Genomic DNA, 57,671 nt, shown 5'->3' with positions numbered 1-57,671 from the left:
ACTTAAAGACCAGAGGCAATCCTGGCTATATGGGATTTCAGTCCGACTCCGAAGTCTTTGTGCAGATCCTTCATTATATGTACAAGAAATTAGGTCTTGGCATCGAGGCATACAAACACATAATCACTCCATTAGAGGGTGATGTGCTTGAAAATCATCCCGACAAGACGCTGCTCAAAAATCTTAAGCAGACCTGCCGCAGACTGATAATAGACGGCCCCAACTGTGTCATAGGCTGTCTGCCCAACAATTCGATGTTCATGGTCCAGGACAGAAAAAAACTGAGACCGGGAGTCGTGGGCGGAAAGCCCGGAATTTACGCTTTCTCATCGGAAATATGCGGATTGGACGCAGTTGTTCCTGACAGAGACAAAACCAAGGATTTTCAGCCAATGCATCTGGATACAGTAATTATTGATCCGGATCGCCAGGAGGTCAAAGTATGGCGGCAAACAGAGAAATTACCCCTTCAACCCTAAGCGTCAAGGATCTTTACTGGCAGATTGACTGGAGCAAGGAAAAATGCACCCTCTGCGGAAGATGCACCTCTGTCTGCCCTGTAAACGCCATTGAACTCGGGGTTTTCAGAAAAAGAGACATCAAGGTCGGCCTTTCAAAAGGATTCGTACCTTCTAACAATTATGAAACTTTCTACGGCATTCGCCAGAGAACAGCTCCTGCATATGCATGCATAGGCTGCGGAATGTGCAATATGGTATGTCCCAATAATGCCATAATCAGCATGAGAAATGACGAAGGCGACAAGCAGCGTTTCCACATAGACCAGGGAGGCCAGCCTCCAAGACGAGGCGGACGCAGAAACGATTCCGGAAGCCTTCTTGACCAGATCAAATTTGTAAGAATATCCATGCTTACAGACCCGGCTCTTGATGCAGGACGTCACGAGTTCCAGGTTAATACGCTTCTTGGCCGTGTTCTTCCTCCTGAGGAAAACATGAAAATGCTCAGGGAAGAAGGCTGGACACCACCGGTGCGTGAAATCTATCCGCTTGTGATAGGCGGAATGTCCTTCGGAGCCCTTTCACCGCCAATGTGGGAAGGTCTTCAGATGGGTGTTGCGTATCTCAACGAACAGCTTGGAATGCCTGTGCGTATGTGTACTGGTGAAGGAGGATGTCCTCCAAGACTTCTCAGAAGCAGATTCATCAAATATGTAATTCTTCAGATTGCCAGCGGTTATTTCGGATGGGATGAAATCATCCACGCCATTCCTGAAATGAAGGAAGATCCGTGTGCCATCGAGATCAAATACGGTCAGGGCGCAAAACCAGGTGACGGCGGCCTTCTCATGTGGAACAAGGTCACCAAGTTGATATCTGCAATACGCGGGGTTCCGAGGGGCGTTAACCTTCCTAGCCCGCCGACACATCAGACCCAGTACTCAATTGAAGAGTCCGTGGCAAAAATGATTCAGTCCATGTCCATGGCCTGGGGATTCAGGGTTCCGGTTTATCCCAAGATTTCTGCATCTTCGACATCTCTGGCAGTTCTTAACAATCTGACCAGAAACAGATATGCGGCGGGTCTTGCAATAGACGGAGAAGACGGCGGAACAGGAGCTGCCTACAATGTTTCCATGGATCATATGGGGCATCCGATAGCTAGCAACATCCGTGACTGCTACAACAACCTTCTGACCATAGGCAAGGAAAATGAAATCCCTCTCTTTGCGGGAGGCGGAATAGGCAAAAACGGCAATCTTGCGGCAAATGCGGCTGCTCTTATAATGCTTGGAGCAAGCGGAGTCCAGACAGGTAAATATGTGATGCAGGCAGCTGCAGGATGTGTGGGGTCCGAAACCCAGCGCTGCAACATCTGTAACATAGGCCAGTGTCCAAAGGGCATAACATCCCAGGATCCGAGGATTTTCCGCAGACTGGACGCAGAAAAAGTTGCCGAGCGCCTTGTTGACATGTATCTGAGATTCGATACTGAACTGAAGAAAATCATGGCTCCGCTGGGCAGATCGACATCACTGCCGATAGGCATGTCAGACGCCCTTGCAATCAGCGACTTCAACGCGGCGGAACGTCTCAAGATAAGATATGTGGTGTAGGCCAGTTGTGAAAAATCGGATAGGACGTCCTTTGTCCGTAATCCGACAATCCCTGATTTTTGAATTTGAATTTTTGATTTAGGAGAACAGGCCAAATAATTCAAAAATCACCGATCAAAAATCAAAAATATACAGAGCCGAAACTGCCCAAATAAAGGGCATAACCGTTTTTCGGAGAAAAGTCATGAGCAAGACACCAGCTTATACAATTTCAGGCAAGGAAAATGGAATCAGGATTGACTCCAGACTGCTTGAAGAAAGAATACAAAAAGCCATTGAAGATGGCCACAGAAACATAGTGGTCGACGCCTTCGGCCAGCACGGAATCGGAGGCAGACTCTGGAAGGCCGGAGCAGAAAAGGTCTATATAAAGGTTGTCGGACCTCCGGGTCAGAGACTCGGGTCATTTGCGTATCCGAACACCACCATAGAAATAATGGGCCCTGTCTCGGAAGATCTGGGCTGGCTCAATGCAGGAGCTGAAATAATTGTCCACGGCAACGCTGGCAACGGAGCCGCCAACGCAATGGCCCAGGGAAAGCTTTATATAGCGGGCAATACCGGCTCCAGAGCCATGACCATGACCAAAAAGAATCCGCGATTCGAGCCTCCTGAAGTATGGGTACTCGGCAGCGTTGGAGACTATTTCGGCGAGTTCATGGCAGGCGGCATAGCCGTAATCTGCGGCTGGAAATCACAGTCTCCGCAAAATGTTCTCGGATACCGTCCGCTGGTTGGAATGGTGAGCGGAACAGTATATGTCAGAGGGCCTTTCGACGGATACAGCAAGGCAGACGCCAAGGAAGTTGAAATAACAGACGAAGACTGGAACTGGCTGACATCAAATTTAAAAGCCTATCTTGAAAAAATAAGCAGACAAGAACTTCTTGATCCAATGTCAGTAAGATCAGACTGGCGTAAGATAACTGCCAAAGGGCCGCAGGAAAAAGGCGGTTCAAACAGAATGTCCATGTCAGACTTTCATAAGAACGTATGGAATGCCGAACTTGGGAAAGGCGGCCTCATAGGCGATCTTTCGGACATGGACATGAGTCCAATCCCACTGATTACAACAGGAGATCTAAGAAGATACGTGCCTGTGTGGGAAAACGACAAATACATGGCTCCATGCCAGGCAACCTGCCCGTCAGGTATTCCTGTCCAGGAACGCTGGAGACTTGTTCGTGAAGGAAGAATCGACGAGGCCGTTGACATGGCCCTTGCGTATTCTCCATTCCCTGCCACTGTCTGCGGATATCTCTGCCCGAATCCGTGCATGGGAGCATGTACCAAGGCAGACGCAGGAATGGCTCCGGTTGACATTACGCTTCTTGGAAAAGCAAGCATAAAGGCAAAAACTCCAAAACTGCCAGAGCTTTCGGGTAAAAAAGTCGCCATCATAGGCGGTGGCCCTGCCGGTATTTCAGCGGCATGGCAACTCAGACAGGCTGGTCACGAAGTGTTTATTTTCGACAATGCTGAAGAAATAGGCGGAAAAATAACTTCTGTCATTCCTAACACAAGAATTCCAAAGGAAGTAATCTCCAAGGAACTTGAAAGGGTGAGGGACGTCGTCGGCCATGTCCAGACATCGGAAATAACAAAAGCTGAATTTGAAAAGATCGCGGCTGAATACGATTTTGTAATAATTGCAACAGGCGCCCAGAAACCAAGGACCCTTCCTGTTCCGGGCAAGGAAAGGCTCGTCACATCCCTTGATTTTCTTTTGAAATCCAAGGCAAACGCGATCAAGCCAGGAAAAAACGTTGTTGTAATAGGAGCAGGAAACGTAGGTTGCGATGTCGCAACCGAGGCAAAACGCCTTGGCGCAGAGACAGTCACCCTCATCGACGTTCAGAAGCCAGCTGCTTTCGGCAAGGAAAAGGAAGAAGCTGAACATGTGGGCGCAATTTTCAGGTATCCTTGCTTTACAAGCGAGATCACTTCTGAAGGCGTGAAGCTCACGACAGGCGAAATAATTCCGGCTGACACAGTTGTTGTTTCAATTGGCGATGCTGCTGATCTTGACTTCCTACCCGAAAGAATAAGGGTCGAAAAAGGTCTCATCACAGTAAATGATGTGTTTCAGACCACAGATTCCAAAATTTTTGCCATAGGCGACATCGTAAAAGCCGGTCTCATCACAGATGCCATAGGAGCCGGACGCATATCAGCCAATGCAATATCTGACATAATCGGAGGCAAACGGCCCCAGTCAGACACAAGGCTGATGATAGACAAAAACAGAATCAAACTTGAATACTATGATCCAAGGATTCTCGAGTACGGTGACAACGAGCAGTGCGGAGCAGAATGCGCATCCTGCGGAAAATGCAGGGACTGCGGAATCTGTGTCGCGGTCTGCCCTGAGGCCGCAATCTCAAGAAAACAGATCGGATTCAGCGACTTTGAGTACAGGGTCAATGCCGACAAATGTATTGCCTGCGGATTCTGCGCCGGAGCCTGTCCATGCGGGATATGGAATCTTACGGTGAATTCGCCTCTGGAATAATGAATCTTCCATAGCGTTTTAAAAAATATGCTTTAGAAAAAGAGGGGGCTTTTTAAGCCCTCTCTTGCTTTACGGCCTAAACCTAAAGGCCACCTCTAAAAAATTAATTTTTCATTTAGAAGAAATTGTTCAAGGAAAACAATATAAATCAATACTTCAAAGCCGTTGAAAATTTCTGACGGATTTGCTTGCATATTACAGAATGAAATGGCAATAAGAATTCTCAGCAGGCAAAAAACCTGAAAGTTTATAAAATACAAACATGCCGGGAACACTCACCACTCGGAAAGGTGACGTGCGTCCGGCCTGAACCTTTTTAGGAAGGCAAAAAATGAAAGCATTACTTGCCCTGGAAGACGGCAGAATTTTTCCATGCCGATCATTCACCGGGCCCGGCGAGACTTCGGGCGAAGCTGTTTTCAACACCAGTATGACTGGCTATCAGGAAGTCCTGACAGATCCTTCATACAAAGGCCAGATGGTTACCATGACATATCCTTTGATTGGTAATTACGGCATAAATCCTGAAGATATCGAATCGGCCTCCATCCATGTTGCTGCCTTTATTGTGCGCGAATATCAGGATTTTCCAAGCAATTACAGATCAACTTCGACCCTTGCTGATTATCTTAAGTCATACGGTGTAATGGGAATAGACGAGCTTGATACAAGGGCTCTGACCAAACACCTCAGAACAAACGGAGCGCTCAGGGGCGTAATTTCATCAATTGATCTTGATCCAGAGTCCCTTGTAAAAAAAGCTCGGTCCATTCCCAAAATGGCAGGTCAGGATCTTGTGAAAGATGTGACCACAGCAAAGCCATATTTCTGGATAGGCGGAGCTTCCAAAACCATAGAAGCAGACATTGAAAAAGCTGGGCCTGAAATCTGGCCTGAAAACAAAAAGCTTACTCTTGTGGCATTTGACTTTGGAATAAAATTCAATATTCTTCGTTCGCTTGAACGGGCCGGATTCACAGTCCTTGTTGTGCCTGCATTCACGTCTGCGGAAGCCGTAAAAAGAATAGAACCCCAGGCTATATTCCTGTCAAACGGCCCCGGAGACCCTGAGCCTCTGAATTATGCCATTAATACCATCCGCGACCTCATCGGATTCAGACCAATATTCGGAATCTGCCTCGGCAACCAGCTCCTCGGACTTGCCATGGGCGGAAAGACATTCAAACTCAAGTTCGGTCACAGAGGCGGAAACCAGCCTGTTCAGAACAGAAAATCAGGCAGGATTGAAATTACATCCCAGAATCACGGTTTTGCCGTTGATCTGAACAGCCTTGATGTGAATGACCTCGAAATAACGCATATGAATCTGAACGACAATACGCTTGAGGGTTTCAGGCACAAAAAATTGCCTATATTCACGGTTCAGCACCATCCGGAGGCTTCACCAGGGCCTCATGATTCGGGATATCTGTTTGAAGAATTTGCAGAAGCGGTAAAAGCGTTTGAAGCTGATCCCAAAACTGCATGCTAAAGCCTGATTTTGATTTCGCCAGATTTGAATTGGTCACAGACTTGAGCTTTTATAAAAACCTCAATACATAAGTCCGGAAAAATGCCGAAAAGAACAGACATAAAAAGAATAATGATCATAGGCGCGGGCCCGATAATAATCGGACAAGCCTGCGAATTCGACTATTCAGGAACCCAGGCATGCAAAGCCCTCAAGGAGGAAGGCTACGAGGTAATACTCGTAAACAGCAATCCAGCCACAATCATGACAGACCCGGAGACCGCTGACAGAACTTACATAGAGCCTGTCACTCCCGAAATAGTGGCAAAAATAATCGAAAGGGAAAGACCTGATGCCCTTCTCCCGACCCTCGGTGGCCAGACAGGCCTCAATACTGCCGTAAAAGTCGCGGAAATGGGTGTTCTTGAAAAGTACAATGTGGAACTGATCGGTGCATCCCTTGACGCCATCAAAAAAGCTGAAGACAGGGAACTTTTCCGCGATGCCATGACCAAAATCGGCCTCAAGATTCCTGAAAGCGGTTTTGCAAAAAACATGACCCAGGCTAGGGAAGTTGCAGACGCAATCGGTTTTCCCGTGATCATACGCCCCAGCTTCACGCTTGGAGGAACAGGCGGCGGAGTCGCATACAACCCTGAAGAGCTTGAGCTGATTGCAAAGGCAGGGCTTGACGCGAGTCTCATTTCCCAGGTCATGATAGAAAAGTCCATTCTCGGCTGGAAAGAATATGAGCTTGAGGTTGTAAGAGACAAAAAAGACAACGTAATCATAATCTGTTCCATTGAAAACCTTGATCCCATGGGTGTCCACACAGGAGACAGCATAACAGTGGCTCCTGCCCAGACCCTGACAGACAAGGAATTCCAGGTCATGCGCGATGCTGCCATCGCAATTCTTAGGGAAATCGGAGTCGATACAGGCGGATCAAATGTCCAGTTTGCCGTTAATCCCGAAGATGGTGAAATGGTCATCATCGAAATGAACCCAAGGGTTTCAAGAAGTTCAGCCCTTGCTTCAAAGGCGACAGGATACCCGATAGCTAAAATAGCCGCAAAACTTGCCGTGGGCTATACCCTCGACGAGCTGCCCAATGACATAACCGGCGGCCAGACCATGGCATCATTTGAGCCGACCATAGACTACTGTGTTGTAAAAGTTCCAAGATGGACATTTGAAAAATTCCCTGAAACCCAGGATTATCTTACAACGGCCATGAAATCGGTCGGCGAGGCCATGTCCATAGGAAGAACCTTCAAAGAAGCTTTCCAGAAGGCGTTCAGGTCGCTTGAGACGGGCCGCGCAGGAATGGGTGCCGACGGCAAGGATGTCATAGACACCACCGGAAAACAGCCCACTAAGCAGGAAATTCTTCATCACCTTGTGACTCCTAACTCAAAAAGAATATTCTATCTACGTTATGCGCTCAAGTCCGGAATGTCCGAGAATGAAGTACATGAGCTGACAAAAATAGATCCTTGGTTCATTAATCAGATAAATCAGATTGTTTCCTTTGAGTCCGAGATTGAAAAATTCGAAGGCAAACTGCTTCCCGAAGATGTTCTTTATAAAGCAAAGCGTCTTGGTTTTTCAGACAGACAGATCGCCTATCTGACAAAAGCCACTGACAGAGAAGTTGAAAAATACCGCAAGTCTCTCGGTATGAAGCCGGTTTATAAACTTGTTGATACCTGCGCCGCAGAATTTTATGCAGCCACTCCATATTATTATTCGACCTATGAAACAGAAGACGAATCCAGGGTATCTGACAGAAAAAAGGTTATGATTCTTGGCGGCGGTCCGAACAGAATAGGCCAGGGAATTGAATTCGACTACTGCTGTGTTCATGCTTCAATGGCGCTTAGAGAAGAAGGCGTTGAAAGCATCATGGTCAACTCTAATCCCGAGACTGTAAGTACGGACTATGACACCTCGGACAAGCTTTATTTTGAGCCTCTGACCAGGGAAGACGTTCTTCATATAATTGAAAACGAAGAACCAGACGGTCTCATAATCCAATTCGGAGGCCAGACGCCTCTAAATCTTGCTGGACAGCTGGCTGAATCTGGAGTGCCGATTCTTGGAACATCAGCCGAAAGCATTGCAATGGCAGAAGACAGAAAGCTCTTCCAGGTAATGCTTAACAAGCTGGGACTTGTCCAGCCGCCCAACGGCACTGCGATGAATATAGCTGAAGCTGAAAAGGTTGCCGAGGAGATAGGTTACCCTGTGATTGTCCGCCCGTCATTCGTGCTTGGCGGAAGAGCAATGAAGATTGTTTATAATCCTGAAGAGCTGAGAAATTTCACAAAAATAGCGATTGATGTATCTCCTGATCATCCTGTCCTCATAGACAAATTCCTTGAAGACGCCACAGAATTCGATGTTGACGGAATATCAGACGGCAAACGAACAATTATCGCCGGAATGATGGAGCACATCGAAGAAGCGGGAATCCATTCAGGAGATTCGGCCTGCGTTCTTCCTCCGCATACGGCAGACAATTCAATGCTCGAAGAGATGAGGGTGGCTACAAGGGCAATGGCAAAGGAACTTAATGTTGTCGGCCTAATGAACGTCCAGTATGCTGTGAAAGACAACAAATTATATGTAATCGAAGTAAATCCGAGGGCCTCGAGAACAATTCCTTTTGTTAGCAAGGCTACTGGAATTCCTTTTGCAAAAATAGCCACAAAAATCATGCTTGGAAAAACCCTCGATGATTTTGGGCTTCACGCTGATCCGGTGCCGCCCCACACTTCTGTCAAGGAAGTTGTTCTTCCGTTTGACAGATTCCCGGACGTTGATACCCTTCTCGGCCCTGAGATGAAATCCACAGGCGAGGTAATGGGCGTTGACGATGATTTCGCCATGGCTTTTGCCAAGGCCCAGTCAGCATCGGGTAACCATCTGCCTGTAACCGGAACGCTTTTCATAAGTGTCAAGGACTCAGACAAACCTGCCGCTGAAAAAATCGCGAAACAGTTTATAGACGCTGGATTCAAAATAGTGGCAACCAGGGGCACATCAGCTTTTCTTAAAGAAAAAGGCATAGAGAATAAGATGATCAACAAGGTTTCTGTTGGACGTCCCCATGTTGTCGACGCCATCATGAACAGTGAAATTGATCTTATAATAAACACGCCATCAGGAAGCGACGAAAAACAGGACGGATTCCAGATAAGAAGGGCCGCCCTTAAATTCAACATTCCTTACACCACAACAATGTCAAGCGCCCAGGCCATATGTGATGCTGTCATCACATTAAAGGCCAGAGATATGGCAGTAAAAACGCTGCAGGAGTATCATGTATAATATTTTTGAGTCTGAAAAACCAAGAGAAGCATGTGGCGTATTCGGGATCCACGGACATCCGGATGCGGCAACCCTGACATATTTCGGTCTTTACGCTCTCCAGCACAGAGGCCAGGAAAGCGCGGGGATTGTGGTGGCAAACGATGGAAATCTTGATGGTCACAAAGGCATGGGTCTGGTAAATGAGGTTTTCCGAGGGGAAGAACTTAAAAATCTGAAAGGCAACTGCGCCGTCGGCCATGTCAGATATTCCACAACAGGAAGCTCCAATATTGCAAATGCCCAGCCATTTGTGGCGCGACACAAAAAAAGAAGCTATGCCCTGGCTCACAACGGCAATATTGTCAATGCTTATGAAATCAAATCTGAACTCGAAAATGAAGGCTCAATTTTCCAGACTACAATGGACACAGAAGTTGCGATTCATCTTTTCATAAAAAATCTGAAGTTCGGTTTTGATGAAGCTCTTCAAAAAGCAACGCAAAGATTAAAAGGCGCTTATTCCTTTATTGCCCTGACAAGCGAAGGGGATCTTATAGGAATCAAGGATTCCAACGGATTCAGACCTCTTTGTCTTGGAATGCTCAACGGCTCGTATGTCCTTGCATCCGAGACATGCGCCCTTGATCTTATCCAGGCCGAATTCATCAGAGAGCTTGAACCAGGCGAGATAGTCATAATAAACAATGAAGGCATACGAAGCATTATGCCTGAAAAGATAGAAAAAAAATCTGTCTGTATTTTCGAATATATTTATTTTGCCCGCCCAGACAGCACAATTTTCGGCAAAAACGTATATCTTACAAGAAAGGATCATGGAAGAAGACTGGCACGTGAAAGCCATGTTCCGGCAGATCTTGTAATGCCTTTCCCTGATTCAGGAAGCTATGCTGCAATCGGATACGCCGAAGAATCCGGAATTCCTTTTGAAATGGGAATGATAAGAAATCATTATGTGGGAAGAACATTCATACAACCAACCCAGGGAATGCGCGACTTTGGCGTGAGGGTGAAGCTGAACCCAGTGAAAGAGCTTCTTAAAGGCAAAGATATTATAATAGTTGAAGACTCCATAATAAGAGGAACCACCGCCAAGACGAGAATAAAGGCGCTTCGTGAGCTTGGTGTCAATAAGGTTCACATGCGGATAAGCTGTCCTCCACATAAATTCCCTTGCCACTACGGCATAGATTTTTCCAGCAAGGGAGAGCTGATCGCGTCAAGGATGAGCGTCGAAGAACTGAGGGATTATCTTGGTCTCGATTCATTGCATTACCTTTCCATTGAAGGGCTTCTTGAGTCTACAAAAACGCCTGACCCTGAAAATAATTACTGCAAGGCCTGTTTTGACGGCAATTATCCTGTCAAATTCAGTGAAAATGTTTCAAAAGCTTGTCTTGAAAGCCGTTAGAGACTATATTCAAAAAAGTAAGGTTGTATCACGCCATAAATTTGAAGCTGTCGGCCTTCCGGAAAACCCGGGAGGCCTTACCATAAGATTCATTACCTGAAAACTTAGGCCCGATCGTCCAGCGGAGGCAGCATGATAGAAACCAAATACCTCAAGGATAATATCTCAAACATACAAAAGCTCCTTACTATTCCTGCGCTCAAAAATTTCGAGGCTCAAAACCTTGGAAAGCTTTTAAGGCTCAGCAAGATGAGAGAATATGAGGACGGAGAAGCAATTATCCGCGAGGGAGATATGGATCCATGGCTCTATTTTCTCCTGTCCGGTACAATAAAAATCACCAAGGAAGGACATGAGATAGCCTCAATATCCAGAATCGGTGAAATATTCGGCGAAATGAGGGTCATAGACAGCAAGAGCAGATCCGCCTCTGTTTATGCATCCGGCAAAGTTACATGCCTTGCAGTTGACACTTCTGCAAGATCAAGGTTAGCAGATGATGACACAAGGGATGAAAGACTGGACTTCCTACTACTTCTTTACAGAATTTTTGCGGAATTCATGTCTGCAAGACTAAGGCTCGCCAATGATGAGCTAGTAAGGTCGAAACAGAAAGTAAAATTTCTCAAGGAGCATCTTGAAATAAAGGGTTCTTCATAGCTGATGAATAAAACAGTCAGTTTTTCAAAAAATGCGGTCAATGTTTTTTTTCACATACTGACCGCATGCAATCTCAAATGCGCCCATTGCTACATCAACCCGAAGCAGCACGGCCATAATACCCTTCCACTGTCCACAATCAAGGAATGGCTTTCAGCCTTTTCAGATAAAAGTAAAAAAGCGAACGTCATATTTCTTGGAGGCGAGCCGACCCTCCATCCTGATCTTCCTGAAGCGATCAGATTCGCAAGATCCATAGGCTATCAGTCAATCACAGTCGATACGAACGGCTATCTGTTCAATGAATTTCTGGACAGAATATCTCCTTCTGAGCTTGATTTTCTCAGCTTCAGCCTGGACGGGGCAACGATGGAGACCAATGACAGACTGAGGGGCATTGGATGCTACGAAACCTGCATAAAAGGGATAAAATCGTCCGTGGAAAAAGGGTTCAACACGAGCGCCATATTCACGGTCAGCAGAGCGAATATCCATGAGCTTGAATTTATGCCTGAGCTTGTACGAGATCTCGGAATAAAGCATTTTTTCATCCAGGTGATAGGCATAAGGGGCGAAGCAGCCCATGACAGAAAAGAAACCACCCAAATATCTAATCAGATATCCAAAAACGAGTGGCTCATGAAAATTCCGCCAGTAGCGGAAAAAACAGCTGGATACGGCATAAAGGTTACTTATCCCAAGGTGTTTCTTGAGCCGGATGATACTTTTGAGTGCGGCGGAACAGAGGCTGAAAACTATTTCATATTTCCCAACGGCAGGGTCTACAGATGCCCTCTTTGCGAGGATTTCCCGGTTCATGCCCTGGAATTCATAGATGGGAAAATAGTGAAACAGCCGCCTCTTAACGAGGATAATTTTTTCGGGCTTTCCATCCCTGAAGGCTGCGTGATGAACAGAATGATCCAGCCAGGCAATATTGAATACAAGTCTGACGGTACACCTGCATCAAGGATTGCATGCTGCCTGATCAAAAAAGAGATTGACCCTTGCGGCATATGACTCTGCAGTTAGATTAAATTTATTGGCAAGGAATAAAAAATGTAGATCTTAAACAAAAAATTCATTAATGTTCATATTTACCTTTTTTAACCCTTTTTCCCCGCATGCGCAGGGAACAATTATGCCTATACAAGAAATTATAATACTCATAGTTTTTCTACTTTTGTCCGGTTTTTTTTCGTCCGCAGAGACTGCCCTGTTCACCATAAGCAGAGCAAAGGCAATGCATATGGCAAAAAGCGGGAGCAAGGTGGATTCCCTCATAAAAAAAATGAAGGATGACCACCATCGCCTTTTATCCACAATCCTCATCGGTAATACACTTGTAAACATTGCCGCTTCATCCCTTGCCACAGCAGTAATGATCAAATCATTTTCCGAAAATGCCGTTGGAATAGCAACAGGAGTCATGACATTTCTGATTCTTGTTTTTGGCGAGATAATGCCGAAATCAATAGCGGCAAAAAATAACATCGTGATTTCAAGGCTCTCCATAATTCCAATCTTCTGGTTTTCGGTAATTCTTTTTCCTGTCATAAAGATTCTGGACTTTGTACCCAAATTAGCCGGCAGAATGAATGTTTCCAATCCTAGCGTTACAGAGGAAGAACTGATTACCATTGTCGAGATGGGCGAAGAGGAAGGAGAAATCAGGGAAGAAGAAAAAGAGCTGATCCAGAATGTTTTCGAGTTTGACGATACCAGAGCTTCCGAAATAATGACCCCGCGCGGAGACATGTTTGCCATAGATATAGAAAAGCCCACTGACCTGATTAATATACTCAAGGCTGGATTTTCAAGGGTTCCGGTTTATAAGGGATCGATTGACAACATAATCGGAGCCATACACGTAAGTGATCTGTTCAGGCAGCAGGCGACATGCCCTGGAGAGCTGAATATTGAGGTTATCCTGAGGAAGCCCTATTTCATTCCAGAAAACAAGACCATCAACACCCTTCTGAGCCAGTTCAAGAAAAGGCGCCACCATATGGCCATTGTTGTGGATGAATATGGTGGTGTAGCAGGTCTCATCACACTCGAGGATGTCATCGAAGAACTTGTCGGAGACATAGAAGACGAAACAGATCAGGAAATTCCGGACATAGTCCAGACAAAGAACAACGAATGGATCATACAGGGTGGGATCAGCATCTACGACATTAACAAGGCCTTTGATATCAATATAGAAGAGAATGGAGAATATGATACATTCTCTGGCTTCATCCTTGAAAAGCTTGGAAGAATCCCAAGGGAGAAAGAAAAAATAACCATTGGGAAATACCTTGCAATAGTTAAGGAAAAAGAAGGCAACAGGATAAGGGAATTTATTCTTAAAAAGAACGATTAATGCCCGTTCCAAGCTAACCCGAACTTTTGTGCTATTATCCTCTTTAAGATCAACCTTGTATGGTTAATTTGCCGTAAAAAAAGGCCGATTCGTAGGGTGCTCAAGCTCTAAGACTTGCACACCAGATGCGTGTACCTTGCGGGTCGCTTTTTTGAAAAAAAGCTCCGCAAAAAATTTCCGAATACTTGCTTCTCTCAAATTCGAAATTCCCATTTAAAACAGGATTACATCCCATAATTCCCGTCTTTAACTTCGACGAGTTCTCCTGCTTCGAATACAAGGGTCTTGGTAAGCCGGTTCTGACCGAGGTTATAGATCCAATCTGAGACAGTGACATAGGTTTTCATATAATTATTATCATCAACCTTAATGATTCGTTCCTCATTCCTGTCAGACCTGTATGACGGTCTGCCCCAGTGCATCAGAACCTCAACCGAAGTCATGCCCGTGGTCAGTTTTGAAGAATCTCCGGCGTATCTGCCGATATCTCCGTCCATGTATCCGTAACCAAGACTCCGTATCTCCAGCAGCTTTTCATTTTCAAACACCATGAGCCTCATCAGATTGGACGGGCCGTAATTGTAAAGCCAGTTTTCTCTTTTAACCTGATATTTTCTCCATTCCGATGGAGTCACCTTTCTTATGATTTCTTTCTCTGTAGTGTCTGAAAGATAGGGCTGCTGGCATCTCATGAGAACATCATACTTGGCATCCCCTTCTGATACAACTCTTCCGTTGCAGCGAAAAGAAGAGGCTGCTGAATAAGAAGAAACAAAGAGAACAATTGCAATAAGCGGAAGTGTTTTTTTCAGCATTGAGGCTCTTTTTTTAATTGTAAGCAGGAATCGTCTTGAAAAAAACGTTTCAGATAAAAACGCCAAGACGATGCAATAATACATGACTATCCAGAGTATGAAAACAGATTTCACAAAAGCCTCTACGGTATTTTCATATTAATAAAAATACTCTTGCCGGGCAGTCTCCTCCGTGGTAATAGTCCGTTTTTTTTAGGAGTTATTAAAATGATACATTTGAGCAACATCACAAAACAGCATGGCTCGCAGATCCTTTTCCAGAACGCCAGCCTTCAGATACTTCCTTCTACCAGAACAGGCCTTGTAGGCCCCAACGGTGCGGGCAAAACAACCATTTTCAGGCTTATCACAGGTGAAGAAGAGGCTGACAGCGGAGAGATCACCAAAGCCTCAAAAACACGAATAGGCTATTTTTCCCAGGACGTCGGAGATATGTCCGGCAGATCGGCACTCGCAGAGGTAATGTCTGCGGTTCAGGACGTTGTAAGGCTTGGCGAAGAAATAAGGACAATGGAAGCTGCAATGGCAGAACCAATGTCTGATGATGATATGGCCAACCTGCTCGAAAAATACGGCAATGCGGTTGACCAGTTCGAGCACCAGGGCGGATATGATCTTGAATCAAGGGCCCAGGCAGTTCTGACAGGTTTAGGCATTGGCCCTGACTCTTACGACAGGCCAGTTGAGTCATTCAGCGGTGGCTGGAAAATGCGTATAGCGCTTGCAAAAATTCTGACCGTAAATCCTGATGTCCTTCTCCTTGACGAACCCACAAACCATCTGGACGTTGAATCCATCGTATGGCTTGAAGAATGGCTGGCTGACGAATTCAAGGGCGCGCTTCTCATGACCTGCCATGATCATGATTTCATGAACAGGATAGTTTCAAGAACCATAGAAATTGCCAATAGAACAGCCACAACGTACACAGGCAACTATGATTTTTATCTTCGAGAAAGAGAGGTCAGGCGCGAACAGCTAATGGCAAGTTACCGCAGACAGCAGGAAATGCTGGCAAAGGAAGAGGAATTCATTGCAAAATTTGCGGCCCGAGCTTCCCATGCGTCCCAGGTTCAATCCAGGGTGAAAAAGATAGAAAAAATTGAACGTATAGAGCTTCCACCGGAACAAAAGAAAATCAAGTTTGAATTTGCAGAGCCTCCGCGTTCAGGTGACGACGTTGTTGTCATGGAAAACCTCGGAAAAGTATGGGAACTTCCTGATGGTGGCCAGAAGTCTGTTTTTGGCGGAATTTCAGGAATGATAAGGCGCAGGGAAAAGATTGCGGTGGTCGGAATAAATGGCGCCGGAAAATCCACATTCCTAAAGGTTCTCGCAGAACAGACAACGCCTACATCCGGCAGCGCCGTGATTGGAGCTTCAGTAAACGTCGGCTATTTCAGCCAGCATTCCATGGATCTTCTTGATCCTAAAAAAACTGTTTTTGAGTCTGTTCAGGATGCACTTCCACATGCCGGGATCGGAATTATCAGAAATCTTTGCGCAGCCTTTCTTTTCCAGGGCGATGATGTTCATAAGAGAATAGACAAACTATCAGGCGGAGAAAAAAGCCGTGTTGTTCTTGCGACACTCCTATCAAAACCTGTCAATTTCCTTATTCTTGACGAACCGACAAACCACCTCGACATCCAGTCAAGGGAAATTCTCCTTGAAGCTCTTCAGGAATTCAACGGCACAGTCGTTATTGTAAGCCATGACAGGTACTTCCTGAGATCCCTCGTCAAAAGGGTTTTCCAGATTGATCATGGAGAAATGACAAGCTACGAAGGCGGGTATGAGTATTATCTGAGCAAGGTTGGAAAATAAACCGGTTCAATTCAAAGCACCAGATTAAGATAATTGCTTAAATCATGGGCAGGATTCTGAAAAAGCATTTTCTAATCCTGCCTTTTGAATTTATTCACAACGGCATTGACCATTTCAGCAGTGAGTCCCCAGACAAGCTCACCAGCAACCCTGTAAACAAGAACCCTATGCTTTCTGCCTACCCAGGGCTGGGCATAACTGTCCGGAAGCCCGAGTTCTATGGACGGGAGAAGTGTTTCAATCTCGCCGTTTTCCTTTTTTATTCTCGGATGAGCCTCGATCCTGACATGATAAATTTCGGGCTGATTCTGCTCGAACCAGGATACCGGTACAAAAAAGACCTTTTCAACTTCGTCGCTCTGAAGAGTCAGATCTTCTATCCCGCTTATTTTTACTTCAGCAATAAATGGATCGATAACCCCCCCAAGCACGGGAGCTATGAGGGAATCCATCTGGCCCAAAGGAAAAATCCTGTCCCCTGAAATGCCAAGCTCTTCATGGGTCTCGCGCAGAGCAGTTTCAAGCCGTGTTTTATCAGTTTTCCGGCTGTATTTGCCTCCAGGGAAGCAGACTTCGCCTTCCTGACGTATTCCCTTTGCCCTTTTCTCAAAAAGAAAATTCAGCTCGCCGTCAATATTTACAAGAGGGATGAGCACAGCTGCGTTGAAATAATTTTCCCTGCCATGAATTCCGGGATGCTCCGGAAGATTGAGTCTAAGGGTTTCAAGATCTTGCATATCCATATTATTTACTCCTGAATATCATTCATCAGACTCCTGATCTGGCCAGTCAAACGAAGGCAGTTTAAAAAAAGCTATACCTTCATTTCTAAGCACGTCCTCATCATTTTCGGAACTGACGCCCCTGATATTTCGAGGCTCTTCAACACCGTAGTGCATCTTAAGAGCTTCTCTGGCAAAATCAGTCCCAACATCCTCAAAATTCTTTTCTACAAATTCCTTTAGCTCTCTTCCAACCTGTTCGAGTATCTTAAGACCTTCTTCAGGAGACTTTGGCATATGAGGAAATGCTCCTGAAGGCGAGCTCTTTCGAATGGCAACGGGTGAAAGCAGCTTCCTCACATTGCAATCATCGCAAACAGGGCAGTTAATAAGGCCTTTCTGCATCTGTAAATCAAAGGCTGCACTGTCTTCAAACCAGCCTTCAAAGGAATGCCCCTGGGAGCAGCATAAGTCAAAAGCGATCATAAATTTCATCCAAACTAAGTTTATACAGAATCCCTCAAAAGTATTGATTCTGAATCGCGGCCTTTAAAAATGCCGCAAAAATATTCTTCTCTGCAAATTGCAGACGCAGAGGTGTCATTACTTGCAAATATTTCCTTGTGCACCCTGCATTCCGAATAAACTAATGCCAATGGCTTTCATTGTAAAGTGAATGTTGACAAGGCCGGAATGGAAACAACCGAAAATTCCGCACCTTGTCGAAATCCAAAAGTATCTGAAAATACAAAGATGCCGGATCAAATCCGGCACGACGCCGACGCCTATTTCCGACTTTTTGCGAGTCTATCAAGCATAAATACATGGAAATTTTATCAAAAAACTTTAAAAGCTACTTGATTGCAATCCAGGAATAGCTAACAAAAAACAAATTGATAAAGAAAACCTAATATTCTGAAACAGAAAAAAAGAAACAGATTGAGGCATTTGACAAAAAAGGTTAATACGTTTCTGTCTTTTTTAGATTTGACAACGTCGTAAAAAGTCCGATTACCGTCATTCCGGCGGGGCCTGTCCATGTGAAAACCTGGAGCCGGAATCCGGAAATATCTGAGAACACTGGATGCCTTATAAAGTCCGGCATGACGCCGTTGCCTTTTTCTATTTTTTGCGAGTCCATCAGAATTTATAAGGCCGGTAAAAATGACTGACTAAAGGCTTCGGAATAGACAGAAGCCTTTTGATATGAATTTATATACAAAATAACAATATCCGGCGGCAAAAAACGACCTTCAGGAGGAAATAAATGAGAACGGCAATAGCTGCGGCGACAATTTTTATGCTTGTATCAGGCAATATGGCGCTGGCATCGTATACTGTAAAAACAACTTCTGATGTCAATCTAAGATCAGGAAAAGGTACTGAAAGCCAGGCCATTGCGGTTGTAAGATCAGGCAAACAGCTTAACGTGATTGAAGATGGAGAAATTTGGGTAAAGGTATCTGATTCCGATGGGAAACAGGGCTGGATCAATAAAAAATTCCTGACAAAAACCAAAGGCACACCAGAGGTCAAGAAAGAGGAAAAAGAAGAAAACCAACAAGCAGAAACCGTGACACCTCCTCCTCAAAAGGAATCTGTTCCTGCGCCTGCTGATGCGTCAAAAGCTGTCGAAGCCCTTAATCCCGAACAGGAAATCCAGAGCCTCAGATTACAGCTTGATGAAGTTACGATGCAGCTTGAGGCATTAAAGAAAGAAACCTCGGATTGCCAGACTATAAAACCGGAACATGAAAAAGCCCTTGCAGAGATAGATAATCTGAATAAAACCATTGACGAAATGGATAAAAAAATAGTCGCCAAGGGTGTAAGATGGTTTCTGGCGGGTGCTGCGGTGCTCCTTCTCGGTTGGTTTCTCGGAATTAATACAAGGCACAAAAGCCGATATTACTAGTTGATGGCTGTCATTCTAAATGCTGCCAAAATAAAAATAATCACCTATATGAAAGTTGACAAGGTTGCAAAAAGTCAAGAAATGCATCGGAGTCATGCCGGACTTGATCCGGCATCCAGTATTTTCAATTACTTCTGGATTCCGGCCTTCGCCGGAATGACGGTAATCGGACTTTTTGCGAGTCCATCAAAGTTGATTAATCCTAAAACAGGCCCAATAAAAGAATCGGGACAAAATGCGTTCAAATACTGATTTTCTTGTAATAGGAAGCGGAGTGGCAGGGCTTTTCTATGCCCTTAAAGCGGCTGAGCATGGAAATGTTTCCATAATCACGAAAAAGAATATCAAGGACAGCAACACCCTGCATGCCCAGGGAGGAATAGCATCTGTCTTTGATCTTGAGGATTCTTTCGAACTGCATATCAGGGACACGATTGAAGCAGGGTGCGGCCTTACTGACAAGGATGCCGCAACACTAGTTGTAAAAAACGGGCCTGCAAGAATAAGAGAGCTAATCAGCCTTGGAGTAAAATTCGATACCAAGCCTTTTTCAGAAAGCGAAAACGAGGCTGAATTCAGTCTTGATCTTGGTCTTGAGGGAGGTCACTCCAGAAAAAGAATAGTCCATGCCCTTGATATGACAGGCCATGAACTCGAAACAGTCCTATCTAAACTTGTGAAAACCCACCCGAGGATAAAAGTGTTTGAAAATCACCTTGCCCTTGATTTCATAACAGATTCAAAAGAAAGTCATGGGATGATATCCTGTAACGGAGTCATTGCCCTTGATTCGACAAGCCTTGAAATTAAATCCTTTTTATCAAAAATCACCGTTCTTGCGGCAGGCGGATCTGGAAGCGTTTATCCATACACAAGCAATCCTGATATAGCAACTGGCGACGGCATTGCCATGGGTTACAGGGCCGGAGCAAGTGTTGCGAACCTCGAGTTCATGCAGTTTCATCCTACATGCATGTGCAACAGCGATGGCCGCTGTTTTCTTATTTCAGAAGCAGTAAGGGGAGAAGGCGGAATTCTGAAAGACTCATCTGGCAACCCGTTCATGCACAAATACAGTCCTTTGAAAGATCTTGCTTGCAGGGATATTGTAGCCAGGGCAATCCATTCCGAGCTGAAAAACGGCGAGAAAATTTTTCTGGACATTTCTTTCAAAGATCCCGGATTCGTCAAAAAGCGTTTCCCGAATTTATACAAAAAATGCCTTGAAATGGGCTTTGATATGACAAAAGAACCTATTCCTGTGGTTCCGGCCGCTCACTATATGTGCGGAGGAGTTATCACAGACAGGAAAGGACAGACAGACATAAAAAGACTTTACGTCATAGGAGAAGCCGCCTGCACAGGTCTGCACGGAGCAAACCGCCTTGCCAGCAACTCCCTTCTTGAGGCACTTGTTTATGCCCATGAAGCGGATCTGTCCGCATGTGAGGAAGCTGAAAAAATTAAGGCAGGAAGCCTGCTGCATGATGCTCTGGAACGATTTGAAAGAAAAAATATGAGACACGCAGAAATTACCGAAGTGGAAAGAATAAAAACGGCCATAAAGGACACAATGTGGAATTATGCCGGGATTGTGCGATCTGACAAGGGACTGGCAGAAGGACTTAAAATAATCAGGGGTTTAAGAAAGCAGGCAACGGAGCTTTTTGATACAAAAGCAATAAATTCCCACACTGCCGAACTAAGGAGCATAGCTGAAATTTCAGAGATGATAATGACTTCGGCAGCAATGAGAAAGGAAAGCAGAGGACTCCATTTTAATCAGGATCATCCAGAAAAAGATGATTCACTAAAGAAAAACACAATTCTCAGGAAAAGCTGCTGCTGATTCATAAACAAGCAGCTATCTCCATATTTCCTTGAGCTGATTTTCCTTTATGGTTTCAAACTCCAGGCAAAAGCCAGGAAAGCGTCTTTTCTGTCCCCAGGGAAGAACCTCCTTAACAACCGCCTTTATTGGTGTTTTGTCTTCTATTTCACGAAATATTATCCATACAGTCGAATCAACTACCCTTTCCACCACTGAAAAAACAAAACACCCGCTTGCAGAAACATTGACAGTTACTGTACGCTCCAGTCCCTCAGCCGAAAATCTAGGATTGTCAGAAACAATGACATTGAAAATGAGGTTCTTTCTTTCACTGGCCCTGATGGTCCTTGGTTTTACTGCAAGGCATTCCTTCAGTATAAAGCTTTCAATTGTCTCGCCTTTTTTTACGTCAGAAAAACTGAACGCCTGTATCTGTCCAGGCTCGGGAGCGGTCTTGACAATCATCATCGGAAAACCTTCGGATATTTCGGCAAGAACCTTTTTTTCGGAGCTTGATGACTTCATCTTTGTAAAAAAATCAAGCAGCGCTCCGCAGTATGGATTTTTTGCCATACTATCAAACATTTCCTGACATGTGGAAACAACATCTGCACCAATGCCGCTTTTCAGGACTGCGGCAATGTACAGTTCCCTTGCAGAACCAGGAGGCGCTAAAATGATCAGTTTTCTATCCATATCATCCTGCTAAAGAGGTTTTCGTGCTTTGAAAAGAGTACAGACTCCGAGTGTCAGTTGCTCCCAGCAGACTTTTTCAAAGCCTGAGTTTTCAATGGTGGCGGCGAATTCACTGTTTTTTGGAAATTTTAGCACAGATTGGGGCAGATAAGAATAAGCATCTATATTTTTTGAAAAAAATCCGCCGATTTCAGGCAACACCTTCTCAAAATAAAGCATATAAAGATGGTGCAGAAAAACATTCTCAGGCGCTGTCAGTTCAAGAATTGCAAGGCTGCCTCCTGGTTTCAGACATCTGAAAAATTCCAGCAGGGCTGTTTTCTTGTCTATTATGTTTCTAATGCCGAATGCTATAGTCAGGCCGTCGAATTCTCCGTCCGCAAATGGCAGGGTCAATGCGTTGCCGCATATGAGGGAAGTTTTTCCGTAAGCTGATTTGCGGATCTTGTCATTTGAAATATCAAGCATGTTTTTTGAAAAATCAAGACCCGTAACCTTAGACGATATCCCTTTCTGCCTGTAAATCTCAAAAAGAACATCTCCGGTTCCGCAGGCAACATCCAGAAAAGAGGCTCCTCCATGAGGAGTATCAAGGGACGCTACCATTTTCCGGCGCCATTTCACATCACGCTTGAGTGACAGCAGCCTGTTCAGAAAATCATACATCGGAGCAATATTGTTGAACATATCTTTTATAAATGGTAACTCGGCATTCTTCATTGACAATTCCACATCATGTATTATTTTGACCGGGTTGATAATATCAATAATATCAACATCATTAAAAACCTGTAAAAACTAACATAAGACCTGCGTTTTTTACAGCAAACTCTTGATAATTATTTGGCAGGTCATAATTTTTATTATAGTTCTGGTTAGAATGCTTTGAAATATTGAAGAGGAACTCTGATTTTAACCTGATTTGGAATGACAGATGACTGAAAAACGCGATTACTATGAAATCCTGGGTGCTTCCAAGAGCGCAGACGCGAATGAAATCAAATCTAAATACAGACAGCTCGCCATAAAATATCATCCGGACAAGAACCCGGATGACAAGGAAGCTGAAGACAGATTCAAAGAAGCGACAGAAGCATACGAGGTTCTGTCTGATCCCAAAAAACGCCAGATTTATGATCAGTATGGTCATTCCGGACTTGAGGGAAGCGGTTTTTCAGGAGCGTCAAATTTTGAAGACGTTTTTTCAGGTTTTGGCGATATTTTTGAAGATATATTCGGCTTCAGCGGAGGCGGCGGAAGGCGCGGCAAGGCCAGGGCAAGAAAAGGCGCGGATCTCAAATATGAAATCACCCTTGAGTTTTCTGAAGCCATTTTTGGCACAGAGAAAGAAATGGACATTGAAAAAGCAGTAACATGTCCAACATGCGCCGGAACAGGAGCCGAACCAGGAACATCCGCAGAAAGATGTCAGCATTGCAAGGGAACAGGCCAGTATTCCCAGAGCCAGGGCTTCTTCACAGTCCGCACCACCTGTCCATACTGTAGGGGCGCTGGCCAGACAATCAAATCTCCGTGCTCGACATGCCGTGGAAGAGCCCAGATTACCCAGAAAAAAACAGTATCCCTCAAAGTGCCTGCCGGAGTTGATAACGGCTCAAGGCTAAGGCTTACCGGCGAAGGCGAATCAAGCCCCAATGGGGGACCTCCTGGCGATCTGTATGTATTCTTGAAAGTCAAGCCCCATGAATTTTTCCACAGACAGGAAAACGACCTGATCTGTGTAATGGAAATATCTTTTGTGCAGGCAGCCTTGGGTGATAAAATCACAGTTCCCACAATTGATGGTGAAGAAACCCTTAAGATTCCCAAAGGCACGCAGTACGGAGAATCTTTCAAATTCAAGGGCAAGGGAGCTCCGTCACTCAGAACAGGCTACAGGGGTGACCAGATCATTAAAATTGACATAAAAACTCCTGTCAATATGAGTAAAAAACAGGAGGAACTACTTAAGCAATTTGACAGCCTTGCCGAAGAATCATTCACGAACAAACTGAAAAATTTCCTAGGATTATAAATATATGTCTTTTTTTGAATTAAAAGTAACAGGAAGCTTTGCAGCTGCCCACAAACTCCAGATGGTGGCAAAAAAATGCGAGAATCTTCACGGCCATAACTGGAAGGTTGAGGCATGCGTAAAAGGCAGTGGTCTGAGCAACGCCGGAGTTCTCATAGATTTCGGCATTCTTAAAAAATATCTCAGGGCAATTCTTGAGGAACTTGACCATAAATATCTCAATGAACTGACTCCTTTTCTTGAAAACAATTCTTCATCAGAGAGAATCTGCATATACATTGCTGAAGAGCTTCAGAAAAGGATTGAGGAGCCGGGTGTTAAGGTTTCAAGAATAACTGTGTGGGAATCCGATGATGCCTGCGCCACTTATTTTACAGAAACATAACGCAACGTATCAATAAGATACATCATAAAGCAAGCCACAAGCTAAAAAACACTTGTTTTTATTTAATTAAAACCCAGAGAAGCCTTTTATAAAAAAATTGTGCGACACAACAATTCACCCTTGACAAAGACCATGTGTGTTTTAACTTATGTTCAAGTTAAGAGATTGACAACCACAACAATAAAAACAATGGAGGCAGACTATGGAACCTTTAAAATATATGAAGCAAATAGTTAATTATAACAGAACCGCCCATGAAAATCTTTATGGTGCATATTCAAGATTCACTGAAGAAACTGAAAAAGCGGCTCTTGGCATTGTCGAAAAAATGGGTTTTGCTTTCGGCGGAAACAATGAAGTTTTCCATGAAGTGTCAAATCTGCTTAAAAAAGGCAGGGAAAACTACAAAAAGGCCGTAGATGAAGGATTTGTCAAGGTTGAATCTTATATCAAAGCCGTATAAATAATCAGTTCATAAAAAAGCCCGGGAAATCATCCCGGGCTTTTTTTATTCTGCAATAAGCTTTTCCTCAAAATCAGGAAAGCCTGCTTTTAAAATCCTCGTAGCCGAACGTTCTGACAATTTCCAGTTCATCCTTTTCTGGTCTGAAAATAGCTATGGAAGGCAGCTTTATTCCGTTAAAGGTATTTGTCTTGACCATGGAATAATGTCCCATATCCAGAAACATCAGCTTTGAGCCAATCTCAAGCGGCTCGTCAAATGAATACTCACCGATTATGTCTCCGGCAAGGCATGATAGCCCGCCCAGCCTGTAGTCGTATTTCTTTTCCTTGATCTCTCCTGCTCCGACTATTCTTGGCCTGTATGGCATCTCAAGGACGTCAGGCATATGACAGGCGGCAGAAGTGTCGAGTATGGCTATGTCCGTGTCGCTGCCTTTAATAACATCAAGAACAGTCGCTACAAGCGCCCCAGTGTCAAGCGCGACAGCTTCTCCAGGCTCCAGATAGACCTGAACTCCATATCTGGACTGGACTCGCTCAATCAGAGAGCAGAGCCTGTCCACGTCATAGTCAGGTCTTGTTATGTGATGGCCTCCGCCAAAATTGACCCATTTCATGCCTTTGAGAAACTTGCCGAACTTTTCCTCAAAAGCATCAAGAACCATTTCAAGATCAGTGGAATTCTGCTCGCATAAAGCATGAAAATGAAGACCATCTATTCCATCGAGGGAATCAGGCTCAAATTCAGAAAATCTCACACCAAGCCTGCTTCCCTTGGCGCAAGGGTCATATATCTCAGTATGGCCAACGGATTTTTCAGGATTGACCCTGATTCCGCAGCTTATATGCCGCCCGCAGGACTCTACGATCGGCCTGAAACGCTTCCATTGGTTAAATGAATTAAAAACCATGTGATCTGCGAGGGTCACAAGCTCTCTTACGTCGGATTCGCTGAAAGCAGCTGCATAAGCATGAACCTCGCCGCCAAATTCTTCCCTGCCAAGTCTCGCCTCATGCGGAGAACTTGAGCATGTTCCTTGCAATACCTTGTTTATTACAGGAAAAAGGCTGAACATGGCAAAGCCCTTGAGCGCAAGCAGAATACTGCAGCCTGTTCTGGCCCTGACAGCAGCCAGAGCCTCGAGATTGCGCCTGATCAGGCTTTCATCAACAACAAAACATGGAGTTTGAACCCTTTTAGGGTCAAGTCCTACAGGAATACTTCTGTCCATGGTAATCCGTGTATATTAAGTTTTTCCATGTATGGATCAGGATCCATCTGTTCCATGTTGAATACGCCTTTGCCGCGCCATTTGCCTGTCAGCATCATCATGCCGCCTATCATGGCAGGAACGCCGGTTGTGTATGAGATGGCCTGGGAACCGACTTCCTCGTAGCATTTTGCATGATCGCAGATGTTGTAAATAAAATATGTTTTTTCTTTTCCGTCTTTCACGCCTTTAATGAGGCAACCGATGCACGTCCTGCCTTTTGTGAGCGGCCCAAGTGATCCTGGATCAGGAAGAAGAGCCTTCAGAAACTGGAGCGGAATTATTTCCTGACCATTGTAATTTACAGGATCTATTCTGGTCATTCCTACATTCTGAAGAACCTCAAGATGCTTGAGATAGTTATCGGAAAAGGTCATCCAGAATCTCGCCCTTTTGATGCTTGGAAAAAATTTAACCAGAGACTCAAGTTCTTCATGATAAAGGAGATAAATCTTTTTGGGGCCTATGCCTTCAGGAAAATCATAGGTGTCTGAAATGGACATCGGATCGATCTCTATCCAGTTACCGTCTTCATAATACTTACCCTTGGCCGTGACTTCCCTGATGTTTATTTCAGGATTGAAGTTTGTGGCAAATGGCTGACCATGATCTCCTGCATTGCAGTCAATGATGTCCAGTTCATGGATTTCGTCAAAATGATGTTTTGCCGCATACGCAGTGAACACATTGGTTACTCCAGGATCAAATCCGCTTCCAAGGAGAGCCATTATGCCTTTTTCTTTGAATCTTTCCTGGTATTCCCATTGCCATCTGTAGCAGAATTTTGCCTCGTCCGGCGGCTCGTAATTGGCTGTATCAAGATAATCAACGCCTGTTTCAAGACATGCGTCCATAATGGCAAGATCCTGATAAGGAAGAGCCACGTTTATCACAAGATCCGGCTTAAAGCTTTTTATAAGCGCAACTGTTTCAGCCACATTGTCCGCATCAAGCTTTTCCGTTCTTATCGGGCGCTTGAGCTGGGCCGCAATTTTTTCACATTTTGATACCGTTCTGCTCGCAAGGCAGATTTCGGTGAAAACCTCAGGGACCTGGGCGCATTTGTGCGTTACGACCTGACCAACGCCTCCTGCACCAATTATAAGCACGCGGGACATGGCTCGCCTCCTAATTAGGTGTTATTCTGATGATGATTCCCAAGGAAATCAGCTAAATATTTTCACATAAAAAAACCACCCTACCCGGCTTATTGACAAAAGGCAATAAAAGCTGCCGGATGTGGCGGCATTTTCAGTCGACTACCGAACGTAGATGACCGTAATTTACTATTGTTTTTCAGGTGATAAACATTAATTTGTTTTTTATGTCAAGTGGTGTGTGTTAGTTCTTAATAACAATCCATCAATGAAAACTATCCGGTTCTAAGATGCTTAACGATATGGCCAAGTTCAGGGAAAATCAGCTCCATGCAGGCCAGCTTGCATGCATTAAGGCTTCCAGGAATGCAGAAGACGACTGTGTCATCAATTATTCCGGCTGTTGACCTTGAAAGGATAGCGGATGATTCTATCTCACTGAAACTCAGCTGGGCGTAGATCGGGCCGAAAGAAGTCAGTTCCTTTCTGAAAAGAGGCTTGATGGCCTCAATTGTCACGTCCGCATCAGCAATTCCCGTACCGCCCGAAACGATGATGGCGTCAGGGGTTATATCATTCAGAATGCCAAGAACCGCCTGCTTGATCTGATAAACATCATCCGGCACGATTCTGTAGGCTGTAAGCAGATGACCTTCCTTTTTATTGGCCTTGATCATCCATTTGCCGCTTGTGTCCGTCTCCTTGGTTCTTGTAGTGGAAACAGTCAAAATAGCCGTTTTCACCCGCTCAGGCGCTGATTTTTTATGCTGGAAGAAGCTCATTTCACTACTACCCTGTCTTCGCCGTCATGTTCTGTGAGCATCACGTTTACAGTCTCTGTCTGCAGGGTATCTATGAATCTGCCGACATAATTGGCTTCTATGGGGAGCTCTCTGTGCCCCCTGTCAATCAGCACAGCCAACTCGATTTTGCCCGGTCTTCCGAAATCCATGAGAGCGTCCATTGCCGCCCTGACAGTTCTGCCAGTAAAAAGAACGTCATCAACAAGAATAATTTTTCTGCCTTCAACGAAAAAATTGATTTCTGTGGGTTTTACAACAGGGCTATGGCCTATCTGGGTCCAGTCATCCCTGTACAGATTAATGTCAAGCTCACCAATCAAAGGGCTTTCGCCTTCTATTTCCTTTATTTTGGCTTTCAGACGCTTTGCAAGATAAACCCCGCGGGTCTGTATTCCAACAAGGGCAAGATTTTTTACACCCTTGTGGATTTCCATGATTTCATATGCCATTCTGGTAAGGACTCTGTTTATATCGTCCGCTGACAAAGCTGTTTTTTCAGTAGTCATATTTTCACCATTTATTTTTTTGGAAGCTGGTGGCAGGATCATAATATTGATAAAACGGTTTTCGACAACCATTCAGGTGCAGACTTGATTTTACATATTATTTCTCTTATGGCAATTTAAAAAGCCAACATTTAAAAAGCCCGTACTGATGCCGCCTGATCAGGCAGCGAAACCCGGAGACAAAATGAATTACAGATTTTCAGGAATTATTCTGGCAGGAGGAAATGCTTTGAGGCTGGGAGGTCAGGAAAAAGCTTTCCTTGAAGTCGGCGGGCAGCAGATGATTGAAAGACTTCTGGATGTATACAGAGAGTTCTTCGACGACATCGTGATTGTTACAAACACGCCAGCACAGTTTATTCACATTGATGCGACCATAGTTCCTGATATTATCGGAAAACGCAGCTCAATGACAGGATTGCACTCAGGGCTTTTTTTTGCCAGAAACGACATGGCCTTCGTGTCTGCATGTGATTCTCCTTTTCTTCAAAAATCCATGATAAAGCTTGTCTTGTCCAATATGAAGCCGCATTATGATGCTGTGATGCCTATGCATGGGAATGGTTTTTACGAGCCTTTGTGCGCGGCTTATTCAAGAAAACTGGTCAAGGTTTTTGAAAAAAGTCTTTCAAATGATATTTTCACCATTAGAGACGCCCTTGCAGAAAGAAGGCTGATACCGATTTCCGAAGAGAAGCTGAGAAAAGCCGATCCTGAGCTGGTCTCGTTTTTCAATGTCAATACGGCCGAAGATCTTGAAACGGCTAATAATCTACTCAAACAAATAACAGGTCAAACAAAATAGATAACAGGAAAAAGCCATGAAATTAGATGATTTCATTTCAGAATTCAAAAAAAATCCTGAACTTGCAAAAGCGGGCATGATTCTTTTCCATAACGGCATAGTAAGGGAAACGTCAAGGGATGGAAGAAAAGTTACAGGGCTTAGTGTAAAAGCGGACATTCCTCTCCTTGATTCCATTCTTGAAAAATACAGGCAAAAGCCCGGCATAGTCGATGTAAGGGCAGTGATAAATTCAGGAGTGGAACTTAAAATAGGTGACGATGTCATGTATCTTGGTGTTGCAGGTGATATAAGGGAAAATGTAATAAAGACCCTCGAAGACTGCCTGAACGAGATTAAGTCTGCTGTGACGAGCAAGACAGAATTTTTTGAAAAATAGCTTAATAGCAAGGAATAATATGTCATCTTTAACTCACATAGATTCAGAAGGCACAGCCAGGATGGTTGATGTCACTGAAAAAAAACAGACTGACAGGAGAGCTCTTGCAAAGGGACGTATTTCAATGTCCGAAGAAGCTTTCAAAGCAGTGATGCAGAATAAAATCGTCAAGGGCAATGTGCTTGAAACCGCAAGAATTGCAGGAATTATGGCAGCAAAGCGCACGTCTGAAATAATTCCGCTTTGTCATCCACTCATGCTCACCCATATCCAGGTGGACTTCACGCCTGATGAAACAAACCTAAGCCTTGAGATTTTCGCTTCTGTGCGTACTCCGGGGCAGACAGGCGTTGAAATGGAAGCTTTGACAGCGGTCAGTGCGGCAGCTCTCACAATTTATGATATGTGCAAGGCCATAGACAAATCCATGATCATCTCTGGCATCATGCTCGTTGAAAAAAGCGGGGGCAAGAGCGGGGATTTCAAGAGATCATGAATCTTCAGAATGATGCTCTGTTACTGGGTGTAATCCTTGGATTTGCCGGATTCATCATAGGCCTGGTTGCCGGAAGGATTTCAGGAAGAAATTCGGCCCAGAGGATATTATCCGTCGATATTGCAGATGCAAGGTCAGCCCTGGCTGTCTCTGAATCTGCCCTTTCCATGAAATCAGCTGAAAACGTAGCTCTGTCAGAAAAAATAGAGGAAATAAGACAGAAATATCATGAAACGGCCCAGTCTCTCGCAAAAACAACAGCTGAAATAGAGGCCGCAGGCAGACAGAACGAAATCATGATGGCAGACCGGGATCGCCTGTCCAATTCTTTCAAGACTTTATCAGCTGAAATTTTCAGGGAAACAAGCAAAAGCTTCATGGATATGGCTGGCCAGACCCTTTCCAGATATTTCGATTCCGCAAAGGTAGAGCTGGACAAGAGGGACAAGGCCGTCGAAGGCATGATTCAGCCCGTGAAAGAGGCTCTTGACAGATTTGACTCTTCAGGAAAGGCGCTTGAAACTGAAAGATCCAAGGCTTATGGCAGTCTTTCCGAACAGGTGACTTCACTTGCGAAGGGGCAGCAGACACTTGAAAAAGAAACGGCAAAACTTGTAAAAGCTCTCAGGCAGCCCCATGTTCGCGGAAGATGGGGAGAAATGACCCTGAAGCGAGCAGCTGAAATGGCTGGCATGGCAGAACACTGTGATTTTGTGGAGCAGATTTCTGGTGGTGGAGAAGACGGCAGGTTAAGGCCTGATATGCTCATACGGCTTCCCGGAGGCAGAAACATAGTGGTCGATGCCAAGACACCGATTGCCGCATACATAGACGCTGTTGAAGCTGAGAATGACCAAGAAAAGGCCGCTTTTTTAAAAGACCATGCCCGTCAGGTTTCCACCCATGTTTTGAAGCTTTCCCAGAAGAATTACTGGAAACAGTTTTCACCTTCTCCTGAATTTGTGGTTTTATTCATTCCTGGAGAAAATTTTTTCAGTGCAGCCCTGACTGAGCAGCCTGATTTAATGGAAACAGCTTCAGAAAAAGGCGTAGTTCTGGCAACTCCGTCGACTCTCATATCCCTTCTTAAAACCGTATCCTATGCTTGGCGCGAAGATTCCGTGGCAAGGAGCGCTAAAACTGTAATGGAAATGGGAAGAGAGCTTTGCGAACGAATCCAGTCCGTTGCCATACATGTAAACAGGCTTGGTAAAGATATAGAAAAATGCGCTGACACCTACAATCAGGCTGTAGGTTCCCTTGAAAGAAGGGTGTTTGTGACTGCCAGAAAATTTCAGAGCCTTGGGCTATCTTCAGTTGATATGAAGGATGAGAGTCAAAAAATAGATGTAAAGGCAAGGATGCTGGATGAGCAACCTTCAGAATAGCATTACAATTCCTAAATCATATTCCAAAGTCATGGCTTATCCTTAGTGCATGTAAGGCACATGATTTTTGAAATATTAGCCGGACATGATCAAATATAAATCCAAATTCAAAAATTAAAAAACCTGACGAAGGCACAATTCCAATTATTGTACTTTCTAAAATATAAAGTCATTTCGATTATTTCAAGAATCTGCTTTGCTCGGTTTTCCAACCTTATTTCTCTGCTCATTTAGGGTCTTTACTTCATAAGCAGTTGTAATCTTATCAATGATTACATCTATGGGAGCCGGTTTCATGATGAAGTCGTGGGCATCTTTCTTCATTGCAGTCATAGCTTCGCTGAGAGATCCGTGGGCTGTAAGCATTACCACTTCTATTCCAGGTTTCAGCGCCTTGATCTTTCCAAGGGCTTCTATGCCTTCCATACCAGGCATTTTTATATCAAGAACAATGACATCAACATCTTTTTCAGTGATTATGCCAATGGCCTCGATGCCAGAATAGGCTATTTGCACGTCATATCCACGCAATTCGAGTCTCTGGGCCAGCGCGTCTATAAATTCCTTTTCATCATCCACCAAAAGCACTTTAATTCCCATGCGAACCTCCATTTAATTGCTGTGTGCTCAAATAGCCCCGCCCTTACAGGCAGATTACCTGCCTGTAAGGGCAAAATCCGGGTCAAAACGAAAACGTTCCTACGCCTTTTTTTCCTTGTTCAGACGAACCTTGGCATACGCATCCTTCATGGTCTGGGTCAGGATGTCAATATCAGCCGGTTTCTGAAGATAGGCAAACGCACCCATTTCAAGACATTTCTTCTTGTCGTCTTCGTTACCGTGTCCGGTGAGTATGATGACTTCAATATCAGGATGATTCTGCTTGACCTGTCTGAGGGTTTCAAAACCATCGATTCCAGGCATTTTAAGGTCAAGAACCATGACCTCGAAATCCTCGCTGTCAGCAAATTCAAGGGCTTCCTGACCATTGTAGACAACATGGGCTCCAACATCACGCATATGAAGTCTTTCGGAAAGGGTCTGAACAAAATCACGTTCGTCATCCACAAGGAGAACCTTGTATGAAAGCTCAAAATCGAATTTTCTGTATATGTCGGCCTTGTAGTAGTTCTTTCCGATTTTTGTGGTTACGGACTGTACCCCTGGCACAGACTTGGCAATGCTTTTAAGTTCATCTTCAAGGTGCGAAAGAAGAATGACTTTCTTGTCAATGATTATGGTTACATTGTCCTTGTCGGCGTCAACGGTTACGCAGTGACCCTTGCCAGTCAGTTCTTTTTCAACATAGGCCGCAAGTATGAAGTCATTGACCCTCTGAAGAGAATCCTGGGTTTCCTTTACAGCAGGATTTCCAATATTATCAATGATCAGACGCGCTGCTGCATCCACTTCCATCTTGTCCGCAGGAATGACTATATCGTAAAGAGCCGGACTCCAGGGTTCTTTCTGAAAAAGATACTGCGTCCAGTTGAAGATTTTTTCATCTCCGGAATGAATTTTTTTCAGGGCTTCCTTTTCGGTCAGGCCCCTTGCTTTTCCTGTCTCAACCCTGTGGCGGGTATCTGAAATGCTTAAAACCCTGAGTACATGACGGATATTTTCAGGAATCAGCATCCCGAGGTATCCGAAAAAAATGCTGTTTGGCTCATCTTTAAGTTTTTCTGCCACAATTGTTTTAAGATGGGCGATGGCTCTTTCTTTTTCATGGGTAAAAGAGTTGAAAACAAAGGCTTTGCCAGAAACTGCCCTTTCAAGAGTCTCCTTTTTCAGGGAATACCTCGAAGCTGTTTTTTCGTAGATGTCTTTATCCAGAATAAGCTTCAAGCCTGTTTCCTTGGAAACTATTTCTGCGATTGCGTGGCCATTGGTGAATACTCCGCTATGCATGGATATGGCAGTCATGGGGTCTCCTGTTATAAGATTTTTCCTGTGTCTATTTTTAATTAATTGATATTTTCAGCAGTAACGCTGCTTTTATTTCATTTTCATATATTTAAAAGACTTTGCTCTTAATTGGCAAGGCCGCAAAAAATCCGGTTTCCGTTATCCCGGCGGGCCTGTCCCTTTAAAAACCTTATGCCGGATCAAGTCTGCATGGCATTTTGCCTTTTTGCGAGTCCGTCTTTATTGAATCTGGTCGAAACAGAGAATTATCCCTTCTTCTGAAGCACTCACTTCTGCGGCCATCTGCTCCGCAACCTCAGCAACATCCTGATATGAAGGATGGGATACAAGCCTGTCCTTAAGTAAGGTTCCCGGATCTTCGAAGGCAAAATTTATTTTTAGCTTTCTGCTTGAGCCTGAATCATTAATTCCGCTGGAAATACGAATCACGGACCCATTTTCCGCGGAGTCCATCAGTATACCAATGACTATCTGAATGATTTTATGAAATAAGACCGGAGAAAGAACAGCCTCCATCGATTCCGGCTTGTCAGCCACCTCTATTTTTATGCCCAGCCTCGAAGCTTTCCTGTTATTTAGACGGGCTATCATTTTTACAGCTTCAGAGACTTTTACCGTTTTTGTGTCATGATCAGGGATATGGGCAAAAGCGTTAAGATCAGAAGTGACCTGGGCCCCTTTCTTAACGGTTTCTTTAATCGAAGATATTGATTTCTTAATCTTTTCCTCAAAAGGGATAATCATGCCCTGCTTTTCAGCCATCATGAATAAATCTTCGATTAGCCCTGCATTTTCCTTTATTACAGAAAGGACATTATTGATTTCATGCGTCGCTCCTGCTGTAATATTTCCGAAAAAACGAAGTTGTCGATTTGTATTTTCCATAAATTATCCTGCAAGGGCCTCATATATTTTTTCAATAAGTTCATTTATAGCGAGCGGCTTTATAAGATAATCAAAAGCGCCCAGACTCATCCCTTCCATGCCTTCTTTTGTAGAACCATGGCCGGTAAGTAAAATCACGGGCAGATCGGGCCTCATGGCCTTGATTCTTTTAAGCGCGGCAAGCCCTCCCATGCCCGGCATCATGAGGTCAACAACAGCAACGCCCCATTCTTCCTCTTCTATTTTAACCAGCGCGCTTTCTCCGTCAGGAGCCGTGTCCGACTCAAAGCCCCTTAAGGTAAGGCGCTCTGCGAGGGTGGATGAAAACTCCGCCTCATCATCCACAAGAAGAATTTTTTTTGGTCTCATTGCTCCTCCTCTGTAATTAGTGGTTCCTTGGGGAGAATTATGGTAAAGGCGGAACCTTCGTTTTCTTTACTTTCAACACTGATTTCACCGCCAAGCTTTTTGATTATTCCATAGGTTATGGATAATCCAAGCCCGGTGCCGAGCTCCTTTTTTGTGGAAAAGAAAGGATCAAAAATTCTTTTCTGGGTTTCCGCATTCATTCCGCATCCATTATCTTTTATTGTGATACTTGCACCGCCGTCTTCTTCAGACCGGGTCTCTATTGATATTACTCCATGATCAGTCACAGCGTTTATGGCGTTTGTGAGTATGTTCAGAAAAACCTGCTGAAGCTGGCCGTGATCAGAAGAAATAAGATGAATTGGCTGTTTGAGTTCCAGCTGAAGATCAATTTTCCTGTAAAGGGTTTCCCTCTCCACAAAACCAATGACCTCCTTGATGACTTCGTTTATGTCCAGCAACTCTATCTTCACATCGATTCTCTTTGCAAAGCCGAGAAGTCTGTGCGTTATGCTTCTGCATCTTTCAACAGATTTGGTTATGGCGCTTGTAAGATCCATGAATTTGGTCTTGTTTTTAAATTCTGGCTCAAACTCCATAAGATCGCCCATTAGTCCGGCTTTTTCATTTATAATGGCAAGAGGATTGTTTATTTCATGGGCCACTCCTGCCGCAAGCCTGCCTATTGATGACAGTTTCTGGGAATGCTGGAGCTCCCTGAATGCGCTTTCCCTTTTTGAGTCGGCAACCTGAACCTGATGAATAAGTATCTTTGAAATTTTGAAAATAGTTATGACAATCAGAAACGCGCTTACAAGAAAAACTATCAGCATATCGACCTTAAGACTATGCCACTCCTTGTAAAGGCTCTTTCTGGGCACAACAGTCACAAGTGTAAAATCTGTGTTTTTAACTCTTGTAAAAGCCACAATCGAGTCTTCACCTGATGAAGACACGCCTTCAATTGTCTGGGTTTTGTCCGTGGACTGGGGCAGGTTTATGGTGCATTTTTCGAGTATCTTGCCATGAGAGAGGGATTTCGTCTGGATTATACCATCGCTGTTTACAAGAAATGCGTCACTTCTGGAGTCAAGCCCCATTGACCTTACTATTTCATCAATGCTGCTGGTATCTATGGTCGCCCGTATTATCCATCCCTTGCCATTTTCATTTATGTGGTGGGTTGCAAGGACAATGTGGGGGAAAGCCCTGTAACCCATAAAAACATCGCTGATGTACTGGCCTTTAAGAATGGCCTTCTGAAATGAGGGCTGCTGCCCATAATCCTTGCCAAGAAGGGTGTATGGGCCAGCATAACTTATCATGGTTCCAGTATCATTAATAAGGCCAATATCAATGAATCCGCCAAGTTCTGTTCTGAGAACAGAAAAAATTCTGAGTATTTTCTGTGGATCTTCAAGTTCTTCATAAGAATAGGCAGATGAGATGAATCTTATTGTTGAAAGGCGTTCCTCAAGAAAAAGCTCTATGGAATGCCTTGTCTTGTCTTCAAGAACCTGAAGAGAGGCAAGAGATTCATTTTTTGAACTTTTATAATACTGCCAGGAGTTGACGACGAACATGAAAAACAAAGGCAGCACTGTGACTATGGATGTGATTACAACCATATTCATTCTCATTTTTTTGTACCTTGCTGCCGGTGATTTTTCCGAAGGCGGCTTGAACAGGTATAGCCATGAAGGTGTCTTGGCAAACTTGTACATTTATATTTTCCTTCTTCAGCGTTCTGTTTAATTCATCATTCTTGACAAGGTCGCAAAAAAGTCCAATTTTCGTCATTCCGGCCCATGCGGAATCCAGAACTATCTGAAAATACTGGATGCCGGATCAAATCAGGCATGACGCTGACGCCTTTTTTGACTTTTTGCGAGACCATCATTCTTAAAAAGAATGCCCCGGATTTTAATACCTGCTGCCATTATCCAGGAGCTTTCTGATCCTTATGTCTTATCCTTTCACCCGCACCGGAAGTGGCCTTATGGCTTGATATCCATGGTCGGGAAAAGCCCCTGAAACCGTCCTGTGAGATAGGGCTGTATGATGTTATAAGCTATTACCTGACCTGCCTGGGCATGACCTCTACTGCCACTCTGGCCGCTGAAATACGCTCCGTTTGCCTCAAGAATATGCTCAATTCTATGTGCAAAGGCTTCAACAAACTTTGCCCCGCTTCCCTCAAAGGTCATACGCCCTTTCCGTAAAATGCCTGAAACCCTTGAAACCATCTCAAGTTCTTTAATCTGTATGCTGTTTTCAGACAGATCCGACTTTGATTTTATTAGACCCCATACGATTGTGTTGGCCGGAATTTCAAGGGGGCCAGCAAGATCAATTATGGTATGGGGCATTACTATGCAGTTGTCGCCAATTTCAAGAGGAGTTACCTCAGATCCACGGATGAATGAATTAAATCCCACAAAAATTTTTTCTCCAAGATGGGAATTTATTATTTTTGCTCCATGGGCAGTGATGTCATTCTTTTCGAGTTTTGAATTCACTATGTAGGCATTTTCCTGGGCATTAGTTCCCGGGCCCATCCATGCATTATCAAGATAAGCCCTCTGGCAGATCAGAACATTCTCGCTTAGTCTTGTATCTCCCTTTACGACAGCATAACGGCTAAGGGCAGTATTCTGGGGCACAATTACAGGCTGGCCAATAGCAATGGTGTCAAATGCTGTCTGGAATTCCTTTTTGCGGGATTCGACAAAGTCCATGATTTCGCCCTCAGGCATTTTTCCAGGAACAGGACGGTTTATGTATTTTGCAAGAACATCACGCTCATGATTATAGATAAACTCATATCCACTGCCCTTTATCCATACCTTGCCGGGAAGAACCTCGCGATGGTAAAGCTCTCCTGTGTTAACGTAAGCAAACGCTCCTATCTTGCAGCTGTGCAGGGCTGTTTTATCAACAGTTGCAAAGGTTCCGAGGAAACACCCTTCCATTGGAGAGCCGTGGATATTGGCATAATGGGCAGAAATTGTGTTCTGTATCAAAAATTCTTCGAGATTTTCAGGGTCAAAAGAATGGCTGTGCACGAGGGTTTTTACAAGCAGACTGTCTCTTATTCTTATTGATTCGTCTTCATCTATTAGTATTTGATCTTCGCCCGATATAAAAACATCCCCCTTCCTCTTCAGCTCGTCTCCCCTTATGTCACACTTGTAGAGTACGGAATGATCTATCTGGCATTTGCCAAGAAAATAGCTTCCCCCGATATTTGATTTCTCAAAATTGAAATAAAGAGGGTGATCTCCTGTAACCCCATAGAAAGCATAGAATTTCATAAGCTGTTCAAGAGGCAAAACCTCTGCGTATGAATCGACCTTGAAGTTGAATTCCCTGAGATTTACATTAACTCGGGTTATTATCCTGCGTATGAGCTTTTCAAGTTCCAGCATCGACTATCCCCTATATCGAAAACATTATTTCCTATCAGGCTTTTTAAGGGCTGCCCGGTATTCCGAAAAAGCAGCCCATCGAATTATCTATCCGCTCCTGATCAGCAGGCCTGAGCAATGCATGAGCTGTCTTGCTTTTCAGGTATATAGCAGACAAGCGGGCACGACATTCTTTCGTCATCTGTAAGGTGTGTTTTTTCATAAACACACTGAACAGCTATTTCCTTGGTAGAATAAATATTACGTTCTCCGATTTTTTCTATGAGATGGGTTCTTTCAAGAACAGCCATAACAGCTTCCTTGACGCCTGCCAGGGAAATATCAATGCCTGCGGCCTTTGTACGGTCAATGATCATGGAAAGTGATTCTTCACCTGATGCATCTATGTCGTTGATACCGTCACAAACAAGAATAACATGCTTGAGGTTTGGCTTTTCAACCCTGATTTCATAAATCACATCATCAAGATAGCTGGCATTTGCAAAAAACAGAGTCCCGTCAAATCTTGTAACCGCAACCTTGTCGCACTCCTTGAGCCCATGCTTTTCAGCATGAACAAGGCGGTTGTCCGCACTCATTGCAAGAATAGCAACCCTTGGCTTCATAGATTTATATAGAAAAACACCCAGTGAAAGACCGACACCGACCATAATCCCTTTGTCAAGATGGGGAGCAAAAATCAGTGTGCAGACAAAGGAGATAAGCGTGATGATGCCGTCAGAGCGCTTTGCCTTCCAAGCATGCAGGAGACCATCAACGTTTATAAGACTTACAACCGCCATCATTATTATGGCAGCAAGAACTGACTGGGGCAGATTATAAAGAAGCGGGGTAAGGAAAAGCAGGGTAATAACAACTATGGATGAACTGATTACGCTTGAAAATCCGGTAACAGCACCGGATTGAAGGTTTACTGCCGATCTTGAGAAGGATCCTGAAGCAGGATAACTCTGACCAAATGAACCTATGATATTGGCGAGTCCCTGGCCTACCAGTTCCTGATTCGGATCAAGTTTCTGGCCTGTTTTGGCTGCAAGCGCCTTGGCAATTGAGATGGCCTCCATGAATCCGAGGAGGGAGATGATTACAGCATAAGGAAGAAGCTTGAGAAACATCTTCATGCTCATCTTGGGTATGGATAGCTCGGGCAGCTTTGGCGGTATTTCCCCAAGGATTGCGCCTGCACCCATGACCGTAACTTCCTGGTCTTTTATCTCACTGTTTCCAACCCTTACTCTCCAGGTGCGGCCATCTGTTTTGGCTCCTTCAGGAAGAGCATTTTTCAGAAAGAAAACTTTCCCAGCACCGTCTGCTTCAACACCTGTCAGAAGATATTCCCTTAGTTTTGCCCTTAATTCTCCGGATTTTTTCTTTGAAGATGAAATCTTGTTTTCTATGAGGGCAGCCTGATGATCCGCGTCTATCTCCCTGACTTTATCATGTTCAGCATGGGCTTTTTCCTTTTCGTCCATGACTGTGACTCTCTGGGTAGAGGCATCCTTTATTGCTTTAACTTCCATATTGAACGCCGCAATATCTTGAACAACCTCAGGAGATTTTATGCTGTCGAGGGCAATCTTTGCGTCCTTGTTGAATCCGGTTGCCCATGAAATGAGAGTGCAGACAACAACAGCCACAAGAACATTGGGTATCCTCGGATTTATTTTTTTCAGAACAGCCATGATCAAAATTGCGAGAATCCCGAGCGCGAGGGTCGGAATATGCAGATAGTGGTATGCAGCCGCAAATACCCTCATGATTGTTTCATAATGATGCTCGGCATTGTCAACATATACACCGAACATATTTCCAAGCTGGGATGTAGCGATGATTATGGCAGCAGCATTTGTGAAACCGTTTACAACAGGATGGGAAAGAAAATTTACTACTAGTCCTAATCTGAAAACACCCAATATTAGCTGGAAAATACCGACCGTAAGACTCAGCATGATGGCATAGGCGATGAATTCCTTACTCCCGGCTGTGGCAAGTGTTTCTAGGGAGGCAGCCGTCATAAGAGACACAACCGCAACCGGCCCTGTGGAAAGCTGTCTGCTAGACCCAAAAAGAGCGGCTATCATCGGAGGCAGAAAAGCGGCGTAAAGACCGTAATATGGCGGAAGACCCGCCAGCTTGGCATAAGCCATTGACTGAGGAATAAGAACAAGAGCAACAGTGATACCAGCAACAAGGTCAAGCTTGAATTTACTGGAATTGTAGCCCTCAAACCACGTGATAAAAGGAAAGATTTTTGCCAGCATACTAACTAATTTCCCATACCTATTTTTTTGGTAATTAAATGAGGACGCTTCAAAAAATCCACGTACCTCCCCCAAACCTAATATTTCGCCTGCCATTACAGCCCGGCGTTATTTTTGGTATAAGAAAGGCTAGTTAACCGATCCCCCCAGATCTTTGGTTAACTAGCCTGACATAAGCATGGGTTTATAGTCGAATCAAATCTGACAGTCAAGAAATCAGAGTCATAAAACAAAAAAAATTCTGCTCATCCCTTGAGAATACTAATTCTATGTTTTTTAATAGAACCTTGTTTTTAATATTGATCAAGGTCTCATGCGCTGAGGCAATGGACACTATTAATATGGTATGTATGATATTTTTCAACCAGCGCAAAAATCACATCAGGCATCCTTGACTAAAAAATGCCCCGGCGTTAAATAACTCAACATTGACAAGGTCACAAAAAGTCCGGTTCCCGTCATTCCGGCGCAGGCCAAAATCCAGAAGCGGCTGAAATTACAAAGATACCGGATCAAGTCAGGCATGAAGCTAAGGCCATTTTTTGACTTTTTGCGAGACAATCAACATTATTTTACCGTCTTCGGACAAAATTCTTCATTATCTTGGTATCCCTTAATAAAACAGGAATATAAATGACTGATTATTATAAAAAAGCATTGATTCTGATTCTTGCCGCCATTTTTTTATCCGGCTGTGCGGGCATGAAACACAAACCGATTGAATCCGATCAAATCCAGGACAAGCAGCCCGGCAAGACCATGACCGAAAGTCTTTCACGACTCTCTCCGGGTGACTACCCGGATTTCAGGGATGATATGAATTTTGCCCAGATAGCTGAATCAACGACCAAAACCCTGGACTATCTGAATAAAATTCCTGCTTCCAGAATCTTTCAGTATGGCCCTGATTCCTATACAGCTCTCCAGCTCAGGTCTTCGGTGAAAAAATTCAGGGATTTCGTATCCTCAAAACCAAATCATTCGGCAATGAATGAGTTCATAAAAAAGAACTTCATTGTATACAAGGCTGCGGGAGCTCCCGAGACAGGCAAGGTTCTGTTTACAGGATATTATGAACCTTTTCTCAAAGGAAGCCTCAAAAAAACGGCGCGTTACAAATATCCCGTATACACAAAACCCAGCGATCTTCTCATCATAGATCTTTCAAGATTCGGTTATGAATTCAAGGGCAAAAAAATCAAGGCAAGACTTAACGGCGACACATTGGAGCCATATTACGACAGATACGCCATAGAAGAAAAAAAAGCGCTTGAGGACAAGGCCGAAGTGCTTGTCTGGGTTGACGACAGAATTGATCTTTTTTTTCTCCAGGTTCAGGGGTCAGGGGTCATATTTCTTGAATCAGGCGGAAACATGAAGGTTCATTACCATGAGTCAAATGGACACCCATACAGCAGCATAGGTAAATACTTCATGGAAAAGGGCATTTTTAAAAAAGAAGAAATATCCATGCAAAAAATGAGGGAATGGATGCTTTCTCATCCGGACAAAATTTCCGAAGTGCTTGGATACAATAAAAGCTATGTCTTTTTCAAGGAAGAGCCGGACGGCCCAATAGGATGCCTGAACGTAAAAATAACCCCTGGAAGGTCCCTGGCCCTTGACAGAAGCGTATATCCTGACGCTGGCCTTGCATTTGTATCAACGGAAAAACCCGTTGTTGAAGGAGATGGCAAGGTAAAAAAATGGGAACCATTTTCCAGATTCATTTATAATCAGGATACAGGGGGCGCCATAAAAGGGCCGGGCCGCGCCGACTTTTTCTGGGGCAGCGGAGAATACGCCCGTACTGCCGCTGGCCATATGAAAAACAACGGAGATCTTTATTTTCTTGTCCTTAAGCCATGAAATATTTAATAAAGTATCATCAAAAATATTTTGGCCCGAACTTATCAGTATTATTGCCCAGGATTTACAAGGTCGCAAACAGTCTGATTTCCGTCATTCCGACGAAGGCCGAAATCCAGAAGTGCCTGAAAATACAAAATGCCGGATTAAATCCGCATGACGCCGAAGCCCTTTTCTGACTTTTTGCAAAGCCATCAAATAACCGTTTGAAAGGAGATAATATGGAATGGATATATGACCCCCAGGCATGGATCGCATTTGCAACGCTTACAATTCTTGAGATAGTCCTTGGAGTGGACAACATCATATTCATAACGATTCTTGTGGGAAGGCTTCCTGATTCCCAGAAAGACAAGGCAAGGGTCATAGGACTCGGCCTTGCCATGATAACAAGAATTCTGCTTCTTCTTTCCCTTACATGGATAATGGGGCTCACCAAGCCATTTTTCACCTTGTTTGAAAAAGGAATCTCGGGAAGGGACATTATACTAATAGGCGGAGGCCTTTTTCTCCTTGCCAAAAGCACCCATGAAATCCACGCAAGCCTTGAAGGCCCTGAGCATGCAAGCACTCCAAAAAAAGCTGCCGCTGGCTTCATAAGCATTTTAGTGCAGATTGCCATCATAGACATAGTCTTTTCCCTTGACTCGGTCATAACCGCAGTTGGTCTTGCAAGTCATGTCATGGTCATGATTATGGCCATTGTCGCGTCTGTTTGCGTCATGATGTTTGCTGCAAAGCCTATAGGAGATTTCGTTGACAAGCATCCGACCCTCAAAATGCTTGCCTTGAGCTTTCTGATTCTTGTGGGCATGACCCTTGTGGGAGAAGGCTTCGGTCTTCATATTCCAAAAGGCTATGTTTACTTTGCCATGGCTTTTTCAGTTGGCGTGGAATTCATCAATATCCGTCTCAGGGCTGGCCTTACAAACGCGCCTGTCCAGCTTCGCAAGTCAGACATTGACATAATGGAAAAATAATTGATGGTTATTGAAATCAAGGCTGAAAGCTGGAATCATCTCCAGGAGCTTATTTTCGAGGACTCCTGGAGCGAGGACATCGGCAGGTTTAGATCAAGATATGCTTTCAGGGGACTTTCGGATTGTTCATACAAACTGGAAACCACCCTGATGAGAATGGGCGGAGATTTTGCCATTCTTGAACGTCATCTGATGCGTAACTTCATCAAGTACGCGCATAGAAATATGGCCCAGGGAGATTCTGTGTGGCACTGGGTATCTGTTGCCCAGCATTACGGACTCCCCACAAGGCTTCTCGACTGGACATATTCTCCCCTTATCGCCATGCATTTTGCAACCGCCAATATTGAAAAAGTCCATATTGACGGTGCTATCTGGGCCGTAAACTATCTCAAGCTTCACAGGCTCATACCTGCTGAGCTGAAAAACGAGCTTGATTCGGAAGGTGCCAATGTCTTTACCGTAAAAATGCTTTCTGAAAGAGTGGCGTCTTTCAGGGAACTTGAAGAGCTCAGCAGGTGCGCTTTCGCTCTTTTTTTCGAGCCGCCGTCAATGGATGACAGGATCGTAAACCAGTATGCGCTTTTTTCCGTAATGTCCAATCCCCATTCCACCTTTGATTCCTGGCTGCATGAGCATCCTGAAATATGGAGAAAAATCATAATCCCTGCGGAACTGAAGTGGGAAATAAGGGATAAGCTGGATCAGGCAAATATAACGGAGAGGGTTCTTTTCCCCGGGCTTGACGGGCTGAGTAAATGGCTCAAACGCCACTACAGCCCAAGAACCTGATTTTCAGATATACCAAGAAGACATGAAGCGTTTTCGCCTTTTATTCTGATCAGGTCTTTTTCAGAAATTCCTGATTTTTTCATTTCCTCAAAATATCTTGAAGGCCTTATCAGGGGATAATCGCTGCCAAAAAGAATCCTTTCGGAACCGAATATTTCGGACGCTATCCTGTAAATATCTGGATCATAAAGAAAAGGAGAGGCCGCGGTGTCAACATAGACATTCCTGAGAACATCTTTGACCTCCCTTTTCATGAGATTATAAAAGAAAAGTCCGCCACCCCAATGCGCAAACACGATTTTGTTTTCAGGATATTTTTTTGCAAGATCATACGCAGGAGCAGGAGTAAAGCTGTTTTTGCCGGGATACGCATGGCCCACAGGCTCATTAGCGTGGATAAGCACGGGCAGCTTATTTCTTGCTGAGACAGTCATTATTGCATCAAGATTTTCCAAGGCAAGATCGTCAGGAGCTTCATTATAAAAGGCAAGCTCTCCTGCTCCTGAAGTTCCGTCTTTGACACATTTTTCAAACTCGACAGCAACACCTTTCACAGAAAGATCAAAACAGACCAGTACCTTCAGTCTGTCCGGGTATTTATTTCTCGTCTCAAGAAGATAGTCGTTGTGCGCCCTGAAAATCTCTTTTGACTTCCAGGGAAACCCAACAGCCACAGACACATCTATCTCATTTTCATCCATGGATTTGATGAGCTCGTCCGCAGTTATAAGCTTTGACTGGTCAGATGAATAGAGAAGAGAAAAAGCGGATTCTTCATGAACAAGCTCATGCCTCTTCCTGATTAGTGCAGGAGGAAAAATATGGGTATGGAAGTCTATGATTTTCATGGATTTAAGATAGACCCGGGGTAAAATTGTGTAAAGATGCAAATATGATGGTCTTTCAAAAAGGCCGATTCCTGTCTTTTCTGCGGGGCCTGTCCTGGTGAAAACCGGGAGCCGGAATCCAGAAGTAATTGAAAATACAATAATGGCGGATCAAGTCATGCATGACGCCGACGCCTTTTTTGACTTTTTTGCGAGATAATCAAATATAACCAAAACTACGTGGTTCTTGTCCTTTTTCTGCACATAATGACCTGTGAAAACCGCCATGATCCGAGCCTACCTCACACTCATCCCCTCATGCAGGTATTTTATAAGCGGATAAACGAAGAACTCTATTATCCTTCTTTTTCCGACCTTGATTTCAGCGCTTACGGTCATGCCGGAACTCATGGCTGTCTCTTTGCCTTCTACCATGAGGGTCTTTTCAAGGGGCTCGACCTGAATTTTATAAACAGGGCCGAGCTTTTCATCATTTATGCTGTCGTGTGAGATCTTTTTGACTTTGCCTTTGAGCATTCCGTATTTCTGAAAATCAAATGTGTCGATTTTTATAAGCACATCCATTCCTGATTCTATGAAGCCAATATCCCTGTTCTGGACAAGGGCTTCTATCACGAGGGGAGTCTCAGCTGGCACTATGGACAAAAGCTTCTGGGCAGGGGTGACGACTCCTCCGACCGTGTTTACAAAAAGCTCGTTCACGTGACCATTTACCGGAGAAACAATCACCTTTTTCTTATTCATGAAGCTTACTCTGCCGATCTCTGCCTCGAGATCCGCGACCTGACGTTTTTTCTCTGAAAGCTCTTTAAGCAGAACGTCACGGAAACTTTCCTTGATATGCCCAATCTCTTTAAGCTGCTTTTCTTTTTCATGATCAAGCTCGGACATCTGATGTTTTATGGATTCAAGGTTCTTTTCACTCGAAACAGCCTCTTTCCTGGCATCTTCAAGAGTGGACGAAGCAACTATATCTTTGACAGACTCGATATCCGCAAGACGCTTGCTGCTGATGGCATACAGGGAAACTGCCTTGTCATGTTCAGCAGCCATGGACTGACTTCTCTGCATGATTTTTTCAATTTCCTGTTTCAGAGCTTCCACCTGCTTGTTATGGGACGCCCTTGACGCATTGAAATAATCTGTCTGAACCTTTACAAGATCGGCTCCATAAGCTTCGACATCAGGATTAAAGGGCTTACTAGAAAGAAGAGCCTCTATTCTTTCGACTTCTATCTTGAACAGGCTCAGATTCTTTTTCACTGACTCGACAACAGGCTCTGTTGTTGAAGGATCTATCTCGACAAGAGGGTCTCCCTTTTTGACAAAATCCCCGGTCTTGAAATTTATCACGCTGATTACACCTGTATCGAGGGGCTGCACGATCTTTATCTCGCCGTCAGGAACGACCTTGCCCCTTGCCGTAACCACAATGTCGATCTTGCCGAAAAAAAGCCAAAGACAGGAAAAAATAATGATGGCAACCAGAATATAGAAAACCGACCTGCCCATTGGATTCAAAGGAGAATTCTCTATTTCAGCAAGAATCGGCTGAAACTCGTGGGTGTCGTCGTTTTTTTTGAAAAACCCTAATTTTTTAAAATCCATTATTACCTCTAAAAAACACATATAAAACTGTAGGCGTGTACCGTCCCTACACGAACCATTTACATTGTGGTGCGTGGAGAAGCGCGACTCTCCCTAAGTTTAAAATCAAAAGCAACTATTCAACTTGCTATACTTATCCTTGGAAAACCCCTTTTGAAAAAGCTCTGTTCCCGTTAAATGTGGAATATTTTATCATTCCAATAGCTAAAACTAATACTTTTAATAAAAAGCGGCCTCCGGCGGGTCGCTTTTTGAAAAAAGCTCCGCAAAAACTTTCAGGTAATTAGACAGTGCATCCACAATTTTAGAGCATTTGCGTCTGATCATAATAAAAACATAAAGTTTTTGAGGGGACTTAAGGAACTTTTTACAAAAAGATCCATAAGTCCAAAAAGAATTATTATCTCGCTTTTCAACATCTAAGGGGAACATAGCCTTTGAAAAAGGTGTTTTCCAAACCTTTCCCCAAAACTTTTGGATTTTGGTGCCTATCTCCTGTTCAGGATATGTGCTGCACTTTATGACACTATATTGCTGGTTGAAGATGTAGTAGAGCATCCCATAAAAACCATAAGTTTTTTGCCAAGCTTTTTTTCAAAAAAGCGACCTTTCATAAAAAAGATCACTTTTCAATTCTGGTGAACAGTTACAATCAAGAACTCATCAAGCCTGAAACGAATGCAAATGCCTGTAATAGCCATTTTTTTGCAACAGATCATCCGGCCTTCCCATCTCGACAATCTTGCCTCTGTCCATAGCTATGATCAGATCGCAGTCTTTGACGATGTTCAGCTTATGGGAAATTATGAATACTGTCCTGCCCTTGGATATCACTTCAAGGTTCTTCAGAATCACGGATTCGGACTCATAATCAAGGGCAGAAGTAGCCTCGTCAAAAATCAGGATTCTCGGATTAGTGATCAGCGCCCTTGCAATGGCAACCCTCTGTTTCTGCCCTCCTGAAAGCGAACTTCCTCTTTCGCCCACCAGAGTGTCATATCCGTCAGGAAGCTGGGAAATGAATTCATGGGCTCCAGCCATTGCAGCAGCCTGAATTATCATTTCAATGGGAGCATCAGGCCTTGGCATTGCTATGTTTTCACGTATGGTTCCTGAAAAAAGATAATTTTCCTGAAGAACCATTCCTATGTTGTGCCTGAGCCAGAGCGGATTAAGATGTCTTATGTCGATATTGTCTATATAAATAGCCCCGTCGTTTGGAATATAAAGCCGCTGAACAAGCTTGCTTAAGGTACTCTTGCCGCTTCCGCTTCTTCCTACTATGCCGACCTTCATGCCGGGCTGAATCTGGAATTTTATATTTTCCAGAACAAATGGGCCTGTCGGAGAATATCTGAAAGAAACATTATCGAATTTTGCAAAGCCCTTAAGCTCAGGAAGGGTGATTGCATGATCAGTCTGGATTTCCACAGGATGATTAAGAATGTCACCAATCCTGTCAACGGATAGAATCGCCTGCTGGAATTCGTTCCAAAGACTCACAAGCCTTAAAATCGGGCCTGTAAACTGACCTGTGAACATCTGAAACGCAATCAGCTGGCCGATTGTAAGCTTGTTTTCCATAACAAGCCGCACGCCAAGATAAAGCACGGAGATGGTCATGGCCTTCTGAAAAAGATTGGCAAGCGCACCTGCGGCATTGGACATATTGAGAAGCCTGAAGCTGGCGTTGACATATCTGCCAAGATGATCTTCCCAGTTTTTCTGCATCTTGCCTTCTATGGCCAGGGATTTCACTGTCTGGATGCCTGTGACAGACTCGACAAGATAGGAATTTGACGCGGCAGCCATCTGGAATCTGCTTTCAAGCCTCCTTCTCAGTTCAGGGGTGACCGTCACGTAAAGTACAGAAATCAGAAACACACAGACCGCAACTATGAACGTCAGCTTGATGCTGTAAAGGGACATCATGACCACAAACACGAGGGAGAAAAAAAGGTCAATCAGAACACTGACAGACTTGTTGGTAATGAACTCCCTTATGTTATCCAGTTCCCTGACACGGGCCGCAATATTACCAACCTTGCGATGCTCGAAATAAACAAATGGAAGCTTGAGAAGATGTTTGAAAAGCTTTGCTCCAAGCCTTGCGTCTATCTTGCTTATCGTATGAACGAAGATATACTGCCTGGATATGTTCAGCAAAAACTCGAAGCCAGCCACTGCAATGAATGCTACGCCAAGAACGTCGAGTGTGGACATGCTGTTATGGACTATTACCTTGTCAAGAATGACCTGGGTGAAAAGCGGAGTCACAAGCCCGAAAAGCTGGATCACAAAAGATCCGATCAGGACTTCAAATATGATCCTTCTGTACTTCAGAATCTCTCTGTAAAACCATCTGAATCCGAACTTTACATTGTCCACGGATTCTCTGTGCTTGAAAACCAGAAACCTTCCTGTAATTTTTTCATCTAATTCCGTAAAAGGCATGGCAGAGGCATTTTTCTGGCCGGGTATAAAAATCAGAGCCCGGGCTTTTTCAACGTCCAGATTCAGAACAGCGAAAAAGCCGCCTTCTTTAAGCTCTGCCACTACAGGAAAAGGATATTTCCCATGAAGATCCGTAATCGGATTTTTCTTGATTTTGGTTCTGAATTTGTTCTTTCTGGCTATCCTCACAAGCTCTTCAACGGTCGTTTCAGCGTCTGCTATGCCAAATTCTCTTACAGCAGCCCTTGCGTCAAAATCGACTCCGTTAATCCTTGCTATCAGTTCAAGGCAAACAAGGCCTGTCTGCATCAGTTTCCACCTCTCATCTGTATGATGATTTTTTTCATTGCCATGGTTTGATCTGTTATCTGCTTTTCAAGCTCTATTTCTTTTGTGGCGAGCATGATCATTTCTTCGAGCAGATCTTTTTTTGCCACAACTTTTGAAGACTCAAGGCGTTTTATCATTTCGTGCCTGGAATTTATCATACCAAGCCTTGTTTTCTTTTTTTCGACATCTGTTTTCAAATATTGATACTGCTCGCTTAACTTTGAAAAATCCCTCTCAATTTCTGCAAGTTTTTTTGAAGCTTCTGTATCAGCTTTATTTACCGACAACCTCGATTTTTCAAGGGAATGGACTCTCTTAAGGTTTTCCGTGATGGGAAAGCTTGTGAAAAGCCCGACTGCATAGCCTTTTTCCCTGATATTGTCGAAGGAATCCTGGGAATCATTTGCAGAGCTATAAAAATTGTAACGGGCATATACGTTCAGCTTGGGATAGAACTCGCTTCTGACAATATCGTTTTCTATCTGCTTTTTTTTCTTTTCAGCTGTGAAATATTTGTATTCGGGATTTGTCGTGTGATCTGAATTTTCAGATTTATTTATCTCTTCAAGATCATTTTTCTCAGGAAGCCTTTCAACTTCGAGGTTTTCAGAAGAATATTTTTTACCTGTGAAATACTCAAGTTCGTTCAGAGCCACTGAAATCTGGGTTTTCAGAACATCCAGCTTCTCTTTTTCTTCGGCAAGAAGAATGTCCTGATATAAAACATCGTGCTTTCCTGAAAGGCCTGCCACGCCTGATCTTTTCTCTGCTTCAGCAATCTTTTCATGGATGGAGATGATCTCGCGCCTCTTTGCAGCTTCTGAATAAAAAGCAAAAAGGCTGGAATATTTTTCAAGAACAGAGGTTTCCAGATCCATTTTTGTCTTGGCAAGCATATTTTCGCCCTGGTCTGCCTCTGTCTTTGCTATCTCAAGCCTGTTGGCCGCGCCGCCGTAGTCTATGATGGGATACATGAGATTCACGGAAAGGGCGTTCTGATATCTTGTGGAACCGGAAATCATGGTGTCGCCGATTGCAATGTCACCCATGCCGTCCGTGAAATTGTCAGTATATTCCGAGTTGAATTTCAGGCTCAAATCCGGATAAAGGCCGTAACGTCCTTCTTTTTCAGCCTCTTTCCTTATGTCTTTTTCAATATTTGCGGATTTGATTTCGAGGGAATTGTTTAAAGCGTCTTTCAGAATATCATCATAGGTGAGCTTTTCCGCATGGACAAGACAGGCTGAAAACACTGCAAACACAAAAACTGTTAAAAATGTAAATCTCTTCATAAATAAAAAACTTCAGATTTTTTGTAATGCATATGGTCACAAATTGAGGTTTCAAACTCAGTTACGTCTCAACAACTTCGGGGGAAAAGGCTTGTATTAAGGGCTAAAATCAACCAATACCCATCACCTCCTGCCCTTCAATATTGTCGAATTAGGCTTAGGTCACGCTGGGGCGTCCTTTGCCGAAGCTCGACTGGTACGGAAGGATTTCTTTCTCATGTTGGGCTTCGCTAAAGCTTAGCACAACCTACATTTTTTTAATTCAAAAGTATTACCAAAACTGGAGAAGAAAATAAAAGTCTCATATTATGCCCGTTTTTAGTATATATTCACAAAAAAGCCGGGTTCCCGTTAAAGGAACCCGGTATTCATTCATCTATCTTTAAATCAGGCAGGAGCGTGCCATGCCGTGTTTATGACGTTCATCAGATCAGGACTATTTCTTACATCATTGATGTTTGTCATGGCAATACCATTATTGCTCGCAAATGTCGTCATGTCCTGAAGCACTTTATTGACATCTGTAGATGAAAGCCAGTAGCCATCTTTTGTTACAAATTCCTCCACTGCCGAGGCAGCAGATGTCTGGTTAAGAACCTTAATTTGATTAGCCCCCCCCATATCCCAGATAAGATCTGTACCTGAGCTTGTTTTAAAAAGGGCTATGCTGTCTTTTGTTATGCCTTCATCGAACCTGAGCGTATCAATTCCACCCTGATCTGATATTGCGTTTAAACCAGAGCCAGATACAAAGACATCATTACCCGTGCCGCCATAAATAACGCCATTGCTGTCATCTATCAGAGACTTGTCAGCGCCGAAGGATCTGCTTGCCGCATTTTTGACTGTTATGCCGGATTCGTTCTGGCCATAGTTAAGGTAATGGGTAACAGGATCGAATCCTTGCTGTTTGAATGTTGCCTTAACATTATCCACACTCGTGCCTGAATGCGCTGCCCAGGTCTCAAGATATGTACTGACATCGAATCTTGAGGAAGGATTGACGTCCTCAAGCCAGCCATATGTCTTGAAATGATCCATGGCAGTGGTATATCCGGCTTCGAGCATGCTGCTCTTTACATTTGCGCTTGTCCAGTTTGTTTTTCCTCCGAATGCAGCGGCATTCATCTGGCCAGCCTTTGCCTGCAGATATTCGGAAGTATCAAAGAACTGGTTCGGATCCGTTCCTTCAGCAAGGCTGTATTTCTGAAAATGCTCGAATAATGTCATTCCGCTATTCGCTATTCCGGCGGATATCTCACCTATGCTTGCTGTTACGCCAATTGCCTGAAGCTGGAGATATTTGCTCTGAAGGTAGTAGTTTTCATTAAAGACAGAAGTATTCACATAATCCGTCCTCACGCTTTCTGCTCCAGAGACTGCAGAAATCGTAATTCCTGGCTTATTCTGGCCGTCTTTTACATAATGTTCCAGAGGATCGAGTCCATCAGTCTTTAATCCTTCAATTATCTGATCCACGCTAAGGCCGCGAACCTCTCCATTTGTTTTCAAGTACTCGCTGATATCAAACCTGTTGGATGGATTGATATTCTCAAGCCAGCCTGAACTCTTGAAATGATCGACCACATTTGTGAAACCTGCGGCAAGAAGACCATTTTTCACATCATCGGCTGACCAGTCTGTTCTTCCTCCGAATCCTGCCTGATTCAGCTGAACAGCCTTGGCCTGGAGATATTCGGCTGTATTTACAAACTGGTTTGGATTTGTTCCTTCTTTAAGGCTGCATAGCTGAAAATGCTGAAGCACTGTCAGGCCTGCCTGTATAATGCCGTCTTTTACCTGCTGAGTCGTGGTGTACTGGGTGTAACCGTCGGCCTTAAGTTCCGCAAGCTTGCTTTCGAGATAATAATTCTCATCAAAGGAGGTGGCTAAATCACGCCATCCAGGAGCACCTGGGTCTGTTATGACTCCGTCGGCCTTTCCATCTTTATCGAATATTCCTCCGTCTGTAATCAAAAAGTCGAGCCTTGTCTTTCCGCCTTCAGTAATGACCTGGCCACCCATTGCAGAACTTGCGAGGTTCACCCAGTTGCCGTTTTTGTCCTGCTTCCAGTAACCGTTCACAGGAACACTTCCGTCAACGTAAATGCTGAAACCGACTGAAGAACCTGCCGAAGGCGCGTCTGCCTTGAAGCTTATCATTCCGAATGGCATGGATACGTCTGACGGAAGATTAGCTGGAGCATCCTCATGATGAACCTCACGGAGAACAACAGGCTGTCCGGCATCGTCCTTGATCTTTCCTTCCTCTGCTCCACCCACAAGCGTGAGAAATGCCTGGGATGACTGGCCATTTCCAGAGGTGTAGTCAAAAGGAATGGAACTGACGCCTTTTTGCGCAGTATCTTGTATGCCGTCACCGTTTCCGTCTCCTGTTACACCGCCCGTAAGGCCTGGCACCTGTTTTTCAACTGTTTCAGGGATGCCGTCATGGTCATTGTCTGGATAATTGCCCCACTGATTGACAGGAGGAATTACATTCGGTTGTGGTGGCTGGGGCGGTTGTGGTGGTGCAGGCGGCTGCGGAGGAGGTGTCACGGTTTCATTCACATCTGTCACTGTAACAGATATTGCCTGAAGATCCCTTCCCCCGTTCGCGTCGTCCGCCGTCACTTCAACCACATAAATATTGTCGCTGTTTGTGTCCTGTGGAGCTTCAAAATCAGGGGCAGACCTGAAGGTCAATACGCCTGTTCCAGCGTTTAAGCTGAATTTTGAAGCATCCGCTCCGCCTGTAATGGAGTAAAGAGTTATCTGGCCAGGATCGGAATCTGTGGAAGTCACGGTCGTAACTGTTGTGGTGTTTTCCGCAACATTGACGGCTGCTGTGGCTCCGCCGCCGTTGGAGGTGATGACAGGAGCGAAATCTGTCTTGAAATTATAGGTAATATTATCCGAAATTCCGGCGAAACTGTTTCCAGGAATATCTTTAATGGCATCTCCGCTGATTTTGATGGCGTACTCGGTATTAAGGGCCAGATCAGCGGTCGGATTGACAGTAAGTGTGTTTCCTGAAATGGAAACCTTGCCGTTGCCAGCGCCCTGGGCAGTCGCGATGTCAAAGGTTTCTACTGCAGCGTTTGTTGTGACATTATAAAGAACTATGCTTCCAGATGTTCCGAATTTAATGTTCTCTGAGAACTTTATCTGCGGAGAAGCTGTCAGGCTGACTACGGTTGCGTTGTCAGCAGGTGTTGATCCGCTTGCAGCAAGAGTTGGGGCTGTCCCGTCTACGTTTATATAGATGAAGTCAATGTCAGTCAAAGCTCCGCCAGTGCCAGTATTCCCCAAATCGGTGGTGGTTATTTTAATGCTGGCCTGGCCTGTAAAACCAGAATCGGGAGTAAAGCTCAGAGAACTCAAATAAAACTGATTTAAAGTGCTCAATTTTGCTTGAGCGCCCCAAAAGTTACTGGTTCCTGGAATCGCCCAGGAGAGGGTGCCGCCTGTGGATCTTACTTCAACGGTCATGTTTTGACTATCGCCGGCATCGACATCCGTGACACTGATCAGGTTGTTATTGGCGCTGGAGAAGGCAAGTGAACTGCCAGCCATGACAGTCTGGGTAGCAGGCACGTTATTTACAGGCGCGTCGTTAACTGCCGCGACTGTAATGGTCGCTGTTTTGCTGACAATCTGTGAACCGCCGTTATTTATTAATCCAAGGCCGAGCGAGACATCACTTGTAGCATCCTGGGCCGTGGTAAAGGTCACGCTGTGTGCCGCAACAAAGGCATTGATATCAGCTATCTTGCCGGTGAGCGTGAGTGCCTGGGCAGTGCCGCCAACTGTTACGTTATTTCCTGTGGTGGCGGTCAGAGTGCCGCTATTTACCGAGAGCGTAGCCGTCTCTATGGAATCGCCTGCGTCTGCATCGGCAAAACTGATGCCTGCGATGGCAGCTGAAACATCTTCTGTCACGCTGAACGTGCCCGGGGCTGTGATTGAAGCCGCAGGGCCTATGGCGATGGCCTTGTTCGCTCCAAGCGAGTTTGCCATCCCCGGAGATGGCAGATTGCAATTTGCATTTGCTTTAGTTGCGCTCGTTATTGTTCCGCCATTAAGATCCAGGGCGTTTATATTTGCATAGTCAAGATCCAGCGATGCGTCGCCTGTCTGGACAGTATATTTGAATGTCAGAGTGTTTGTGCCGCTACCTTCAAAATAGTCGACTACACGGTCTGTTGTACCTGTTTCAAGTGTAAGAGTTGGCGTTCCTGCCACATCGACATTTTCGCTGAAAACCACCTGTATGCTTATCACGTCTCCGGCGTTGTATCTGCCATTGGCTGTGGATGAGTTAACAGAAGTTACATATGGTCCTTTGTCCCAGTCTGAAACTATCGCAGCAGTGCCGGCGATATCGTTAACGCTTGCTGCTTGCACTGAATTATTTCCTTGAAAGCCACCAGCTCCAAGATTATTGATATTAAAGGTTGTGCTTGTGTTGTTATAATTGAGCGTACCTTCATTATACACAGCACCAGTTCCTGTTCCTCCGGCTCCACGACCACCACCACCACCGCCACCGGCCCCCTGATTCAGGATAAAATTGGTTGAGGCAATATTAAGGGTGCCTTTATTGTAAATCCCTCCCACAGCCGATCCACCGATAGCTCCGGTAGCCGTACCGGCACCACCTCCACCTCCTCCTGCTCCTGTGACACTCCCTCCATAACCGCCACTATCTAAAATAAAAGCATAACCGCCGTAACCCCCACCGCTGCTGGTTCCTCCGTCGCCCCCTATTGTGCCAGAATAATTGTTTCCTTGGTAAGTCCAAGATACGGTGCCACCTGCAGAGCCATTGGCTGGAGTATAAGAGCGATCAGAAGAAATACCAGGAGCTGCACCACCAGCACCACCTCCACCATTGCCATTAGCGCCAGCTGCTCCGTTAGAATTTAAACTGTTACCACCCGCTGCACCGCCATGACCTGAAATTCCGCTTCCACCACCACCACCAAATCCCAAAAAACCTTCATAAGCAGCAGCACCACCATGATAGGCACCACCACCACCACCGCCGCCAGTGGCGGTGTTTCCTGTGATATTACTGTTCAGGATGGTCAGGGTAGAGTCATTATAGATGGCTGCTCCAAGGGCGCTACCGCCAGGCGAGTCATAGTTACCACCGTCACCAGACAATAAGCCGTTGGTGAGGGTCAGGCCATCGAGGGTAACTGTTCCAGATTCTATCTTAAGAACACGGCCATTATAGTCTGCATCAAGGACAACATCAGGAGTGCCGTCATTGTCAAGGTCCCCGTCTATGGTCAGACCTTTGTTAATAACCAGCATACTGTCGTCATTGACACCGGAATTGTCTAATGCCTTTGTAGAAAGATTTATGGTCATGCCCGAGGCAAAGGTTATGGTATCACCGTCCATCGAGTCTGAAATGGCCTGGCGCAGACTTCCGGCTCCGCTGTCATTATTGTTCGTGACAGTGATTATTACAGGAAGACGCACAAGATCATGATCATAATTTAAAACAGCCTGGGAAGAGAAAGGAAGGTCTGCATCTATTTTTCCTGATCTTATCTCAAGATCCCAGTCTCCGCCTTTTCCTGTGCGATCGTCCGATGCCGCTACATCAGCGCCGGTCATGGCAGCAAGGGTTCCGACAAGGGCAGCGCCTTTGTCCCCTGCCCCGAATCCGCAGGAGTAAATAAGAATATCTCCTTCTTCTGAAAGAAGGCCGCCTATTTTTGAAAGATCATCGGCCTTGCCTTTGATTGAGTCAGAATCAAGAAAGGTGGATCCAAGCAAAAGATTACCATCTGAGCCGTGGGCAAGTATGTGAACCGCGTCTGCTCCTGGATGCGCCGAAAGATAATCGGCCATCTGGGATAGTCCGTCTTTTCCTGCATCAATGAAAACAGCAGTGCAGTCAGGAGAAAGCCCGGCAAGAAGATTCTTGGCATCACTTACACGGCTGTCGACAAATACGACCTCAACCCTGTGAGCCGAAGAATCTGCCTGCTTAATTTCAAAAATATTATTTTCAAACTGATTTTGTAAAACTGTCATACGGTCTCTCCTTGTGCGTTTTTATCCGGCATGCGTGCTGATATCACGTTCACGCGGCTGTTTGCTGTGTCTTTCCAGAATGATAACTGGCTGTATTGTTCAAAAAGATCGGGCGGGAGTATGGTGCGACGGATATCTATACCAACTTTGGATCTTACTTTGTGCAGGCCGTGGAGACCGAGGGATGAGTCGAATTCCGGGGCGTCATAGGACACGTTTTCAAAATCGTGCTCAAAATATTCTTCCCCTATGAATTGATAAATCAGGGGCAGAACTTTTCCCGGAGCCTGGGCAAGCAGGTCATAATCCACCAAAAGAAGGGATTCTGCGTGTTCTCCATAAAATGCATCTTTCAAGGCAGTCCATGGATATCCGACAAGTCTGTTGCGCTGGGCAAGCGTTTCGACCCTGCTGTAGACAGTGCTTCTTTCATTGTCATCATTAAAAAGGCGGGTTATTTCATATGGATTGGAACGATACCGGCGCTCTATGCTGTCCATGACCCAGGCTACATTTCTCACGCAGGCAATGATCTTTGATTCAGGAAAAAGATCTTTCAAAACTGAAAGATGGGCGCACCACATGCGGTTTGTGTCGAAAATCACTTCTTTGTCAGCATGATCAGCATAATAGGAATTAAAAATTCCGTGAACAAGACGTTTTCGCTGATCTGTGGTAACAACCGAGCCAAATTCGCTGCCAGCGCCGAGCTGGTTTATCATTCCCTTGAAAAGAGATCCCACAGGGCTTGTCATTCCTGCGTGAAACTTCGGATTCTGCAAAAGTAGGGCTGCGAGCAGGGTTGAACCTGATCTTGGAAGCCCTGAAATAAAATGAAAACTACCTGTCATTATAAACTCATTTCCTTTCTTATTAGGCGGCGCGTATCAAAAAAATATAGTCAGGACGATGGTATATGGTCCCTGAGAACAATTATCTGATATAATTTCAATAACCATCTGATCAGCCTTTTTTATTTACAAGATTATCAATCTGCCCTGAGCCGGTGCCCCCAGATTCTCCATTGGCTCAGCAAGCAAAATTTGGGCCTGCCTGCTCTAAAATAGAAACAAGTTTAAATTACAATTACTTATGCAGAATTAATAAAGAGATGGCTAAATACAATGTGTAACATATTACAAAGTGTCTCGTTACACTCTGTAACACTAAAGGGATCCTCTAAAAATCAAAAATATATTACTATATAAGTAATAATATGATATATATAAGCCAAGTTAACTCATTTATATGGAGAGTAAATTAGATAATGAAGCAGCTTGGCTTATTTGACTGGAAAGAACGTTATA

44 protein-coding genes (1 of these 44 running past the window's edge) are annotated in these 57,671 nt (G+C 44.4%); 22 read left to right on the top strand and 22 right to left on the bottom strand.

Features of this window, described 5'->3' with window-relative positions; translation table 11 throughout:
• The 9 genes from K245_RS0109570 to K245_RS0109525 all read left to right on the top strand — a co-directional run.
• Nucleotides 1-479, top strand: the 3' portion of a protein-coding gene (locus K245_RS0109570) for a class II glutamine amidotransferase domain-containing protein (protein WP_027359116.1). 652 nt of this gene lie to the left of the window's left edge; only the last 479 of its 1,131 coding nucleotides appear in the window; the start codon falls outside the window, past its left edge; the stop codon is at nt 477-479.
• Nucleotides 443-2,077 (top strand): glutamate synthase-related protein, encoded by a 1,635-nt coding sequence (locus K245_RS0109565; RefSeq protein WP_027359115.1) that lies wholly within the window; start codon nt 443-445, stop codon nt 2,075-2,077. The genes K245_RS0109570 and K245_RS0109565 overlap by 37 nt, the downstream gene beginning before the upstream one ends.
• A 184-nt stretch (nt 2,078-2,261) precedes the next feature.
• Entirely contained in the window at nt 2,262-4,589 is a 2,328-nt protein-coding gene (locus tag K245_RS0109560; RefSeq protein WP_027359114.1) for an FAD-dependent oxidoreductase, read from the top strand.
• 331 nt (nt 4,590-4,920) lie between these two features.
• Complete coding sequence (carA, locus tag K245_RS0109550; RefSeq protein ID WP_027359113.1) at nt 4,921-6,081, top strand: glutamine-hydrolyzing carbamoyl-phosphate synthase small subunit; 1,161 nt, start codon at nt 4,921-4,923, stop codon at nt 6,079-6,081.
• An 81-nt stretch (nt 6,082-6,162) separates the two neighbouring features.
• On the top strand, nt 6,163-9,393 hold the full coding sequence (gene carB, locus K245_RS0109545) for a carbamoyl-phosphate synthase large subunit (RefSeq protein ID WP_027359112.1): 3,231 nt from the start codon (nt 6,163-6,165) through the stop codon (nt 9,391-9,393).
• Nucleotides 9,386-10,804: an amidophosphoribosyltransferase gene (purF, locus tag K245_RS0109540; protein ID WP_051284015.1), complete on the top strand. Its 1,419-nt coding sequence runs from the start codon at nt 9,386-9,388 to the stop codon at nt 10,802-10,804. The genes carB and purF overlap by 8 nt, the downstream gene beginning before the upstream one ends.
• Nucleotides 10,805-10,936: 132 nt before the next feature.
• Nucleotides 10,937-11,464 carry a cyclic nucleotide-binding domain-containing protein gene (locus K245_RS0109535; RefSeq protein WP_027359110.1) on the top strand — a complete coding sequence of 176 codons (528 nt, stop codon included), beginning with the start codon at nt 10,937-10,939 and terminating at the stop codon, nt 11,462-11,464.
• A gap of 3 nt (nt 11,465-11,467) precedes the next feature.
• Nucleotides 11,468-12,484, top strand: coding sequence for a radical SAM protein (locus tag K245_RS0109530; RefSeq protein ID WP_035276889.1), 1,017 nt, complete (start codon nt 11,468-11,470; stop codon nt 12,482-12,484).
• A 121-nt stretch (nt 12,485-12,605) separates the two neighbouring features.
• The gene (locus K245_RS0109525) at nt 12,606-13,832 is read left to right on the top strand and encodes a hemolysin family protein (RefSeq protein WP_027359108.1); all 1,227 of its coding nucleotides are present in this window, start codon (nt 12,606-12,608) and stop codon (nt 13,830-13,832) included.
• 224 nt (nt 13,833-14,056) lie between these two features.
• On the opposite strand, the gene K245_RS0109520 is transcribed toward K245_RS0109525, so the two are convergent.
• Entirely contained in the window at nt 14,057-14,647 is a 591-nt protein-coding gene (locus K245_RS0109520; RefSeq protein ID WP_027359107.1) for a DUF2845 domain-containing protein, read from the bottom strand.
• Nucleotides 14,648-14,854: 207 nt separating this feature from the next.
• On the opposite strand from K245_RS0109520, the gene K245_RS0109515 reads away from it, so the two are divergent.
• The gene (locus K245_RS0109515; RefSeq protein ID WP_027359106.1) at nt 14,855-16,474 is read left to right on the top strand and encodes an ABC-F family ATP-binding cassette domain-containing protein; all 1,620 of its coding nucleotides are present in this window, start codon (nt 14,855-14,857) and stop codon (nt 16,472-16,474) included.
• Nucleotides 16,475-16,545: 71 nt separating this feature from the next.
• On the opposite strand, the gene K245_RS0109510 is transcribed toward K245_RS0109515, so the two are convergent.
• Nucleotides 16,546-17,217, bottom strand: a complete 672-nt coding sequence (locus K245_RS0109510) for an NUDIX hydrolase (protein WP_027359105.1) — start codon at nt 17,215-17,217, stop codon at nt 16,546-16,548.
• A gap of 18 nt (nt 17,218-17,235) precedes the next feature.
• Complete coding sequence (locus tag K245_RS0109505; RefSeq protein ID WP_027359104.1) at nt 17,236-17,682, bottom strand: DUF1178 family protein; 447 nt, start codon at nt 17,680-17,682, stop codon at nt 17,236-17,238.
• A 781-nt stretch (nt 17,683-18,463) separates the two neighbouring features.
• On the opposite strand from K245_RS0109505, the gene K245_RS0109490 reads away from it, so the two are divergent.
• Complete coding sequence (locus K245_RS0109490) at nt 18,464-19,111, top strand: TIGR04211 family SH3 domain-containing protein (RefSeq protein ID WP_027359102.1); 648 nt, start codon at nt 18,464-18,466, stop codon at nt 19,109-19,111.
• A gap of 235 nt (nt 19,112-19,346) precedes the next feature.
• Nucleotides 19,347-20,960: an L-aspartate oxidase gene (nadB, locus tag K245_RS0109480; protein WP_027359100.1), complete on the top strand. Its 1,614-nt coding sequence runs from the start codon at nt 19,347-19,349 to the stop codon at nt 20,958-20,960.
• A 15-nt stretch (nt 20,961-20,975) separates the two neighbouring features.
• On the opposite strand, the gene K245_RS0109475 is transcribed toward nadB, so the two are convergent.
• Both K245_RS0109475 and ubiE read right to left on the bottom strand, forming a co-directional pair.
• Nucleotides 20,976-21,638 (bottom strand): hypothetical protein, encoded by a 663-nt coding sequence (locus tag K245_RS0109475; RefSeq protein ID WP_027359099.1) that lies wholly within the window; start codon nt 21,636-21,638, stop codon nt 20,976-20,978.
• 9 nt (nt 21,639-21,647) lie between these two features.
• The gene (ubiE, locus tag K245_RS0109470; protein ID WP_035276887.1) at nt 21,648-22,358 is read right to left on the bottom strand and encodes a bifunctional demethylmenaquinone methyltransferase/2-methoxy-6-polyprenyl-1,4-benzoquinol methylase UbiE; all 711 of its coding nucleotides are present in this window, start codon (nt 22,356-22,358) and stop codon (nt 21,648-21,650) included.
• A gap of 214 nt (nt 22,359-22,572) precedes the next feature.
• Between ubiE and dnaJ the strand changes: the two genes are divergently transcribed.
• From dnaJ to K245_RS0109455, 3 genes are all read left to right on the top strand, one after another.
• Nucleotides 22,573-23,673, top strand: coding sequence for a molecular chaperone DnaJ (gene dnaJ, locus K245_RS0109465; protein WP_027359097.1), 1,101 nt, complete (start codon nt 22,573-22,575; stop codon nt 23,671-23,673).
• A gap of 4 nt (nt 23,674-23,677) precedes the next feature.
• The gene (gene queD, locus K245_RS0109460; RefSeq protein WP_027359096.1) at nt 23,678-24,058 is read left to right on the top strand and encodes a 6-carboxytetrahydropterin synthase QueD; all 381 of its coding nucleotides are present in this window, start codon (nt 23,678-23,680) and stop codon (nt 24,056-24,058) included.
• A gap of 202 nt (nt 24,059-24,260) precedes the next feature.
• Nucleotides 24,261-24,521, top strand: coding sequence for a hypothetical protein (locus K245_RS0109455; RefSeq protein ID WP_027359095.1), 261 nt, complete (start codon nt 24,261-24,263; stop codon nt 24,519-24,521).
• Between the two features lie 73 nt (nt 24,522-24,594).
• Here K245_RS0109455 and nspC read toward each other — a convergent pair whose 3' ends face one another.
• The 4 genes from nspC to pyrR all read right to left on the bottom strand — a co-directional run bounded on the left by nspC (nt 24,595) and on the right by pyrR (nt 28,200).
• Nucleotides 24,595-25,755, bottom strand: coding sequence for a carboxynorspermidine decarboxylase (gene nspC, locus K245_RS0109450; RefSeq protein WP_027359094.1), 1,161 nt, complete (start codon nt 25,753-25,755; stop codon nt 24,595-24,597).
• Nucleotides 25,734-26,912 (bottom strand): saccharopine dehydrogenase family protein, encoded by a 1,179-nt coding sequence (locus K245_RS0109445; protein WP_027359093.1) that lies wholly within the window; start codon nt 26,910-26,912, stop codon nt 25,734-25,736. Before K245_RS0109445 ends, nspC begins: the two co-directional genes overlap by 22 nt.
• 254 nt (nt 26,913-27,166) lie before the next feature.
• Nucleotides 27,167-27,673 carry a MogA/MoaB family molybdenum cofactor biosynthesis protein gene (locus K245_RS0109440; RefSeq protein WP_027359092.1) on the bottom strand — a complete coding sequence of 169 codons (507 nt, stop codon included), beginning with the start codon at nt 27,671-27,673 and terminating at the stop codon, nt 27,167-27,169.
• The gene (pyrR, locus tag K245_RS0109435) at nt 27,670-28,200 is read right to left on the bottom strand and encodes a bifunctional pyr operon transcriptional regulator/uracil phosphoribosyltransferase PyrR (RefSeq protein WP_027359091.1); all 531 of its coding nucleotides are present in this window, start codon (nt 28,198-28,200) and stop codon (nt 27,670-27,672) included. The genes K245_RS0109440 and pyrR overlap by 4 nt, the downstream gene beginning before the upstream one ends.
• 184 nt (nt 28,201-28,384) lie before the next feature.
• On the opposite strand from pyrR, the gene mobA reads away from it, so the two are divergent.
• The 4 genes from mobA to rmuC are packed head-to-tail and all read left to right on the top strand — an operon-like array spanning nt 28,385 to nt 31,268.
• Nucleotides 28,385-29,005 (top strand): molybdenum cofactor guanylyltransferase, encoded by a 621-nt coding sequence (gene mobA / locus K245_RS23810; RefSeq protein WP_198013866.1) that lies wholly within the window; start codon nt 28,385-28,387, stop codon nt 29,003-29,005.
• Between the two features lie 16 nt (nt 29,006-29,021).
• Nucleotides 29,022-29,384 (top strand): molybdenum cofactor biosynthesis protein MoaE, encoded by a 363-nt coding sequence (locus tag K245_RS0109425; protein ID WP_027359090.1) that lies wholly within the window; start codon nt 29,022-29,024, stop codon nt 29,382-29,384.
• A 19-nt stretch (nt 29,385-29,403) separates the two neighbouring features.
• Nucleotides 29,404-29,880, top strand: coding sequence for a cyclic pyranopterin monophosphate synthase MoaC (gene moaC / locus K245_RS0109420; protein WP_027359089.1), 477 nt, complete (start codon nt 29,404-29,406; stop codon nt 29,878-29,880).
• A complete protein-coding gene (rmuC, locus tag K245_RS23805; protein ID WP_051284013.1) occupies nt 29,877-31,268 on the top strand; it encodes a DNA recombination protein RmuC in 1,392 nt (463 codons plus the stop codon). Before moaC ends, rmuC begins: the two co-directional genes overlap by 4 nt.
• A gap of 183 nt (nt 31,269-31,451) precedes the next feature.
• Here the strand turns inward: rmuC and K245_RS0109410 are convergent, their stop codons facing one another.
• The 7 genes from K245_RS0109410 to K245_RS0109380 all read right to left on the bottom strand — a co-directional run bounded on the left by K245_RS0109410 (nt 31,452) and on the right by K245_RS0109380 (nt 40,137).
• Nucleotides 31,452-31,868, bottom strand: a complete 417-nt coding sequence (locus tag K245_RS0109410) for a response regulator (protein ID WP_027359088.1) — start codon at nt 31,866-31,868, stop codon at nt 31,452-31,454.
• Nucleotides 31,869-31,967: 99 nt separating this feature from the next.
• Nucleotides 31,968-33,191 carry a response regulator gene (locus K245_RS0109405; protein ID WP_027359087.1) on the bottom strand — a complete coding sequence of 408 codons (1,224 nt, stop codon included), beginning with the start codon at nt 33,189-33,191 and terminating at the stop codon, nt 31,968-31,970.
• 222 nt (nt 33,192-33,413) lie between these two features.
• A complete protein-coding gene (locus tag K245_RS26530; RefSeq protein ID WP_027359086.1) occupies nt 33,414-34,079 on the bottom strand; it encodes a sensor histidine kinase in 666 nt (221 codons plus the stop codon).
• Between the two features lie 3 nt (nt 34,080-34,082).
• Nucleotides 34,083-34,448, bottom strand: coding sequence for a response regulator (locus K245_RS0109395; RefSeq protein ID WP_027359085.1), 366 nt, complete (start codon nt 34,446-34,448; stop codon nt 34,083-34,085).
• Complete coding sequence (locus K245_RS0109390) at nt 34,445-36,172, bottom strand: sensor histidine kinase (RefSeq protein WP_027359084.1); 1,728 nt, start codon at nt 36,170-36,172, stop codon at nt 34,445-34,447. The genes K245_RS0109395 and K245_RS0109390 overlap by 4 nt, the downstream gene beginning before the upstream one ends.
• A 273-nt stretch (nt 36,173-36,445) precedes the next feature.
• On the bottom strand, nt 36,446-37,876 hold the full coding sequence (locus tag K245_RS0109385) for a transferase (protein ID WP_027359083.1): 1,431 nt from the start codon (nt 37,874-37,876) through the stop codon (nt 36,446-36,448).
• A gap of 101 nt (nt 37,877-37,977) precedes the next feature.
• Nucleotides 37,978-40,137 carry a SulP family inorganic anion transporter gene (locus K245_RS0109380; RefSeq protein WP_027359082.1) on the bottom strand — a complete coding sequence of 720 codons (2,160 nt, stop codon included), beginning with the start codon at nt 40,135-40,137 and terminating at the stop codon, nt 37,978-37,980.
• Nucleotides 40,138-40,770: 633 nt separating this feature from the next.
• Between K245_RS0109380 and mltA the strand changes: the two genes are divergently transcribed.
• From mltA to K245_RS0109360, 3 genes are all read left to right on the top strand, one after another.
• Nucleotides 40,771-42,006, top strand: coding sequence for a murein transglycosylase A (gene mltA, locus K245_RS23795; protein WP_051284012.1), 1,236 nt, complete (start codon nt 40,771-40,773; stop codon nt 42,004-42,006).
• Nucleotides 42,007-42,227: 221 nt separating this feature from the next.
• Nucleotides 42,228-42,986 (top strand): TerC family protein, encoded by a 759-nt coding sequence (locus tag K245_RS0109365; protein WP_035276885.1) that lies wholly within the window; start codon nt 42,228-42,230, stop codon nt 42,984-42,986.
• Between the two features lie 3 nt (nt 42,987-42,989).
• Nucleotides 42,990-43,778, top strand: a complete 789-nt coding sequence (locus K245_RS0109360; protein ID WP_027359079.1) for an FRG domain-containing protein — start codon at nt 42,990-42,992, stop codon at nt 43,776-43,778.
• Here the strand turns inward: K245_RS0109360 and K245_RS23790 are convergent.
• From K245_RS23790 to K245_RS0109320, 6 genes are all read right to left on the bottom strand, one after another.
• Complete coding sequence (locus K245_RS23790; protein ID WP_035276884.1) at nt 43,760-44,626, bottom strand: amidohydrolase family protein; 867 nt, start codon at nt 44,624-44,626, stop codon at nt 43,760-43,762. The two genes, K245_RS0109360 and K245_RS23790, sit on opposite strands and share 19 nt — an antisense overlap.
• A 276-nt stretch (nt 44,627-44,902) precedes the next feature.
• Entirely contained in the window at nt 44,903-46,234 is a 1,332-nt protein-coding gene (locus tag K245_RS0109345) for an HlyD family type I secretion periplasmic adaptor subunit (protein WP_035276882.1), read from the bottom strand.
• 663 nt (nt 46,235-46,897) lie between these two features.
• Complete coding sequence (locus K245_RS0109335) at nt 46,898-48,997, bottom strand: peptidase domain-containing ABC transporter (RefSeq protein ID WP_027359076.1); 2,100 nt, start codon at nt 48,995-48,997, stop codon at nt 46,898-46,900.
• Nucleotides 48,997-50,310, bottom strand: coding sequence for a TolC family protein (locus K245_RS0109330; RefSeq protein ID WP_027359075.1), 1,314 nt, complete (start codon nt 50,308-50,310; stop codon nt 48,997-48,999). Before K245_RS0109330 ends, K245_RS0109335 begins: the two co-directional genes overlap by 1 nt.
• A 387-nt stretch (nt 50,311-50,697) precedes the next feature.
• Entirely contained in the window at nt 50,698-56,364 is a 5,667-nt protein-coding gene (locus K245_RS28480; RefSeq protein WP_027359074.1) for a DUF4347 domain-containing protein, read from the bottom strand.
• Complete coding sequence (locus K245_RS0109320) at nt 56,361-57,215, bottom strand: sulfotransferase (RefSeq protein WP_027359073.1); 855 nt, start codon at nt 57,213-57,215, stop codon at nt 56,361-56,363. The genes K245_RS28480 and K245_RS0109320 overlap by 4 nt, the downstream gene beginning before the upstream one ends.
• Between the last annotated feature and the right edge of the window lie 456 nt (nt 57,216-57,671).

Source organism: Desulforegula conservatrix Mb1Pa (genome assembly GCF_000426225.1).
In the GTDB taxonomy this organism is placed as follows: Bacteria; Desulfobacterota; Desulfobacteria; order Desulfobacterales; family Desulforegulaceae; genus Desulforegula; species Desulforegula conservatrix.
This window is presented reverse-complemented; position numbering and strand designations above follow the sequence as displayed.

Coding starts and splice junctions, on each gene's coding strand:
- K245_RS0109565 (WP_027359115.1), top strand. CDS start 443: ATGGCGGCAAACAGAGAAATTACCCCTTCAACCCTAAGCGTCAAGGAT.
- K245_RS0109560 (WP_027359114.1), top strand. CDS start 2,262: ATGAGCAAGACACCAGCTTATACAATTTCAGGCAAGGAAAATGGAATC.
- carA (WP_027359113.1), top strand. CDS start 4,921: ATGAAAGCATTACTTGCCCTGGAAGACGGCAGAATTTTTCCATGCCGA.
- carB (WP_027359112.1), top strand. CDS start 6,163: ATGCCGAAAAGAACAGACATAAAAAGAATAATGATCATAGGCGCGGGC.
- purF (WP_051284015.1), top strand. CDS start 9,386: ATGTATAATATTTTTGAGTCTGAAAAACCAAGAGAAGCATGTGGCGTA.
- K245_RS0109535 (WP_027359110.1), top strand. CDS start 10,937: ATGATAGAAACCAAATACCTCAAGGATAATATCTCAAACATACAAAAG.
- K245_RS0109530 (WP_035276889.1), top strand. CDS start 11,468: ATGAATAAAACAGTCAGTTTTTCAAAAAATGCGGTCAATGTTTTTTTT.
- K245_RS0109525 (WP_027359108.1), top strand. CDS start 12,606: ATGCCTATACAAGAAATTATAATACTCATAGTTTTTCTACTTTTGTCC.
- K245_RS0109520 (WP_027359107.1), bottom strand. CDS start 14,647: ATGCTGAAAAAAACACTTCCGCTTATTGCAATTGTTCTCTTTGTTTCT.
- K245_RS0109515 (WP_027359106.1), top strand. CDS start 14,855: ATGATACATTTGAGCAACATCACAAAACAGCATGGCTCGCAGATCCTT.
- K245_RS0109510 (WP_027359105.1), bottom strand. CDS start 17,217: ATGGATATGCAAGATCTTGAAACCCTTAGACTCAATCTTCCGGAGCAT.
- K245_RS0109505 (WP_027359104.1), bottom strand. CDS start 17,682: ATGATCGCTTTTGACTTATGCTGCTCCCAGGGGCATTCCTTTGAAGGC.
- K245_RS0109490 (WP_027359102.1), top strand. CDS start 18,464: ATGAGAACGGCAATAGCTGCGGCGACAATTTTTATGCTTGTATCAGGC.
- nadB (WP_027359100.1), top strand. CDS start 19,347: ATGCGTTCAAATACTGATTTTCTTGTAATAGGAAGCGGAGTGGCAGGG.
- K245_RS0109475 (WP_027359099.1), bottom strand. CDS start 21,638: ATGGATAGAAAACTGATCATTTTAGCGCCTCCTGGTTCTGCAAGGGAA.
- ubiE (WP_035276887.1), bottom strand. CDS start 22,358: ATGAAGAATGCCGAGTTACCATTTATAAAAGATATGTTCAACAATATT.
- dnaJ (WP_027359097.1), top strand. CDS start 22,573: ATGACTGAAAAACGCGATTACTATGAAATCCTGGGTGCTTCCAAGAGC.
- queD (WP_027359096.1), top strand. CDS start 23,678: ATGTCTTTTTTTGAATTAAAAGTAACAGGAAGCTTTGCAGCTGCCCAC.
- K245_RS0109455 (WP_027359095.1), top strand. CDS start 24,261: ATGGAACCTTTAAAATATATGAAGCAAATAGTTAATTATAACAGAACC.
- nspC (WP_027359094.1), bottom strand. CDS start 25,755: ATGGACAGAAGTATTCCTGTAGGACTTGACCCTAAAAGGGTTCAAACT.
- K245_RS0109445 (WP_027359093.1), bottom strand. CDS start 26,912: ATGTCCCGCGTGCTTATAATTGGTGCAGGAGGCGTTGGTCAGGTCGTA.
- K245_RS0109440 (WP_027359092.1), bottom strand. CDS start 27,673: ATGAGCTTCTTCCAGCATAAAAAATCAGCGCCTGAGCGGGTGAAAACG.
- pyrR (WP_027359091.1), bottom strand. CDS start 28,200: ATGACTACTGAAAAAACAGCTTTGTCAGCGGACGATATAAACAGAGTC.
- mobA (WP_198013866.1), top strand. CDS start 28,385: ATGAATTACAGATTTTCAGGAATTATTCTGGCAGGAGGAAATGCTTTG.
- K245_RS0109425 (WP_027359090.1), top strand. CDS start 29,022: ATGAAATTAGATGATTTCATTTCAGAATTCAAAAAAAATCCTGAACTT.
- moaC (WP_027359089.1), top strand. CDS start 29,404: ATGTCATCTTTAACTCACATAGATTCAGAAGGCACAGCCAGGATGGTT.
- rmuC (WP_051284013.1), top strand. CDS start 29,877: ATGAATCTTCAGAATGATGCTCTGTTACTGGGTGTAATCCTTGGATTT.
- K245_RS0109410 (WP_027359088.1), bottom strand. CDS start 31,868: ATGGGAATTAAAGTGCTTTTGGTGGATGATGAAAAGGAATTTATAGAC.
- K245_RS0109405 (WP_027359087.1), bottom strand. CDS start 33,191: ATGACTGCCATATCCATGCATAGCGGAGTATTCACCAATGGCCACGCA.
- K245_RS26530 (WP_027359086.1), bottom strand. CDS start 34,079: ATGGAAAATACAAATCGACAACTTCGTTTTTTCGGAAATATTACAGCA.
- K245_RS0109395 (WP_027359085.1), bottom strand. CDS start 34,448: ATGAGACCAAAAAAAATTCTTCTTGTGGATGATGAGGCGGAGTTTTCA.
- K245_RS0109390 (WP_027359084.1), bottom strand. CDS start 36,172: ATGTACAAGTTTGCCAAGACACCTTCATGGCTATACCTGTTCAAGCCG.
- K245_RS0109385 (WP_027359083.1), bottom strand. CDS start 37,876: ATGCTGGAACTTGAAAAGCTCATACGCAGGATAATAACCCGAGTTAAT.
- K245_RS0109380 (WP_027359082.1), bottom strand. CDS start 40,137: ATGCTGGCAAAAATCTTTCCTTTTATCACGTGGTTTGAGGGCTACAAT.
- mltA (WP_051284012.1), top strand. CDS start 40,771: ATGACTGATTATTATAAAAAAGCATTGATTCTGATTCTTGCCGCCATT.
- K245_RS0109365 (WP_035276885.1), top strand. CDS start 42,228: ATGGAATGGATATATGACCCCCAGGCATGGATCGCATTTGCAACGCTT.
- K245_RS0109360 (WP_027359079.1), top strand. CDS start 42,990: ATGGTTATTGAAATCAAGGCTGAAAGCTGGAATCATCTCCAGGAGCTT.
- K245_RS23790 (WP_035276884.1), bottom strand. CDS start 44,626: ATGAAAATCATAGACTTCCATACCCATATTTTTCCTCCTGCACTAATC.
- K245_RS0109345 (WP_035276882.1), bottom strand. CDS start 46,234: ATGGATTTTAAAAAATTAGGGTTTTTCAAAAAAAACGACGACACCCAC.
- K245_RS0109335 (WP_027359076.1), bottom strand. CDS start 48,997: ATGCAGACAGGCCTTGTTTGCCTTGAACTGATAGCAAGGATTAACGGA.
- K245_RS0109330 (WP_027359075.1), bottom strand. CDS start 50,310: ATGAAGAGATTTACATTTTTAACAGTTTTTGTGTTTGCAGTGTTTTCA.
- K245_RS28480 (WP_027359074.1), bottom strand. CDS start 56,364: ATGACAGTTTTACAAAATCAGTTTGAAAATAATATTTTTGAAATTAAG.
- K245_RS0109320 (WP_027359073.1), bottom strand. CDS start 57,215: ATGACAGGTAGTTTTCATTTTATTTCAGGGCTTCCAAGATCAGGTTCA.